Here is a 52,336-nt window from a genome sequence, read left to right on the forward strand (position 1 = left end):
AAAAGATTAGCAGAGAGGGGTATAAAACCCCTTGTTTGTTAACAAAAATCATTTTTTCTAATAATTCTTCCCTTCATCCTTTATTTATCGAGGTGCCCTACAAGAACAAGCCCTAACTCTTTATCGTAAAATTACAGGCGAAGAAAATCTAAACTTAGCACAGAGTCTCAGTAATCTCGCTGTATTCTACAAGTCCCAAGGGCGGTACGACCAGGCCGAGCTGTTGTTGCAGCAAGCCTTGGCCTTAAGAATCAAGCTGTTGGGCCAGGAGCATCCCGATGTGGCAGCTAGTATGAATAATCTCGCTGAACTCTACACTTCCCAAGGGCGATACGATCAGGCTGAGCCGTTGTTGCAGCAAGCCTTAGTGCTCTATCTCAAACTTTTAGGCGAGGAGCATTCTGATGGCGTTAAAACTCTAGGTAGTCTGGGTCTACTTTATCTAAAGCAATACGAGTGGCGGCGGGCATACCTGATTTTTGAGCAGAGTATAGCTATGGCCCAGAATTTCCAGATTCAAAGTAGCGTTTTGCCTATCTTGCGGGGGCAATTTAAAAACTGTTTTCGGGAGCTGGTTAAAAGTGGAGTGGATGCACGGGAACTAGAGGATTGGCTGAATTTGTGGCGGACAGTAGCAGAGGGACGAGCGGAGTTTCAGGTTACGTTTCGGTTGTTGGAGACCCTTTGGAAATACCGCAAAACTAATGGCGATGTGCGGGTATTACTCGAACTCCCAGTGGAAGAACGGGGTATCCTCCAGGCAGCAATGGCTGCCTATGGGCCTTAAGAAGTTGATACTCCCCATTCACAAAAAGGGGAACACAGTGTAGGTACCTCCTAGCCCCTCGACAATGATTTGGGTATTTGCTGCCATCACTTTGAGGTAGGTATCGCCTTGACTGCCCTCAATACTCAGGGAATCAGAATAGAGTGACCCGCCAATTTTTACCCCAGACTCTCAGGCTAGGGTGGTTATAAGTTTGGGGGAGATGGAAACCCTGTTCCACGAGTTTGGGCACATCATGCACCAGACCTTGATCACTCCTCTGGTCCTAAACTGAATACCACCCAAGTTTGGCAAGCTGTAGCCCAGCGGACTTCGCAGATCCCGTTGGTCCCCGGCACCATGCCCCAGGCTGGGTTTGGGCACCTGATGGGAGGCTATGACAGCGGGTATTACGGCTATCTGTAGTCCAAAGTGTACGCCCAAGATATGTTTACCCGTTTTCAGCAGGACGGTTTGACCAGCAAGGTGGTGGGAGCGAGCTACCGGACTAACATTCTAGAGCCGGGTGGCACCTACGAGCCCGACCTCCTCATTCGTCGCTTCCTGGGTCGTGAATCTAAATCACTCGACGATTTTGACTTCCCCACTCTCAATTAACGCGACAACACGCTGGATTTGCTCGCGTTCCTTGTTGGAGATCTGCCCGTCGGCGGTCACGAGCTGGTCAAATTCTGCTTGTTCTGCCCGCGTGATGACTTTGTCGGCGAGAATGTGATCCACAAATGTCTGGATGTCCATGTTGATTCACCTTGGATTGGTTTTATAGTACCAAAAATGAGCAAAAGCTCTTATTGAACAATTAATTCTAACTAGTCCTACAGCTTAGGGGAGACGCGCCACCCCAGTCTCACGGGCAGCTTGGGCAACAGCTTGCGCCACGGCGGGGACCACGCGCGGATCAAAGACCGAGGGAATGATATACCCAGGCCTGCGCTCAGCCGGGAGAATGAGACCCGCGAGAGCTTGGGCAGCAGCTTGTTTCATCACTTCATTAATACAGCGAGCGCGGCAGTCCAAGGCCCCTTTGAAAATTCCTGGGTAGGCCAAGGCGTTGTTGATTTGGTTTGGGTAATCGCTGCGCCCCGTTGCCATGACTGCCACATGGGGACCAGCGACTTCTGGGGCGATCTCGGGGACTGGGTTAGCGAGGGCAAATACTAAAGGCTTGGTAGCCATGCCCTGAATATCTTCAAGCGTGACCAGTCCCGGACCCGATAGCCCGACAAATACATCCGCCCCACGCAAAACGTCCCCTAAACTACCCTGTTCGCCCTGGGGATTGGTGATTTGGGCATAGCGTTCCTTGACCGAGTTCATGTTGGCAGTACGGCCTAGATAAATTGCGCCGCTGCGGTCACAGCCAACGATGTGACGGACCCCCGCCTGTTGCAACATCTGGGTACAGGCCATCCCCGCCGCGCCCACGCCATTGAAGACGACTTTAATTTCAGCCAAGGGTTTCTCGACAATCGCCAAGGCGTTGAGGAGAGCCGCCAAGAGAACCACCGCCGTCCCGTGCTGGTCATCATGAAAAACTGGAATGTCCAATAGGTCCCGCAACCGTTCCTCAATCTCAAAACAACGGGGTGAACTAATGTCCTCCAGGTTAATCCCACCAAAAACCGGAGCGAGGTATTGGACCGTGGCAATAATAGCTTCGGTATCCTGAGTGTCCAGACAGACTGGGAAGGCATCAAGTCCCGCAAACTCCTTGAAGATCATCGCCTTACCTTCCATCACCGGGAGGGCCGCTAAAGGACCAATATTCCCTAACCCCAAGACCGCTGAACCATCGGTGACAATGGCGACGGTGTGGGGCTTAATCGTGTAGGTAAAAGCTAACTCCGGGTTTTGGTGAATCGCTTGACAGACCCGGCCCACCCCGGGTGTATAGCCCCGTGAGAGTTGGTCTTGGTTCTTGAGCGGCGATTTACTCTCGACTGAGATCTTGCCGCCTTGATGGAGGGCAAAAGTCCGGTCTTCCGCTGCGAGGACCTGGACCCCCGGTAGATCCTTGAGGACCGCCAGCACCCACTGGGCATGATCTTCACTACTGGCCGCAAAGGTCAGTACCCGGATACTATGCTCTGCTAACTTCTCGACCAGTATTAGATCCCCCAACTCCGCCCCCGTCTCGGCAATTCCCTCGGTCAATTTAATTAAAATCTCCGAGCGGTTGGGGACCTGGAGTCGCAGGGTCATGCTGAAACTAGCGTTCGGGGTGAGCGGGGTCATGGTAGTTCGTTGAATGAGCTTCCCTAGCCTACCAAACTTAATACTCTAGTTCAGGGATCGCCAGCGGCTCGGGTACGAGGCTCTCGGGGTCACGCACACAGCGTTCGATTTCCTGCTCTAGGCGATTTACTTCGTAGCTCTCTAGGATTTGCGAATGACGCAGAGCGGTGATATAACCGTTGCAGAATAAACGTAGTTCCTCAGAGCGGTAGCCGCGATAAAAAAGTTCCGCCAGATTGTCGGTCAATCGTTGATAGTGCCGGATGGTTTGGGGATCTTGTAGCATTGGGGGCCTCCCGCGCTCGTTATCTAAATTGTGTCACTTATGGGCGGTATGTTTCAAGCATAGCGTGGACATTTTGACAGAAACACTACCTAGGATTGAGATAAATTGAAATCCATTTACAGTCCGCTGTCTGCACTGACGGTTAATCTAATCCGTACTTTTGCTTATTATAGAATTCTAGTGAGGTCGCCGATGCTCCCCAATGCTGGCCCGCCCAGGGGTCCCTCTCTGTTGACTGTCCCGGCGGGTGACAACCGCGAACGTTTGGTCTGCCCTGACTGTGGCTTCATCGAGTATGAGAATCCCAAGATTGTGACCGGAGTAGTCTGTACTTGGGAAGACAAGTTTCTCCTCTGTCGGCGGGCTATCGAACCGCGCCGCACCTACTGGACGCTCCCAGCGGGCTACCTCGAACTCAACGAGACCACCAGCGAGGGGGCAGCCCGTGAAGCCTGGGAAGAAGCTTTTGCCCAAGTCGAGATTGACTGCTTGCTGAGCCTTTACAACATTCCCCGCATCAGTCAGGTGCAGTTTTTTTATCGCGGTACCTTGCTCAATCTCGATGTGCAGGCGGGGGTGGAGAGTCTGGAAGTAGGTTTATTTACTTGGGCAGAGATTCCCTGGGACCAACTGGCGTTCCCCACGGTCCACTGGGCTTTACAGGATTACGCAGCGATGCGGGGGCAAACCAACTTTGCTCCCCGCACCAATCCGCCCGGTAACTATCCCTTCAGTGTCTGATTTTAATCAATCACTCTTGGTGCTGCTGCTCAATGCGCCACTCAATGAAGCTCTTGAGGAGCAAGGTAATCAAGGCCAAGACGGCTAAGAGTGAGGAGACCGCGAAGGCAGCGACGAAATTGTACTCGTTGTAGAGGATCTCAACGTGGAGCGGCATCGTATTGGTGAGGCCACGGATGTGCCCAGAGACGACGGAGACCGCCCCGAATTCGCCCATCGCCCGTGCATTACAAAGGATGACCCCGTAGAGTAACGCCCAGCGCACGTTGGGGAGGGTAATCCGCATGAAAGTCTGCCAACCACTCGCCCCCAGGACCAAGGCCGTTTCCTCCTGCTCGGTACCCTGCTCCTGCATCAAGGGAATCAGTTCACGGGCAATAAATGGGAAGGTGACAAACGTTGTCGCTAGGACAATCCCCGGCACCGCAAAAATAATTTTGATATCGTTGTCACTCAGCCACGGTCCAAACCAGCCCTGACTCCCAAACATCAACACGAAAATTACCCCGGCAATGACTGGGGAAACCGAGAACGGTAAATCAACCAGAGTCAACAAAAAGTTCTTACCCGCAAAGTCGAACTTAGCGATACACCAAGCCGCCGCCACCCCAAAAACAAGATTCAACGGGACTGAAATCGCCGCCGTGAGCAAAGTCAGCCCGACAGCAGCCAGCGCGTCTGGGTCCTGAAAAGCAGCAAAGTATAACTCGACCCCCTTCGCTAGGGCCTCACTGAAGACCGCGATTAAGGGCACAATCAAAAATAAAACACAGAAAGCCAGAGCCGTGCCAATCAGTAGAAACTGGACCCAGGGGGGTTCCGTGGTTGCCCGACGGAGCGTCGGTGGGGCTTGGGGAGCGGACGGGGCGGTGGTAGTGCTGACCATGGGTCCTCCTTATTTGGCGTACCGCTGAATGGACCAGCGTTGGATGAGGTTAATCACAAAAATCAAACTAAACGAAACCACCAACATGACCAACGCAATCGCTGTCGCCCCGGCGTAATCGTACTGCTCCAGCTTGGTGATGATGAGCAAGGACGTAATCTCGGTTTTGAAGGGCATATTCCCGGAGATAAAAACCACCGAGCCGTACTCCCCCAAAGCACGGGCAAAGGCCAGGGTAAACCCGGTCAACAGGGGCGGAAACAGGTTTGGGAAGATGACTCTCGTAAAAGTTTGCCAGCGGTTCGCCCCTAGACAGGCCGCTGCTTCCTCGACTTCTACTTCCAAGTCCTGCAACACGGGTTGGACGGTGCGGACGACAAAAGGAAAGCCGATGAAGGTCAGGGCAATCATGATTCCCAGGGGTGTAAAGGCGACTTTAATACCCAGGGGGTCTAGGTACTGACCCAGCCAACCGTTCGGGGCATAGAGCGTGGTCAGGGCAATCCCCGCCACCGCCGTCGGGAGGGCAAAGGGCAAGTCTACCAAGGCATCAAAAATCCGTTTACCCGGAAAGGAGTAGCGCACCAAAACCCAGGCGACCAACAACCCAAAGACTGCATTGATGAGGGCCGCTGCCAGCGAAGCCCCAAAGGTTAGTTGATAGGACGCAATTACCCGTGGGTCCGTCACCACTTCCCAAAACCGTTCCCAGCTTAGGGTGGCGGTTTTAAAGAAGATGGTCGAGAGCGGGATTAGAACAATCAAGCTCAGGTAAAAAATGGTGTAGCCCAGGCTTAGCCCAAAACCAGGCAGGACACTGTATTTCTTCAAGGTGAGGGTCATGAGTTTGCCTTAGCGCGTGGGTTGATAAATCTGGTCGAAAATCCCGCCATCGTCGAAATATTTCTTTTGCGCTTTGTCCCAACCGCCGAAGGTCTGGTCAATGGTGACGAGCTTCACCTTGCCGAACTGACTGGCATACTTCTTGGCCGCCTCAGCGGAACGGGGCCGGTAGTAGTGCTTACCCGCCAAGTCCTGACCGACGGGACTGTAGAGATATTGCAAGTAAGCCTTGGCGACCTCAGTGGTCCCGCGCTTGGCGATAACTTTATCTACCCAACTCACGGAGGGTTCCGCCAGGATGCTCAGAGACGGGATGATGATATCCACTTTGTCCGGGCCGAGTTCTTTTTTCGAGAGATAAGCTTCGTTTTCCCAGGCCAACAACACATCCCCGATGCCCCGTTGCACAAACGTCGTCGTCGAACCCCGCGCCCCAGAATCCAGGACGGGGACATTTTTGAAGAGCTTGGTCACGAATTCCCGTGCTTTGGCCTCGTCGCCCCGGTACTGCTTGAGCGCGAAAGCCCAAGCCGCCAGGAAGTTCCACCGGGCCCCGCCGGAGGTCTTGGGGTTGGGGGTGATGACTTGGATGCCCGGTTTAACCAAGTCATTCCAGTCCACAATCCGCTTGGGGTTGCCCTTACGGACCAGGAAAACAATCGTTGAAGTGTAGGGAGCACTGTTGTCCGGGAGCCGTTTTTGCCAAGCAGCGGGGATGAGCTGACCCTTGTCATGGAGTGCGTCCACGTCGTAGGCCAGAGCGAGGGTGACGATATCCGCTTCCAGGCCATCAATCACTGAGCGGGCCTGTTTACCGGAGCCGCCGTGGGACTGGTTAATCGTGACACTCTGCCCGGTCTTCTGCTTCCAGAAGCTCCCAAAAGCAGCATTGAAATCTTTGTATAGTTCGCGGGTCGGGTCGTAGGAGACATTCAGTAAGGTAACGGACTTGGGCTGAGCCAACAGGGGCGCATTCAGAAGTAGGGCACTGAGGAGGGTCAGAGCCAGACGTAGGACTTTCATCAGTTACTCCAGAAGGTTAGGCCGGGATTTGGACCCGACGGGCAGACTCAGCGTTAAAAGAACGGGGGTTGCTCAGCAACACGTGGACCTGTTGAGCGGGAGCTAACCCTAGGGCGTTAAATTGTTCCCGACTAATTAGGGCGGTCAAGGTTTGACCACTTTCGAGGGCCAGTTCCGCCTGGACATGCCAACCCATATGCAATAACCGCTCCACCCGCGCTGGGGCTGAGTTAGGCGTGGGGGCCGCGACCACTTGTAGGTCGTGGGGCCGCACGAAGACCTCCACCGCATCGGTCGCACTCGGGAACAGCGGAGAGGTGTGGGGTACCGCATTGACCTGACCCAGGAAGCCCATCACAAAGGAACTCGCGGGCTGGTCATAGATCTCAATCGGCGAACCGACCTGTTCCACACGGCCCTTATTCATGACCACAATCGTGTCGGCAATCTCCATCGCCTCCTCCGGGTCATGGGTCACAAAGAACGTCGTGACGTGGACCTCGTTATGCAAGCGACGCAACCAACCCCGCAGGTCCTTACGCACCTTGGCATCCAGGGCACCAAAGGGTTCGTCCAACAACAGGACACTCGGCTCGACCGCTAGGGCACGGGCTAAAGCAACCCGTTGGCGTTGACCCCCTGAGAGTTGCGCTGGGTAACGGTTGCCCAACCCCGTGAGTTGGACTAGCTCCAACAGTTCGTCTACCCGCCGTTGGGCCTGGGCTTTGGGGAATTTGCGGACTGCCATGCCAAAAGCAATGTTCTCGCGTACCGAGAGGTGTTTAAACAGGGCGTAATGCTGAAAGACAAACCCGATATTGCGTTCCTGGAGCCGTTGGCGGGTGGCATCTTGCCCGGAGAGCCAGATTGAACCCGTATCCGGTGATTCCAGCCCCGCAATCAGCCTGAGTAGGGTGGACTTACCACAGCCAGAAGGCCCCAGAAGAGCTACTAGCGAGTCCGCGCCAATCTCAAGATTGATGTCAGCCACCGCCTGAAACGAGCCAAATTGCTTGGATACGCCCTGTACTTGTATCGCCATCCCGGACTCCTATTACGAGGTGAGTATCTCTTCAGTTCCCTGAAAATACTAGCATGATTGCAAATTGATTACACTTTGTATGCACACATAATTGATATTATTCTCAAAAATTGTCAATTTTGTTACCAAATTTGCTGTATAAAACTTAGGGATGAATTAAACCTAAAAGGCCAAATGGTTCCATAGGTCAAACCCCCCGCCTCTTCAATTGAGGAGATGGGGGGTCAAATTTGTGGCCTATATTTAGGCTATTTTGGGAGCGACCGGGACGACCCGTGACGGTCGACCATCGCTAATCTGCAAGTCCACGCAACGTAGATTGTCATCCAGCAGACAGCCTGCATGGTCACAGCTATAAATGCGGGCAATGGCTTGCGTCGTAGCACAAAACCCTAGGTTCTGACCGGGGAATATAACCCGTTCAAAATACCAGGACTCTACGTTTTCAATCCGTAGGATCTGGAGGTGCGGCGAACTATTGGTATAGCTGCACTGGATACACTCTTGTGTGGATACCGGCGGCAGACCATCAAACCCGTGAAGTTCCATGGGAAGCTTCTGTATAGGAATATGTAGTTAGTATAATATTTCTTTATCATCGACACAACCTTTCTCAAGATTTTCTGGGGAGACGTCCCTTGCTTAAAAAATCCCCGCCAGCCTGTAGAGCTAGCGGGGACCAAAATTAGCAGAAACGAGAATTTACATGCCACCCATGCTGGAAGCAGCTTTAGGCGGCATGAGAACCTTGTCAATGACGTGAATGATGCCATTGCTAGCTTGGACGTCAGGGACGATGGGCTTGGCTCCACCCACAGTGATCTCACTACGGCTAGCATTCACCCGCACGGCGACAGCACTGCCGTTGACCGTTTGGACGCTCCCAGTTTGGAGTTTATTAGAGGGCGCAATACCCGAGACCACATGGTAGGTGAGGATCTGAGTCAGTTGGGTCTTATTCTCAGGCTTGAGCAGGTTGTCAAGTGTCCCAGCAGGCAGGGCGGCAAAGGCGGCATCCGAGGGCGCGAAAACCGTGTAGGGACCACGACCCGCGAGAGTTTCGGTCAGACCTGCTGCTTTGACAGCAGCGGTAAAAGTCTTGAGGTTATTATTCTTAGACGCGACGTCTACCACAGTCCCGGTACCCATGGGCGTAGTACGTTGCATATCGCCCATAGAGCCAGGGTTTTGCATAGAGCCAGGGTTTTGCATGGAACCAGGGTTTTGCATAGAGCCAGGGTTTTGCATGGAACCAGGGTTTTGCATAGAGCCAGGGTTTTGCATAGAGCCAGGGTTTTGCATGGAACCAGGGTTTTGCATGGAACCAGGATTCTGCATACTCGGCATCGTTGTACTGCCGGAAGGAGGGGTGGTCTGGGCAGTGACGGACAAGGCGAGCAGGGCACATCCCCCGACAACGCTCAGCATCACGGTGCCTGTGCGATTGAACATCAGTACTTCCTTTTAAGAAATGTCCATTTCCGACAATATGAGATTCTTCATCAATTGTGCTTAGTCCTCAAGGTAGAGATCTGCAAAATTGGGGGAATTTACCCTTTTCCAAGCAGCCTCTCTGCCCCATACCTTCCCGTCCTCGGGTCGGAGGGAGCGTGAGGGTGGAACCTTAGGTTCATATCCTCATAGGTTGTTGAAAGCAGTGCCAACAATTATCTCCCCCGGACAAAACTCAAGAGGCTGACAGCAGTGACAGGGATAAAATTTCTTAGGGACAACCGCCCCAGTGGACACAGGAAGTCCTAGGTTGACTGAATTTTTGGAAGATGTTACTTGGACCCGTAGCCTGGACTTGGCTGGGTAAGGAGTTTGCGAGGTGGATACCGATAAAGCAAACCATGGTCAATACACAGAGCCGACCAAGAGCCATGCACCGTTCCCATAGCAGAGGACCGCTGAGGACCCAGAGGAAGGCAGAGACCATAAGCAAGAGGCAGCAGGCAAGATGCACAGCGTCGTTCCTGAAGAACCATAAGAGTATTTTTACTCATTATGTCGAGTCGTTGGTGATTCTTTAATTTTTATTGCGTCTGATTAGCACCTCCGTCTTGCTCGATTAACGGTCCCATGGGAGTCAAGACAGCGGGGAAGCGTCGGCAGGGACGGCCTCCACGGTCCACAATGGCATGGTCGCTGCGGGCTTGGGCGTAATGAAGCTGTTCATCAGGTGAATAGAGCGCGTAGGTCCAACTCAACCGGGGGGCCTGGAATTGAACTAACCGCGTCAAAATACTCACTTGAACCCCGAAGGGGATCATCTTGAGGTAACGGACTTGTAGTTCGACCACCGGCAGGTCAAAACCCGCCGTCCACAACTCCGCAAACTCTAGCCCCACACTACGGACAAAATCAATCCGGGCCATCTCCAACCAAGTGACAATAGCGCGGTGCGAGACAATCCCCCCATAGTCCGTGTCATGGGGATAAACCGGGAGTTGGAAGCGGTGGGTCATGGCTTGAGGCTGGCGCAACGGTCCCAGCTTGACATAATGGATTGTCCTAGGTTGACAAAATATGGAAACCCAAGCCCGTTTGCTCAAGCTCGCCGAAGACGAACTCGCCCAATACAGCACCCCCCTCCGCAAACTAGAGAAGTTACGGCCCAAGGTCGCCTTTTTACCCGTGGGGGAACGTGCCCAACTGAAAGCCTTGCTCCAACAAGAACTCGCTACTGGAGGCCAGTTAGCCTCAGTCGTCGAACAGCAGCGGCAGGCGGTGGCATTACCGTTCTATGGCATTACAGGGCTGGCGTTGTTGGCAGGGTTTCTGGGGCTGAAGGTAGCTTGGGTAATTGCGGCTTTGGGCGTGGCGGCGGCCTTCACGTTGCAGCGGTTGGGCTGGCAACGGCAGGCCCGCCGCTTACTCTTGACTTGTATTGAGGACCTGGAACGCCGTTCCTGATTCGATTCATATAATGGAAACTGGCGATACCAGTGCAGCGAGGATTGAAGATGGCAACCAGTGTGTACGAATACAAAGCGACTCCCATTACCTTGATGGGTTTGCTGGGCTTGTCGGATGACCAAATCAAGCAGCACGAGAAGCTCTACAACGGTTATGTGACCAACGTCAACAAGCTCAACAGCGAGATTGCCCGGTTGGTGGACGAGGGCAAGGAGTCTACCCCCGAGTTCGCCGAACAGAAGCGTCGGCTTGGTTTTGAGTACAACGGCATGATCCTCCATGAGTTGTATTTCGGGAACATGAAACCCAACGGCGGCGAATTGCCTTCTGCTTCGCCCCTGTATGCGCGGATTGTGGAGAGTTTTGGTTCCTATGAGAACTGGGACAAGGATTTCAAAGCGGTGGCGAAGATGCGTGGAGTGGGCTGGGCCATCATGTACCAGAACCCGACCAATGGGCTGCTCAGTAACCACTGGGTCACTCTCCACGAAGAAGGCCATCCCGCCGGTTACATTCCTGTCTTGATCATGGATGCCTGGGAACACGCCTTTACTGTGGATTACGCCCCCACGGAACGGCCCAAGTATATTGAAGCCTTCTTCAAGAACGTTGACTGGCAAGTGTGCGCGAACCGTTTGGTCATGTTAGAGCATTAATCAATTTAACGAAGGGCGGTACTCCCTTGGGGGTACCGCTTTATATTAGGAACTTATCGCTATTCCACCACCGCCACTAGCCCCGCTCCCCGCCAACCCACCATTCGGGCTTCCCCACGCACCAACTCCACATATGCCACTAATTCCACCGTCATCACCTCTCCCGGTAAAACCAGGGGAATCCCCGGCGGATAGAGTGTCAAGGCCTGAGCCGCTACCCGCCCTACTCCCGCTTGCAGTGGAACCACCCGTTGCGGACCAAAGAAAGCTCCCCCCAAATCAGTCGTGACCGGACAGGGCGGCTTGGGCCAATCCCGCCACGACAAACTGGGCAATACCATCAAACCCCGCCGTAACGCCGGAACCAACTGCGTAAAAACCCGGTCATCATGCGCTGGGGTCAAAATAAAAACAAGGTGGTCTGGCCCACTCAACTCTGGATGAATTTGCTCATTAATCAAAAATTCTTCTAGGGCAAACCCATTGACTGGCACCCGTAGTGTAATTCGAGTCAAATCCAAGTCATGCCCAAGCGGAGCGGTCAGGACTGCACAACCAGGTAACTCCCCGAGAACCTGCCGTACCTTACACGCTAGATGCAAGGCCCGGTCCCAGAGTTGCTCCCCCACTATCTCTAAATAATCCGTCATCAACGCCAGAGAAGCTAATAACAAATAGCTGGGACTCGTACTCTGAATCATCCCCAACACCCGCAACACCGCCGCTGGGTCCAAGTAGCCCGCTCGCAAATGCAGCATCGCACTCTGGGTAAGTGAACCCGCCGTTTTGTGGGTGGATTGAACTACCCCATCCGCTCCCGCTGCCACCGCACACATGGGCAACTGGGCATGAAACGCTAGGTGAGCCCCATGAGCACTGTCCACCAACAAAGGCAAACCCCACCGATGGGCCACCGCCGCCACTTCCGCGAGCGGCGCACACACTCCGTAATAAGTGGGATAGACCATTAATACAGCCCGGATTTGGGGATGCACATTCAGTGCTTCTTCCACTTGACGCGCAGTCACGCCATGGGCAATCCCCCAGGCATCCCACGCAGGCTCCAACCAGATGGGCCGGATACCTCCGAGGACCAAGGCTCCTATTACCGCTTGATGGACATTACGCGGCAACAAAAGCCAATCCCCCGGACGCAAACATCCCCAGAGCATCGCCTGGAGCCCGACCGTAGACCCATTCACTAAAAAAGCCGTGTGGTCAGCCCCCCAAAGTCTGGCCGCCCGCTGCTGAGCCAAGCCTAAAACCCCCGTCGGGTGCTGGAGGTCATCCAAACCCGCCAGTTCCGTCAGGTCACAACGGAGATTAAGCAGGTCTGCCAGACCGGGGGGCGCATACCGCCCCTGCTGGTGACCAGGCGTACACAGTAGTAAAGAGTCCTGGTCTCGGTACCCACGGAGAGCTTGAGCTAAATCATTCATCCATAGCGAAGTCCGCATCTAGGTCCGCATCTTCCAGTTCATCGCTGCTCAGTTTAGCCACGGCGAGAGGGGATACCTGGGCACCCACCGCCAGTTTCTCGCGGACCCGGCGGTCCAACTCAGCCACTAGGGGCAGATTCTCCGTCAGGGCGATTAGGAGATTCTCGCGGCCTTGGTAACGTTCACCTTCACACATATACCAAGCTCCCCGGCGTTCGATAATATCGGTTTCTACGGCTAGGTCGAGGACACAGCCGACCGAGGAGATACCCTTCCCGAAGATGAGGTCGAATTCGGCTTTGCGGAAGGGCGGGGCGACTTTATTTTTGACCACTTTGACACGGACCCGGTTGCCGTACTCTTCTTGGCCTTTTTTGAGGCTCTCGACCCGGCGGATATCCAGGCGCAAGGAGGCGTAGAACTTGAGAGCCTGTCCCCCGGTGGTCGTCTCGGGGTTGCCGTACATGACCCCGATTTTTTGGCGTAACTGGTTTAAAAAGATGACGATGCAGTTGGTCCGGCTGACGTTGGCGGTGATTTTGCGGAGGGCCTGACTCATCAGACGTGCCTGTAACCCGACGTGACTATCCCCCATCTCTCCTTCAATTTCGGCACGAGGGACTAGGGCGGCGACGGAGTCAATGACAATCACCTCGACAGCGGCGGAGCGCACGAGTTGGTCAACGATCTCTAGGGCCGATTCCCCGGTATCGGGTTGGGCAATGAGCAGATTGTCGGTATCCACGCCCAGGGCAGCGGCGTAGACCGGATCGAGGGCGTGTTCGGCATCTACAAAAGCAGCAGTACCCCCCCGTTTCTGAACTTCAGCCACGATGTGCAGGGCTAAGGTTGTTTTACCCGAGGACTCCGGCCCGTAGATCTCAATCACCCGCCCCCGGGGAATCCCGCCGCCCAAGGCAATATCCAACGTTAGCGCACCACTGGGGACGGTCTCGACGCGCATCTGGGTGTTGTCCCCCAAACGCATGATCGAACCTTCGCCAAAGGTTTTCTTAATCTGGCCCAGTACTGCCTGTAATGCTTTTTGCTTATCGTCTTGGGGAGCGGCAGCTTTGGAGCTTGCCCCGTTGGAATTGCTACGTGCCATGGTGCCCGTCCTGATGCCTGACATTCGATTGTAACCCACCTGTTCAGGGATTCTAGGCGGTGGGGATGGAGTCCAAGGCGGCTCATAATTCGTCCACATTGCGGAAACGCTCTGCTGGTTTCTTAGCAAGACAACGCATCACCACGGCGGCAAGGGCGGGGGGCGCGACGAGAGGTTTGGGGGGCGAGAGGACATGACCGACATACCAGCGGGCTAGGCTAGTTGGCTCCGTCCCCAGACCAAAGGGGTCCGTCCCGCTCAACATCTCATAAAAAATTACCCCCAAACTATAGATATCCGCTCGCTGGTCTACGTCTGCTTGGCCCTGCCACTGCTCAGGAGCCGCATAGCGTGATGTCCCGACGAACTGCCCGGTCTGGGTAACGCGCTCAGTTTGGAGCTTGACAATCCCAAAATCCAGGACCTTGATTAACTCACCCAGGGGCGTAGGGACCAAAAAGATATTATCGGGCTTGAGGTCGCGGTGGACTAGTTTACAGGGCGTAGTCTCGCCCTTGAGAACGACGCCCTGGTGGGCCAACCGCAAGCCCTCGCAGACCTGCTGCACAATGGCGATGGCCCGTTGCGCGGTTAATTGGGGTTCTTTTTTGAGTAGGTCGCCTAGGGTTTGTCCGCGCAAATACTCCATCACAAAAAAGGGATAGCCCTGGTTCGTCACCCCGTAGTCCGTCACCTGCACGATATTGGGACTCTCCAGAGCCGCACAGACCGCCACCTCCCGTTCAAAACGCAGGCGCAGACCGGGCTGGTCTGCAATATTCGCCTTAAGAATTTTGACTGCCACCTGACGGCCCACCAGGGTATCGCGGGCGAGGTAGACATCTCCCATCCCGCCCGCGCCGAGGGTCCGCTCTAGGGTGTAGCGTTCTCCCACCCGCACTGCCGGAGTCGCCATCACCACCGTATCTGCCAAGGTTTGCACCGTACTCGTCAAACTCAGGGTCCCCCGCACTGCGGCTAGACTGCCCACTAGAGCCAAGATTGCCGGGACCACCGGGACCCAACCCTGCTGCAAGAACAGCCCGAAACTCAAGCCTCCCACCGTCAACAAAGCCAGGAATCCCGCTACTACCAGTCCCCACCGGGAGCGGACCATTACGGCAACAAGTCCTCCCCCTAAGCCCCAAACCGCAATCCATCCCAGCTCCCACGCGTCACTCCAATACCAGGGCCAGGGCTTTTGGTCTAGGGCGGACCCGAGGATCTGACTGACCACTTGAGCTTGGACCACGACCCCCGGCATCTTCTGGTTATTGGCTTGCCCCGTGCTATGGGGCGTATAGAAAAGGTCTTTGATACTTTCGGCGGTCATCCCCACCAGAACGACTTTCCCCTTGACCCAACTCGGGTCCACGCTCCCCGCCAACACCTCCGTCAACGTAACCATCCGAGCGACTCGCTGGGCCGAACGATAGTGAATTAAAGTCTGGTAGCCCCGCGCATCATTCCCCACATAGCTCCCCGCGTTGGCATCCAGGGGAGGCAAGACTATCGAGCCAAGGCGTAATTCCGTGGGGTTCGTGGGGTTGCGGTCTAGCTGTATCCCCTGGTCAGCAAGATAATGCAGGGCCACCCCAAAGGATAGTGAATAAATAGGCATGGCGTTTGGCGTGGTATAGAGCAAGCTGCGGCGGGTGATGCCTCCGCTATCCACCGGGATATCACTAGCCCCCACCCGGTCTGGGGGTAAACCCGGTGGTGCGGGTACCCCCCGTCTGCCCCCTCCCCCAGTTTCATGACCGCGAAGATCCGGTCTGAACGCATGAGTAGTTTCCTTAACGCTTGGTGTCCTGGTTCCACGGGCAGGTCCCGGTAAATATCCAGTCCAATCACTGCCGCTCCTTGCCGCTCTAAGCTGGCTAGGGTCTTAGCTAGGACTGCATCAGAGAGGAGGTACCGTTTCTGGCGTTGGAGGTCTGCCTGGGTCACGGTCACGATCAGTAAACGGGGGTCTGGTCCCTGGTCTGGGCGCAACTGGACCATCCGGTCATAGGCCCAGAGTTCAAGGGGTTGTAAGGCTCCCGACTGCCGTACCCCTAGCACCGCCAAAACCACCGCCGCCCCGACCGTGACAAGTTGCACCGGGGCTTTCATGACGTAAAGCGCGTCACTAGGACCGTGATGTTGTCTTGGCCCCCTAGGGCATTGGCTTGATTGACGAGTTCATGGACCGCCTGGGCGACGGGGTAGGTGAGTAGAATTTTTTCGATAGCATTGTGTCCGACCATGCCATACAAGCCGTCACTACACAACAATAATAAATCCTGGTCCTTGAGTTGATGTTCGGTGAGGATGACTTCAGGCGTAATCAGATCCTCTTTGAGGAGATGGTCTACCAGGGATTGATCGTGGGTAATTTGAATCAAGTCCCCGTCCCGCAATAAATAGGCCCGCGAATCGTCGAATTAAGCGTTGAGCAGACAGTTTTGCCAAACCCCAGCAGCAGTGAGGGTCGTCCCCATCGTCTCAATGCGCTGGCTCCGGGCACTGCAAGCCGAACAAGGGCAAGCACTCGAACGACAACGAGCAGAGCTTGAACAACGGGCTAACCGACTAGCCGCTAAATTCCGTGAACTGGGCTTAGACCCTGGGCAAATCTGAACTTGCGTAGGACTCCCGTCGGATGAACGAGGATCTCACTCAGGTAATCGTGATGTACCAGTCGCCGACGTAACGGTAAATCGGATTCGGTTCCGTGCCCAAAAGCCGTGCCCGTAGGCGGTGAATGCCGGGGGAGCGGGGATTAGTGATATTCCGTAGGCGCAGGGTCAAGGGGACGCTCGCGGGAATGGGGTCGCGGGCAATCAGGGTCAAGGTCTTCGCCTCAGCGTCTATTTGAGCATTCTCTATGGCAAAAACCGTCCCAGACTCCTGGTCCACCATCTCAATCTGGCTCGGGTCAAAACTGCTCTTAAACCGCTCTGGGAAAAGGATCTGGATTTGGCGCACGGCCACTTTCTGGGGCTGCAAAAAGAGGTCTAACCCAGACTGTTGGGCTCCAGCGCGGTCCTTGAGGGAACGATAGGAGAGGACTTGCTCCGAACTCTTAGGGCCAAATAGGATAAACCCGCCCTGCTGTGCCAACCCCGGACCCGCCAACAGACCCACCAAAACCACTGCCCACAACCCACGCTTCATGCACATAACCGAGTCACTAGTTCTAATTGTAAACAACTTCTGTACCCAGGTTCAGGCATCTGTCATAAATCCGCTAGGGTAAGTTCGTCAAACCGAGAAAAATGGCGGCGGTCAAAAATACACACTACATTAATCCCCTGTTGTTTCATCCAGGCTGTATTAAAAGCATCAATAAAGTATACATTCTTCGCAACACAGTCCGTCGCTGCCGGTAGAAGTAGGTCAGCCTCAGCAACCACTAATCCCCTGGTATTGAGAATAGTTAATACAGTATCCCTAATTATCAGGAGCGTTCTATTTAGGCACATGAAGATTTCGGTGAAGAAGCGGGAATAGAAGGCGGTATCACTCTGGAACTGGACCCTCGACAAAGTAGATGGGCAGGTCAAGCGTTTGGGGGAGGAACACGCCATCAATCCGAAAGCTCAGTTGTTTGACCTCAACGGAGTCAAAGGTGTAGAGGTCAGCAGTTTGTGGGGGCAGTCCCAGGGTGTCAAAGAAGGAGGGGAGTTGCTGAAGGTGTAGAACAAGCTATCGGTTTTCATGGGCTCATTGTAGGCAGATGGGCAGGGTTTTTCCGCTATTGAGCAAAAAGCCTCTCCCATCCCGTACTAGCCCTTGAGTAACGACTCCGCACCATCAATCCAGAGCTCCGTCCCGCTGATGTGGTCCGATGCGTCCGAGGCCAGAAAAAGAACTAGCTGTGCAACTTGCTTGGCAGTCCCCGGCTTACCCTGGGTGAGCGGGACAAAACCTTCTGGGTATTCCACGGGGGGACGGAGACCTTCAAGGTTCCGTTGCTCGGTGCTGGACTCGATGTTGGTATCAATCAGACCGGGGCAGATGACATTAACCCGGACGCGGTGTTCAGCGAGTTCGAGGGCGACCATTTTTGTGAAGGCGACTTGGGCGGCTTTGGAGCAGGAATAGGCCGTCGCGCCAGTGTTGGAGAAGACACGGGTACCGTTGACCGAACTGGTGATGATTATCGAACCGCCCTGGCGTTTGAGGTGGGGCACGGCGTATTTCACCGTCAAGAAGGTGCCCTTGAGGTTGGTTTCTAGGGTACGGTCCCATTCCTCCGGGGTCAACTCCTCCAAGGGTGCCCAGACCCCATTAATTCCCGCATTGGCAAACACAATATCCAACCGTCCCCACCGCGCCATCACCTGTTGGACCGCCCGTTCTACCGCTTCTGGTCGGGCGACATCGGCCCCGAGAGCTAGCACCTCGCCCCCCGCCGCGATAATCTGCGCCACAGTCTCCTGAAGTTCGCTCTCTTCGCGGTTGAGAGCAGCAATCTTGGCCCCCGCTTGAGCCAGCAATAAAGCCGCTGCCTGACCAATCCCCGAGGCCGCACCCGTGACAAGGGCGACTTTATGCTCCAACATGGTTTCTCTCTAGGTAGACTCCCTCTAGCTAATCACCCTTGTAACGAAAGCGGTAACTCTAAACCATGGGTTTCGAGCAAAACCCGGTCGCGGAGTAGTTGAGACGTGGGTCCGCTGGTGATAACTAGGCCGCGCTCCAATAAAATTGTCTCGCTACAGGTTTCCAGAGCTAGGTCTAGGTCGTGAGTGGCAATGAGTTTGGTTTGGGGGAAATCCTGGAGTAGACGAATCAGACGGCGACGGCCCCTGGGGTCCAGCCCCGCCGAGGGTTCATCCAGGACTAGGACTTCCGGTTGCATGGCGAGGACCCCGGCGAGGGCGACCCGTTTCTTCTCCCCCAGGGACAAATTGAAACAGGGCCGCTCCAGGAAGCGGGCGGGCTCCAACCCGACCACCTCTAGACATTCGCGGACCCTATTTGTCAACTCCGTCCCCGCCAAACCTAAATTCTGGGGACCAAAGGCCACATCCTCCTGGACCGTGGGCATAAAAAGTTGGTCCTCGGGATTCTGGAACACCAACCCCACGTAGCGGCGCACAAAATCCATATTCTGGGGCTTGAGCGGTTGTCCCCCGACTTCCAGGGTCCCACGCTCCGCTTCTAGGAGACCATTGAGGTGCAGCAGTAGCGTGGATTTACCCGAACCATTGGGACCCACTAGAGCCACATTCTGACCCGCCGTGAGGGCGAAGCTCACGCCCCGCAGGGCCTGGGTGCCATCAGGGTAGGTGTAGAAGAGACTTTCGACGACGAGCGGCTTCAACGAACCCCCTGCCAAAGAAGGACCCCGACCACAAACCCCACGGTCCCCAACACCGCCAACCCATCAATCACCGTCAAGGGCGGTACCCCGGTAGATTGGAAACTCCCCTTAAACCCCCTGGCCTGCATCGCCAAATGGACCCGTTCCCCCCGTCCGTAGGTCCGCAAAAATAATGACCCGAGGATATTTCCTGCCACGCCCCAACCCAAGAGTGTCCCAGCGCGACGGGCTTGGGCGGCCCGTTTCATACTGCCCAACTCATCCACCAGCACCGCCAAAAAGCGCAACATCAGTTCCAGGACCCGGACCAAGAGTCGGGGGAAGCGCAATTGTTCGAGGGCCTGCAAAATCCGGGGCGCGGGGGTCGTCAGGGTCAACAGGTTGAGACTCACCAGAGACAACAAGGCTTTAGCTAAGACCCCACCAAACCGCGCCAAGGAATCCTGGGTAATCTGCAAAACCCCCAGACTGACCAGAGGCGTACCCTGACCGCTCCAGAGAATACTCAACAGCAAGACCCCCACAAAAACCAACTCCACGCCCAGCCGTTTGACCATCGTGACGGGCGAGACCTGACTCACCACGATGAGGAGCAACAGGAATAGAGCATAAATTCCCCACAATTCCAGCCGCGCCGGGGTTACAGCCACCCCCAGAACCAGAATCAGCGACACTCCCAGCCGCGCCCTGGGAGCGAGCCGATGCCAGGGGCTATCTTGGTAGGCCGCCGCCGCGAGACTAAAAGTAGGTACATGAAGTAACATCAAGCGTCCTTAGGTGAGTTCTTTTTTAGTAAACGGAGGCGGGTCAAAAAGTAAATCAGGCCGGGTCCGCCAGAGGAAACTCACCACCGCCACCGTCAGCACCGCCTCGCCAATGCCAATCAAACTATGAACCACCAACATCGCCGGGAGAACGACCCCCAGCACCACCGTCCCCGACCAAGATAGTTGTAAAGCCACCGCTACCGCCGCCAGCATCACACTGCACCAACTCGCAAACCCCGTCGCCAAGGCCATTACCCACCAATGTTGGTCGCCCAGAGTGAACCGTACTGTCCGGTAGAGGTAGTAGCCGATAAATGTCCCGAGTAGACCCATATTGAGGATGTTCGCGCCTAGGGCTGTCAATCCGCCGTCTTGAAACAATAGGGTCTGGACAATAAAAACCACCACCATTGCCAAGGTCCCCGCCCAAGGACCCAGCAGGATTCCCGCTAGAGTCCCCCCCAATAAATGCCCAGAAGTCCCCCCCAGCACCGGGAAGTTAATCATCTGAGCCGCAAAAATAAACGCCGCACTGACCCCCATCAGGGGCACCAATTTATCGGCATAGGCCTGCTCCGTCTGCCGGAGGGCCAAAAAGACTAGAGCAACAGCTAGGACATAGGTAAGTGCGGTGACGGGTAGACTCAAAAAGCCATCGGGAATATGCATCCCTAACCACAACAACCCGACACCCATCCTGTTCTCCTGTTTAGCTATCCAGTGTAAAGGCTGGCTGGCCCCATCCTGCCAAACTTAAGGCTCTAGCCCATGCTCGGTTAGTCGCTCCTGCAAAAAAACTAAGGCTGTCGTGCGGACTTGTCCTTGGTCTGAGACCGCCCAACCCTGGGTCGTCTCGGGATAAGTCCAGAGGTCGAGATGGCCCACTGCTGGGTCCGCCCAAAAGTTTACTCGTCCCATGCCCAAGGGCCGACAGGTGCGGTGAGTGAAATGGTCATGGCTGAGCCGATAACTGGGGAAGGGTTTAAATAAGGGCACTAGCCAACCATCTAAAGCAATCAAAGCCTTCACCCTCAGCCCGGTCCTCGCCAACCAAGTCCCGGTCAAGGCCCCGACCGCCCCGACCACCCCCGCACTGAAAGCCACCACCACCACTTCTTCTGTTGGCACGCGGGTTATTAAAGAGCGGACCTGCCAGGGATCGTAGGGAGCTTGATTGGGTTCTAGACAAAGGCACGGCATCCCCAGCTGTGCGAGAAACCGCGCTGTACCCTCAGTGGTAGCTCCGGGGAGCACGACTAAACTTGTTTTACTCATGACTGGAATCTACCCAGAGGCAAGCAGATGAAGATAAGGAGGGCTCGCTCAAAGCTTATCCTGAACTCACGTTAACTCTCAGGCCTCGGTGACTGAGTAAATTTTTTGCTCACTTACTTGCATGACTATCAACTTGTTGCTCCTGTCAACCGCTCAATATTTATTTTAGTGAGGCAGGAAGTCTGAGGGGCTTCCTGCTCCACGCCAGTTAGGTCGCCCGCAAGATCTTTGCGATGGAGGGGACTCCGGCCTCATTGAGCAGGAACAGGAAATAGTGCCTTGGTGGTAGCACATTGGCTGAAGTTGGGGCTTTGACGATGAGGTGCTGTGCGCCAATCTTAAAAAAGGGCAATTCGTTAAACCGTTAGTTCATGTTAAAGACATGAGTCACTGAGGAAAGCCGGATTGGCGTAATACGGCTGATTGAACTGGTATTGGGGGTTGTGACGGAAAATAACGGCCCGACCTTAAAAATGGCGGGCTTGAAAAGATTTTAGCCAAAGCTGCTCCCGAATTTACGTGTATTTACACAAGTAATTATTGGTAGTTCTATGCTAGTAACCGGAGCCGAACTTCCAAAAATTGTTGAAGCAGGCCAAAAGTTAAACTAGGAAAGTCCCGCTCTCAACTTGTCATGCGACCACCCACCGCTCCCCTCATCACCCAAGTTCTCGACGACTCCCCAGCGCGGTCCATCGTGGCAGGCGAACGGTTGGTCCGGGTAAATGGCACGGTCCCCCGCGACTTAATTGATTACAACTTCCTCTGTGCCCAAGAAGAAGAACTAGACCTCGAAATCCTCACCCCGGACGGGACCCTGCGCCAGGTCCATCTAACCAAGGAACTCGACGAGGACCCCGGTTTAGAATTTGAGACCGCGCTCTTTGATGGGTTGCTCCAGTGTAATAACGGGTGCTCCTTTTGTTTTATTGACCAGCAGCCCGAGGGCCTGCGCCCGACGCTTTATCTCAAGGACGACGATTATCGGTTGAGTTTTTTGTATGGGTCTTATCTGACTTTAACCAACTTGCCGCCCCAGGAGTGGGAGCGGATTCGGCGGTTGCGCCTATCGCCTTTGTACGTCTCGGTCCATGCCACGGACCCCGACCTGAGGGCACGACTGCTCAAGAATTCACGGGGCGGGTTAATCCTTGAACAACTGCAATGGTTCAAGGACCACCGTTTACAGATCCATGCCCAAGTCGTCCTCTGTCCTGGTCTCAATGACGGTGAACACCTAGCCCGGACCCTGCGCGATCTGGCCTCTTTTTATCCGGCGGTGGCGAGTGTGGCGGTTGTGCCCGTTGGCTTGACGCGGCACCGGGCGGACTTGGAGGAAATGCAGGTCGTCACGGTGACCAAGGCTCAAGAAGTGATTCGGCAAGTAACGCCCCAACAAAAAGTCTTCCGTAAGATCCTGGGGACGACCTTTGCCTGGTTGGCTGATGAGTGGTACCTGCTCACCCAACAACCCCTCCCTAATCACCGCCATTACGAGGACTATAACCAACTAGGAAACGGCGTGGGTTCATTACGTTTGTTTTTGACCCAGTTCGCTCGTGTGGCCCGTCGTTTACCAGCCCGTCTGACTCGTCCCCTCCGGCTCTATTGGGTGGTGGGGCTGGCCGTGGCGGAGGTGTTTGCCCCGGTGGTGGCGCGGTTTAACGAGATTGAAGGGCTGACCTTAGCCTTAGTACCGCTCCAGAGTGAGTTTTGGGGCGAGCGGGTGACAGTGACGGGTTTATTGACGGGTTCGGATGTGCAGCGGGGTCTCCAGGGGCGGGACTTGGGGGATGGGGTCCTATTGCCTGCCTTGATGCTTAAGGAGGACGGCGAATTCCTCGATAGTGTGACTTTGGTTGAAGTTGAGCGGAGTTTGGGCGTACCCCTCTATGTCGTCCCCAACCAAGCTAGTGCCCTCGTGGACTGGATTTTGGAGTTAGCAATTTAGCTCACGGCTTGACGGCTAACTAGGGGTTGAGTGACAGCTTGAGTTTGGATGAGTTCGATTTTGTAGCCATCGGGGTCTTCGAGAAAGGCAATCACCGTCGTACCGTGCTTCATCGGTCCGGGCGCGCGGACCACTTTTCCGCCCTTGGCTGCCGCCTGATTACAGGCCGCTTCGATATCCGTCACGCCAATTGCAATATGTCCAAAAGCATCGCCCAGGGTGTAGTCGCCGTGGCCCCAGTTGTAGGTCAACTCAATGACCGCCCCTTCTCGTTCCTCTCCATAGCCCACAAAGGCCAAAGTGAACTGACCATTGGGATATTCTTTTTCGCGCAACAGTTGCATCCCCAACACCTCACAGTAAAACCGCTTGGCTAATTCCAGATCCTTGACTCGGAGCATCGTATGTAAAATTCGCATCGTTCCCTCAGAGTTACTCCCCCTAGTTTAAGAGGCCCCGTGGGTACACTGGGCTAGGCGGTTTCCATTGGCTGGCAGAGTTAAATTAAAGAAGCTTTTCGTGAGAATGACCCGTGCTGACCGCCCTCAACCGGACCTTCACCCAGCTAGATTACTTGCTTAAGGAGACCCTGACGGGATTCCAGCGGGCCGGCTGGCTCAACACGGCAGCGGTGAGTGTGTTGCTCATTTTGCTCTATCTTTTTGGGCTGGGTTGGCAGGGGGTCTGGCAGGTGGAGCGGGGGCTAGCGGTTCTGGGGGCACAGCTAGAGGTTGCGGTGTACCTCAAGCCCACGGCACGCGGGGCTGATTTAGTCGGACAGGCCCAACAATTAACCGGGGTCACCGCCGTCGAACTGATTACCCGTGACCAGGCTCTCCAAATACTGCAACAGGAAGTAGGTCTTCAAAAGGACTTGACCGGGATCATCGGCGAGAACCCGCTAGTGGATGTCTTGCATCTCCAGATCGCAACCCCTGAACAGGTCCAGCTCGTGGCCACCGTAGTCCAGGGCTGGCAGTCCGTGGAGTCTGTGCGCTATGGCTCGGAGGCGGCGCAACGCCTGGGACAACTCAAGGCTGTCGTCAGTTGGTTTGGTCTCTTATTGCTGGGACTCTTGGCGGTGGCGGCGGTGATGGTGGTAACGACGACGATTGGGCTGGTGGTGACTTCGCGGCAACGTGAAATCGAGGTCATGCAGTTGGTCGGGGCGGCTCCCCACTGGGTCTACCTGCCATTCATGCTGGAGGGCCTGATTCTGGGCATCCTGGGGGCCGTCTTTGCCTACAGTCTTTTGACTTTTACAGGAAATTTTGTCTATCAGCAGACCCTGGCCTATTTACCCTTTATTACCTTCACCGATGCGGCCCCCACCCCTTGGCACCTGCCAGTCATCCTGGGCGGGACTGGGATGGTCCTGGGCTGTCTGGGCAGTTGGCTAGCCGTGCTGCGCTATAGCAAACAGTAGGGGACAATTGTGGAACTGTGCCAAGCCAATGTGACAGGGCTGGGTGGTCCTTCTAAACTGAACTCATCGTACAGCGAGTACTCCATGGCTAATCTCAGTCGCTTCCTGCTCCAGAGTGCCCAGCGTTACCCCGACCGGATAGCTTTTCAAGATGACCAGGCCACCCTCACCTACCAACAATTGGACCAACAGAGCCAAGCCCTGGCCCAAGCGTTACAAGTACGGGGTGTGGGCGTGGGGAGCCGGGTGGCCCTTATCCTACCCAACGTCCTCGCCTACCCCGTGGCGGCCTACGCGCTCTGGCGGCTCGGTGCCCAAGCTGTCCTAGTCAATCCCCAACTGACCGGGCCGGAGTTGCAATTTATCCTGGCCGACAGTAGCAGTACCGTCGCCTTGGTCATCGGTCCTGTGGTTCCGGTGCTTGCCAGCCAACGCCCGCACCTCCCCCAGTTGACCACGGTGATTGGGGTGGGGGCTACACCGGACCAACCCGTAGACGCGCACTGGCAAGACCTTCTCCAAACCGCCGTCCCGACCCCGCTCGCCCCACCATCCACGCACTCCGACGATATCTGTGCCATCCTCTACACCTCAGGCACCACGGGGCGGCCCAAGGGTGCCCAATTGAGCCACGGCAACCTAGCGGCTAATGCTCAAGCCGGAATCACCTTGATGCGAATTACCGAGGCGGACCGGGGGTTTTGTATTCTGCCGTTGTTTCATGCCTTTGCCTTCACCTGTGCCTTGGTCATCATCCCCAGTGTGGGCGGTACGGCGGTCTTGGCGGCGAAATTTGCGCCCCGTCAATTGATGCAACAACTGATGGACCCGGATTTAACAATTCTCCTGGCAGTACCCAGCTTGCTCGCGACCTTGCTGAAATTCCCGCCGACCTTCAAGTTTGGGGCCAAGTTCCGCTGTATTCTCTGTGGTGGGGCCGCTCTATTCCCCGCTCTGGAAGACGCTTTTCGCCAACGCTTCCAGGTCCCGGTCCTCCAGGGCTACGGGGCCACGGAATGTTCGCCGCTCGCCGCCTGTAATCCGCTCTATGGTCTCCAGAAACCCGGTTCGATCGGACCCGCCATGCCCGAGGGCCACGAACTCGCCATCATGGACCCAGACCAAGAGCGGTTTTTAGATGTAGGTGAAATTGGGGAGTTGGTGGTGCGCGGTCCCCATGTCTTCCACGGCTACCTCAATCAACCCGAGGCGACGGCGAAGACGTTCACCCGTCAGGGTTGGTTACGGACGGGGGACTTGGCGCGGCGGGATGCGGACGATTATTTCTTTGTGGTGGACCGGATTAAAGACATGATTAACGTCTCCGGTGAGAAAGTCTTCTCTTCTGAAGTAGAACTCATCCTCCAGAGCTACCCCGGCATCCAGGAAAGTGCAGTGGTCGGGGCACCGGACCCCGGTAAGGGCGAGGTCGTCGTGGCCTATGTGACCTTGACGGATAAGGAACTCGCTACAAACCCCGAGGCTAAAGCTCAGTTCGTGGACCAGCTCCTCCAGTACTGCCGCACCCAACTCGCCCAATTCAAAGTCCCGCGCCAGATTGAGATCCTGGAGGACTTCCCCCGCTCTGCCGCCGGGAAAATCCTCAAACGGGTCCTCCGCCAACAACTCGCTCCCTCCTAAGCCCCGGACCTCCCTAAGCGGGAGGTAGGTCAAATTTGGTCGGATAACCAAGACGGGTACCATATCAGGCTCTAACCCCGGGGCGTTGACTCGGCATGTTATATTGCCACACTGTTCTGGGGACTCGACGACCTGGATTGCCGGGTTGAATACCTAAGCTGTTGTGTTAGACCTCTTGCATAAACTTTCAACTGGGTGGGTCAGAATTTAAGGGTCTGCAAACCCTGGACCAGCCAGCGATTAAAGTTGCGCGGGTCACTCTCCATCGGACGATGACGACCCCGAAAAAGCGTCAGGTGTGCAGTGGGGATGGCGCGGGTAAATTGCCGTAGAGCTGTGGGCGGAGCAATGTGGTCAAAATGACCGCCCCCGACCCAGACGGGCATAGTCAGGTGTTGATAGTTACTCTGCCAGTCCCTGAGTTCAGGCCAGACTTGGCGCAGAGTTGTCGGGTCTTCTTCCAGACTTAGGCGAGCCATCGGACTGCGTAGTAACGGCTTAATGGGTCGGCGCAACCGCGCCAAGCTATCTAGGGGCCAACCCAGCATCCAGTCGTAAAAATGGCGCGTGAAAGGCGGGATCATCACCGCCGGACAAACCAGAAATAGGCCCGCCACGGGATACACTCGCATCAGTTCAATTGCTACCACGCCACCTAAGGAGTAGCCCACTACGGCTTGGGGCTGTTGGCAGAGGATAGGTGCCAACTGTTCTACGCAACTCGCCAGGGTGCAGGGTCCCGGCGAGCGGCCGTGACCGGGTAAATCTACCGTTGCCACTCGGTAGCCCTGCTGGGTGAGGTACCGACTTTGGGGTTGCCAGCACCCGTGGTTAGAGGCAGCCCCGTGGATCAAGAGGACTAAGGGACCCGCCCCATGGACTTGATAGTTCAACATCAAGCGTTGAGTTTCATGTCCCGGAGGGCATTGACATCAATCTCAATCGCTGGACCCATACTGCTCTTGATGTGGACCGTGCGCCAGAAACGACCCTTAGCCCCAGGAGGTTTGGCCCGGTCAATGGTCTCTTGAAGAGCTTTGGCATTCTCTAGGAGAAAAGAGACAGAAAAACTAATTTTCCCAAAGGGCACATGAACAATCCCGGTACGGTCGGCCCGGAATTCGAGTTTCCCGGCCTTAAATTCGGCAATAGCTTCAGCTAGGTTTGCTGTCACTGTCCCGGCCTTGGGGTTGGGCATCAGACCCTTGGGACCCAGGAGTTTCCCGAGTCGGGCTACCTTGGGCATGATATCGGGGGTGGCAATAAGCAGGTCAAATTCTAAGAAGCCCGCCTGAATACGCTCGATCAATTCCTCAGAACCGACAATATCCGCCCCGGCTTGCTCGGCGACTTTGACCCGTTCGCCCTGGGTGAGAACGGCAATCCGTTTGGTCTTACCCACCCCACGGGGTAGGGTGACAGTGGTGCGGATCTGTTGGTCGGCGTACTTGGGATTGATTCCTAGCCGGGCCTGAAATTCGGTGGTCTCGTCGAACTTGGTCGAGGCGAGACTCTTCATTAATTCAATTGCCTCTTGGGGCGCATACATTGTCTCTCTCTCTACCTGCCGTTGCAGGCCCAAGACGCGCTTGGAAATCTTAGCCATGGGGTCCTCCTGTGGTGCAGACGTACCTATTGAACAGGCACTCCCACTGTGGGTTGCTGGTCTATCTTGGCACCCGTTCCCCTCGTCGGCAAGCTCACGCTTACATCTTGCCGTGGGCCATCACTTCTTGGAGATGGTGGCGGACTTCTTGGGCTTGGGCAAGTTCATGTTGTTTCAACTTCTGAAAAAGCTCGACACAGGGCTGGGACTGCATCGCCTCAGCGTCTTGAATGTACATGTCGTAGGCTTTGATAGCTTCGGCTTTGTTGTGCAGGACCGTGAGGAGGTCGTATTCTAGGTCGCTGATTGCGCCATTGGGCATCGTGGTCATGGTGGTTTCCGTTAAGGCCAATCCCAATGTCCCCCATCGCAGCAGGCCCTATCCTCTATCCCAGGGTCAACGTCTCCTCCGTTCAAGTAGTGTAGAAAACTCCGGTGCCATGATGGAAGGGTGTGGCATAATCAGCCCAGGTATGAGACCGGCATGTTACCTTACCAACTGATCACCACCAATGCTCAGCTAAAAGCCCACTTACCCCAGTGGCGCGCTACCCCGGTCCTCGCCATGGATACGGAGATTGCCCACGCCCATCAGGTGCCCAGCCGCAAACAATGCGTCTCGTTGGTTCAACTGTGGGACGGTAGTCACGAGCAGATCTGGCTGATTGATAACTTCACCGTGGACCTAGAGCCTTTTATTCAACAGGTGATGATGGAACCCCTCGTCACCAAATTATTTCACGATGCCCCCCACGACCTCAGGATGTTGCGTTGTCCGCGCCGCGCCCGCTCCGTAGTCTGTACTTTCGCCATGGCTAAAAGCCGCCTCCAACCGCGTTGTTCCCTCAAAGAATTGAGTTTGAACCTGCTCGGTCTACCCCTAGACAAGCAGTATCAGATGAGCAATTGGGCCAGCCGTCCCCTCAGCCCAGAACAGTTGTATTACGCCGCCCTGGATAGCTGGGTAACTTACCACGTCTGGACTAAGCTCAGTGCGATACCTGTCCCCACACCCCTAGCCGCTCTATGACGATGACGCAATCCCACACGGCAGTCCAGTTACGGATTACTCACCTTGTCCTAGGGGAGGGCCTGATGGCTGGGGAGTTGACTGCGGGTACTTTTCAGTGGACCTTCCAATGGCATTTCCGGCGGGTGGCCTTGCACCTACACCCTACCCGGGGCCGTGCCCTCGTTGCTGAACCCCTCCAACGCTTCCTAGAACAGCAGGACTACAGCCTAGAAGTGGGTGAGGTCTATACCTTTACCCTCAGGACCCAGCTCTAGGCTAGAGTCGAACATGATCCCTTACTGGCGGTGGGTATGACCCTTCACGAACAACTCCAAGACCCCGATTTGGGCACCCGTATCCGGGCCATCAATGCCATCCGTGCCCTACCTGCTACCGAGGCCGTGCCCCTTTTGGCCCTTGCGCTCAACGATGTCAATACCCGTGTGCGCTACAGTGCGGCGAGTATGTTAGGCACTAAGTCTACCCCCCAATCCCTTCAATTACTACTGACTGCCCTACAGGAGGACCCAGAATTCGATGTGCGGGCGGCGGCGGCGGCGGCCCTAGGCGATCTGAAGGACCCGGTGGCTTTCCCAGCGTTAATCCAGGCTTACCAGCGCGACCGTGAGGAGATGGTGCGTTTTAGTATTGTCGCGGCCTTGGGCGAACTCGGCGACCCCCGTGGTTTAGAGTTACTGACCCTGGCCTTGTCCCAGGGTGGGCTCCAGGAAGAAGCCGCGCTGATGGCCCTAGGTCAACTTGCGCTCCCAGAAGTCATCCCTTACCTAACGACTTATCTGACTCATCCCGATTGGCAGTTGCGGTTGCGAGCTGTCCAAGCTCTTGGCGCAATGGGAACGGAGGCTAGCCTAGCTCCCCTGCAGGAGCTTAAAGATGATAACCCCACGGTACAGCAGGCACTCCAGATCACGAACCCGATGCCTTAATTCGATTAGTAAGTATTTGCATCAGGATGAATACATTCTCATATCATTCCTTGTCTGCCCGCTCCAGAGCCGCCGTGTTAGGTACCGTCTCATCCTTGAGGACTACCACGCCATAGATGCGGTCATAGAGAGCTTGCCAGGGCAGACGGCGGACCAGCGGACCCAGGAAAATAGTAGCTAACAACAGAACCGCGCTCACCATCACAATCGAAGGTCCTGAGGGAATATCCAAGTAGAAGCTAATGTACAGCCCAACAATACTGGAGACCACTCCCAACCCCATCGCCACTTTTATCATCGTTGCGAAACGTTTGGTAATGAGATAGGCTGTCGCGCCTGGAATAATCATTAGGGCAATCGTCAAGACCACCCCCACCGCCTGCATGGAGGCCACCACCGTCAGCGAGATGAGTGCCATCAATGTATAGTGGAGCCGATTAGCGGGTAAACCCACCGCCTCGGTCCACAACGGGTCGAAACTACGTAAGACCAACTGCCGAAAGAGGACATAAACAATCACTAGGGCCACCACCCCAATCCCCAAGCTGGTAAAAAGATCAGGGTAAGTAATCCCCAAAATATTTCCGTACAAAAACTCATTAAGATCAACTTTCTTGGTCTTCTGGATCTCGGTAATCAGGATAATCCCCAGGGAGAAAAAGACCGCCATTACAATCCCCATGGCGGCATCCTCCTTAATCCGCGTCTTAAGTTGCAACCAACTCAAGGCCAGGGTCGCCAGCACCCCCGAGAGAAACCCGCCGACAAAAATATTCAGCGAGAGCAAAAAGGCAATCGCTACCCCAGGAATCACTGAATTCGAGACCACCAGCCCCAGCAACGAGAGCCGACGCACAATCAAAAAGGAACCCGTCACCGCGCAGAGGGTCCCGACAATCAAAGCTGAGGCAAAAGCCCGCAGGATAAACTCAAAGGAGAAAGGTTCAGCCAGGAAATTCCAAGCTTTTAAGACCACTTGCCACAGATCAAACATCGTTACCTCCTTTAGACCAGTGCAACCTGACCCGCATAGGCCCGGTTGAGGTTTTCTGAATTAAAAACTTGGTCGCGCTCCCCGAAGGCTACGAGATTTTTACGCAACAAGAGGATGTCATCGTACCGTTTGACTACTTGGCCTAGGTCATGGTTGACCACCAGAACTGATTTACCCTCTGCCCGCAATTCATCAAAAATATTCAGAATCACCTGCTCCGTGGTTTGGTCCACCCCCACCAGCGGTTCATCCAGTAAATATAAATCCACGGCTTGCACTAGAGAACGCGCCAAAAATACTCGCTGTTGTTGACCGCCCGAGAGCTCCCCGATGCGCCCCTGACTGAACTCCGCCATGCGGACCCGGTTGAGGGCTTCATTCACTAAGGTGTAATGTTTCTCTTGCAGATTCTCCGAGAGCTTGAGGTAGGGCGTGAGTCCCATCAAGACGACATCCTGGACCGTGGCAGGGAAATCCCAGTCAATGCTGGCCCGTTGCGGAATATAGGCTACCCGCTGCCGTTGCGGTAAAAGGGGCTTGCCCTTGAGGAGGACTTGACCCCCGCTCAGCGGGACTAGACCCAGCATGGCCTTGATGAGCGTACTCTTGCCCGCCCCATTGGGACCGATGATCCCGACCACGCGCTGCCGAGGAATGGTAAAACTGATGTCGTCGAGGGCAATATTCTCCCCGTACCGGACCGAAAGATGCTCAACTTGGAGCATAACCACCCCTGAACAGAGTAAATCTACACACATCTTAAGGGAATTCACTGATCCCCGGCTCAAACATGAAAAAATAGTGAACTACTGTTTAGGAAAATTGAGCAGTTTAGCGCGGGTTTGGGGGTCGAGACGGTCGCCCAGGGTGCGGCCTTTGCGGGAGGTGTGGCTGGTCTGGTGTTCCTCGCGTTCGCGCCTGGCCCGTTGCACTTCTTGACCCAGCCGTTCGGCGGAGAGGACATGGGCACCCTGGGCCTCCACCAAAATCCGTTGGGCACGGTCTGAAGTCGCGACCAAAAGCCGTTCACAGCCAGCCCGTAACAATGCATAGGAGCGTTGTTCAATAAAGGTATCGGCGGTCTGCATTGCGGCGGTGAAATAGATTTCTACCCCGTTGACCACTTGACCCGAGACCAGCCCCTCTGTGCCGTAAGCATCGAAGACCAACATCACGACCCAAGCCCGGTAATGGCTGAAATCCACCAAGTCCTTGACTAGCCGCTCCCTGGCTCCCTCCAAGTCTCCCCGGTCGCGCAGCTTCACTAACTTGGGCCACGCCCCAATGATGTTGTATCCATCCACTAACAGGACCGGAGCCATCATTCATGTTAAGAAACAATAACTAAATTGTGGCATACCTCACCGCTCGTCAGGGTGGCAAGCGGAGGGCTGTACTTTGAGGTTCTTTTTGCTCATCTATAAATCCCCGGCTTTCAGGGGAAGGGTATAATCGTCTCGCTTTAGATAGACAGGATCGCGGTCATGGGCGTTAATTTAGTCAATTTGGTGGGACGGGCGGGGCGAGACCCGGAGATGCGGTTTGTCGGTTCCGGGGAGAACTACCGGGCCGTCTGTAACTTGACCTTGGCGGTTAACCGGCAACGGCGCAAAAGTGAGATGAGCGAACCAGACTGGTTCAACCTGGAGATCTGGGGCAAGACCGCTGAGGTTGCCGGGAATTATGTCAAAAAGGGCAGTCTGATCGGGGTCTCCGGCTCGCTCGTCTTCAGCCGTTGGCAAGACAAGACCTCTGGGGATAATCGCGAACGGCCTTTGATTCGGGTGGATACGCTAGATCTACTCGGGAGTAAGCGCGATGAGGGCGGGGGTGATGCGCCGGACTTCAGTGGCGAAGGGGAGTTTTGATGCCGTGGTGGTTGCTTTTGGGCCTGGGATTGGCCCTACCGGGTCTAGCGCAACCGATCACTGCCACCCGACCCCTCACTGCTACCCGTTACTTTCTGTTGCGGGCGGACGGTGAAGCCTTTAAAGATAGTCAGAAGAAGCCCGTGGCCTCCCTCACCCAGGGCCGCTACACCAGTCGCCTGCTGCCTAGTATCGTCCGTCGGGGGTCCAGTATTGCCCTGGGACTGACCTTGACCGCTGTGGACCGGACCCATCATCTGAGTCAAGATCGTCAAGTTGTCACCCTGGAAGTAGACGGGACCGCCCTGCCCTTCCCGGCGACCTACGATAGTTTCTCCTACCGCAGTGCGGACGGGACCACCGAGAATCTGCACTTGACGCTGCAAAAAACAGCCCTGACCCGTATCCTTGCGGCCCAGGAAGTCGTCCTCAAAACGCGGCTTGATTCGCGGGTGTTGGCAGTCTTAGGCGAGTGTGCGACGACAGTTGCCGGGTCAGCCAAACAACGTTCCTGCGGCAATCCTTACTCGGGGTTGGTCCTCCGTGGACCGGACCTTAAACGTTTACAAACCCTGCTCACACCCTAGGAACCATGCACACCGAGCGCAAACAAGCCCACCTCGATATCGTGCTCCAGGAGAATGTCCAGGCCAAGGGCGTGACTACGGGCTTTGAGCGGTACTTTTTTGACCATGTGGCCCTGCCGGAGTTGCACCTGGATCAGATTGACCTCGGGCTGACCTTGTGGGGACGGACGCTCAAGGCTCCTTTTTTAATCAGTAGTATGACCGGGGGAACGGAATCTGCCCGCGCCATCAATTTGCACCTAGCCGAGGCGGCTCAGGCCCTGGGGGTGGCGATGGGCGTGGGGTCGCAACGGGCGGCTCTGGCGGCGGGACAGTTGAGTGATACCTACCAAGTGCGCCGCGTCGCCCCGGATATTTTACTTTTTGCAAATTTTGGCGCGGTCCAGCTTAACGAGGGCTACGGACTACGGGAGGCGGAGCGGGCGGTGGGCATGATTGAGGCCGATGCGCTGATCCTGCATCTCAATCCCCTGCAAGAAGCGGTCCAACCGGGCGGAGACTGTGATTGGCGGGGGCTCTACGGGCGTATTGAGCAGTTGGTCCGGCAGTTGCCGGTCCCGGTGATCGTCAAAGAGGTCGGTAATGGCATTGGCGTAGGGGTGGCCCGTCGCTTAGTGGAATGTGGGGTGAGCGCGGTGGATGTGGCGGGGGCCGGAGGGACGAGTTGGAGTGAGGTGGAGGCCCACCGTCAATCGGACCCCTTACGGAAACGGGTGGCTCACGCCTTTGCAGGGTGGGGATTGCCCACGGCTCTCGCGGTCGAGACGGTTTGTCAGGCATTACCAGGATTTCCCGTGTTTGCCAGCGGCGGGATTCAAGACGGGGTAGAGGCGGGGAAGGCGTTGGCGTTGGGGGCGGTGTTGGTGGGGAGTGCCGCGCCATTATTGGGTCCGGCGACGGTGACAGCGGCGGCGGTCTATGAGAAGTTCCGGGCCTATCAAGAGGAATTACGGGTGGTTTGTTTTTGTACGGGTTCTCAGGATTTGGCTAGTCTGCGGCGGGCTACGTTGCGGCGGGTGGCTAACTGGGAAGTATTACGGGGTAGCGAGTAATTACGCTGCTTGTTAGGAGGTTATAGAGATGATGCGGCAGATGCGTTCTTTTGTACTCAAGCTCTCCTTGTGTTTAGGGTTGGTAGCTAGTCCGGTGCAGGCACAGACTAGTCCTCAGTTGCTAGAACAAGGTAAGGCGGCCTATGCAGCCGGAGATTTTAGTAAGGCTGAACGGATGTTTAGTGAAGCTCTAGGTCTCGCTCCTAAGAATGCTGGTGCCTACAATAGCCGTGGTCTTGCTCGTGCTAATTTGGGCGATACGCAGGGCGCAATTACAGACTTCACGCAGGCTATCAAGTTTGAGCCCAACTATGCAGAGGCTTATATGAACCGTGGCGTTATCCATGGTGAATTAGGTGATACGCCGGGTGCGATGGCAGACTACGCCCAAGCGATTAAGCTCAAGCCTGACTATGCCACTGCTTACTACAATCGTGGACATGACCGTGCGGCTTTAAGTGATACAGAGGGCGCGATTGAAGACTATACTCAAGCGATTAAATTCAAGCCCAACTATGCCAATGCCCACAACAACCGTGGGGATGCTCGTGCCGCGCTAGGCGACAAGCAGGGCGCAACGAAAGTTTTACACAAGCACTGAAGCTCAAGCCCAATCTTGGTGAAGCCCACTATAACCGTGGTCGTGCTCGGGCTACCTTAGGCGATAAAGAGGGTGCGATTGCTGATTTTCAAGCTGCTAAGAAGATCTATCTCAAGAACGGTCAGATGGAGTTTTATCAAGACGCAGTGGACCGATTGAAAGAACTGGAGGCGACGGAAAGTCCTCAAGTTATGGGGGCTGAGGCTTTTGCCTTATCTACACCGCGCATTCTTGAAATGAACGAGCGTATTGAGAATCGCAATTTCTTCCCTGGGTCTAAGGTAATATTGCTCAATTAATATAGCAAGTAGGCTGAGATAGCCCTGCATCAAAATAAATAAATAATGATTTAGTAAATTGGAAACTATGTCTATCTCCCCACTGTGCTCAATCCCTAAGCATCTAAGTGGGTCGGCTTGATTAAACGGTAACGTTCAACACGATAGCCCTGCTCTTCAACGGAGTGGGGTTGGCATAAACACAGACCCGAAAGGGGGCGGGGCTCTCTGACAGTCCTCCTTAAGCCAAATCCTTAATCCCAAAGACAACCATAAACAAGAGCAGACCGCTCAGAAAGACTGAGACCAGAATAAAGCTGTAGATGAAGTTACGTTCGTGGGTTGCCATGGGATACTCCTGTCTGTCTTTAAATTTACTAATTAAACCGATGAACTAGTCCCTGTCGGAGGGCGGGAATTCAAGGGCAATCGCGCCGAGGTGACCGCGCCGATAATCTTGAAGTAGCTGTTCGCCCGCTTTTTTCGTGAGATCTTGGTGATGGAGTTGGGCGTGTTGGGCGAGCCATTGTTCCCCGGTGAGTCCCTGGGGCTCGAAATGATAACGGGTCTCAAGACGCTCGGGAATGATGGGGAGGAGTAGGTCGAAGGCCCGGGCCGCCACTTGTTCGACACTGTAGCCCAGCGAACCAATATCGTCACAGATCGCTAGTTTCATCGCCGCTTCTTGGTCATTGAACTTGACGGGCATAATACCAGGGCTATCGAGTAACTCGATTTCACTGGCAACTCGCACCCAATGGACTTGGCGCGTCACCCCCGGTTTGGCAGCACTGGCAACCGCCCGTTTACCCACTAGCCGATTGATTAAGGCCGACTTACCAACATTAGGGAAGCCAATCACCGCCGCGCGGACTGGGCGGGCTAGCATCCCGCGTCCCGCCCGCCGCGCATTCACCCGTTGGTAGGCTGCTTGACTCGCCTTGAGTAGATCGCGCACTCCTTCGCCTGTCTTAGCGTTGGTGATGACCACGGTGGGATACTCAATCTGGAGATAGATCTGCCACGACCGTAGAAGACGCGGCGGCACCATGTCAGAGCGATTTAGGACGACAACGCGCTCCCGGTCCTTGATGAGTTCCGCCCGGTCAGGATGCTGGCAACTCTGGGGAATCCGGGCATCAAGGACCTCAAAGACCAAATCTACTTGTCTGAGTTGTTCCTGTAACTGGCGGCGGGCACGGGCAACGTGACCGGGGTACCACTGGATCTGGTTAGTGCTCATGGTTCCTAGGAAAAGGGGGATGAGTCACCCCATCCCCCCAGTATGTCGCAGTCGTTTACTTGACTTCAGTGAAGTCCGCGTCAATCACGTCATCACCGCCGGGACCCGCCGGACCCGCGCCGCCCTCGGGGGGATTCTGCTGGTACATCCGGGTGGATAGGGCATAGATGGCCTGTTGGAGTTCTTCCTTCAGGGGCTTAACCCGGTCCATCTGACCACTGACTAAGACATCGCGCAGGTCCTTGACTAACCCCTCAATTTTTGACTTCTCCTCGGCTTCGACTTTATCGCCGAAGTCCTTGAGTTGCCGTTCAGCGGTGAAGACCAAGGCATCGGCTTCGTTGCGGAGGTCTACTTCTTCACGACGGGCTTTGTCGGTGGCGGAGTTGCGTTCTGCGTCGCTCACCATCCGCTCAACTTCGTTCTTATCGAGGGTAGAGGCCCCGGTGATGGTGATGGTCTGAGCCTTGTTGGAAGCCTTGTCACGGGCGGTGACGCTCAGGATGCCGTTGGCATCAATATCGAAGGTAACTTCGACTTGAGGCACGCCACGGGGAGCCGGCGGGATACCTTCCAACCGGAACCGACCCAGGGACTTGTTGTCGTTCGCCATCTCCCGTTCACCCTGGACCACGTGAATCTCCACGGAGGTCTGTCCATCGGCGGCGGTGGAGAAGGTTTCGGACTTCTTGGTGGGGATAGTGGTGTTGCGGTTGATGAGCTTGGTGCCGATCCCGCCCAGGGTTTCAACGCCCAGGGAGAGCGGGGTCACATCCAACAGCAGGATATCCTTCACCTCGCCCGACAAGACCCCAGCTTGAATTGCCGCACCGACCGCGACCACTTCATCGGGGTTGACCGTCTGGTTGGGTTCTTTACCCGTGATGCGCTTGACGATCTCTTTGATGGCGGGAATCCGGGTGGAACCGCCGACCAAGACCACTTCATCAATATCAGAAGCCTTCAAACCTGCATCATTAATGGCCTGGACCACAGGATTACGGCACCGCTCAATCAGGCTGGCGCAAATATTCTCGAACTGCCCACGGGTGAGCTTGAGTTCGAGGTGCTTGGGTCCCTCGGCGGTGGCGGTGATAAAAGGTAGGTTAATCGTGGTCTCGGTGACGGAAGAAAGCTCGATTTTGGCTTTCTCTGCCGCTTCGGTCAGCCGTTGGAGGGCCTGACGGTCGTTGCGGAGGTCAATGCCTTCGAGCTTCTTGAATTCACTCGACATCCAGTCCACGATGTATTGGTCAAAGTCGTCCCCGCCTAGGTGGGTGTCCCCGGAGGTGGACTTAACCTCAAATACCCCGTCATCCACATCCAGGACCGATACGTCAAAGGTCCCGCCCCCGAGGTCAAATACGAGGATGGTCTCACTACCTTTTTTGTCGAGTCCGTAGGCTAAAGCGGCGGCGGTGGGTTCGTTGATGATCCGCAATACGTCAATCCCAGCAATTTTGCCCGCATCTTTGGTGGCCTGCCGTTGGGCATCGTTGAAGTAGGCGGGGACAGTGATCACCGCTGCGGTAACTTTTTCGCCTAGGTAGGTGCTGGCATCATCAATTAATTTACGCAGGACCATGGCGGCGATCTCTTCCGGGGCCATTTCTTTGCCCGCCAAAGGACTGCTCAGTTTGACATTGCCATTACGGTCTTCGAGGACTTTATAAGGGACACGCTTGGCCTCTTCATTGACCTCACCAAACTTGCGCCCGATGAACCGTTTAACGGAGTAAAAAGTATTTTCAGCGTTTAGGACGGCTTGCCGACGGGCAATTTGTCCCACTGGACGCTCACTGTTCTTGGTGAAGGCCACTACCGAAGGCGTGGTCCGATTGCCCTCCGCGTTGGCAACCACCGTGGGTTGGCCCCCTTCGAGGACAGCTACCACCGAATTTGTTGTCCCCAGGTCAATGCCGACTACTTTTGCCATAGGTGTGCACCTCGTCCATGCGTGTTGGTCCCTGTTTCCAGGATACAGGCTGGCAGAATGAAAGCGTTGCCCTGAGTCGGCAAGCTCCAGGTTCCGGCCCGTTCCCTATATCTTAAACATATGAGTCAGTCTTTAGCAAGTCAATTGAGTAGCTTGCCACAGGCTTGTAGTTGGCGGGCTTCTTCGAGGAGAGCCACCACGAATTCACGGGCTTGTTGGGCGGAGTGGCCCCCGGCGAGTTGGGCCAATTCTTCGGTGCGGTCCCCTAGGTTTTCTAGGGCATCCACACTGACTTGGGTCTGGTCGTTGGTCACGGTTTTGCGGACCCGCCAGTGGGTATTCGCCATGGCTGCCACGAGGGGTTGGTGGGTGACACAGAGGACCTGACGTTCACGGGCCAAGGTTAAAAGGTGGACGGCCACAGCTTGGGCGACTTTACCGGAGACCCCGACATCAATTTCGTCAAAAATCAAGGTCGGGATAGCAGCCCCCAGCGTAACTTTGAGGGCCAACAGGAACCGGGCCATCTCACCCCCAGAGGCAACGCTTTTGAGGGGGGCGGGAGGTTGACCAGGGTTGGTGGTGAGTAAGTAGTTGATACGCTCCTGTCCATCAGGGCGCGGTGCAGTAGGCGTGAACTCGACGAGGAAACGGGCCTTTGCCATGCCCAGGGGGGCTAGGGACGCCCCCAATTGTTGTTCGAGTTGCAGGGCAGCTTGGCGGCGGCGTTGGCTCAAATGCTCACAAACTTGTTGGAGGGCTTGCAGAGTTTGGTCTACTTCGGTTTGGTATTGGGTGACGGGACTCGTGCCCTTGAGTTGTTGCCACTGCTGCTGGATGCGCTGTTGGTGGGCAATCACATCGGCAAGAGTCGGGCCATATTTCTGACAAATCTTTTTGAGGTCGCGCAGCCGTTGTTCGACTTGGGCCAAGCGGTCGGGGTCGGCTTCGAGTTGGTCGGTGTAGTGCTTGACTTGGCGGGCACATTCTTCGACTTGGACTAAGGCTTGACTGCTGAGTTCCACCAGCGGACCCAACTCGGGGTCATGGGTGCTCATCGCGGTCAAATAGCGTTGCACCTGGGTTAGCTGGTCCTGGATCGCTGGGTTATTGCGGTACAGGAGACCATAAACCATTTGCCCGTGCTGGGTCAGTTCGACCGTGTGCAGGAGGCGTTCTTGCTCCGCCTGTAAGTCTTCTTCTTCCTGGGGATCGCTGACCTTGGCCTGCTTGAGTTCCTGGTATTGCTGGCGCAGCAGGTCTTTTTGGCTCTGGTCCTGCTGCTGTTGTTGTTGGGCTTGATTCAGGCGAGTTTTGGCCTGTTGCCAGTCTTCGTAATGGGCGCGGACTTGGACTAAAAGGGACTCACTCTGGGCAAAACGGTCAAGTAAAGCAAGCTGAAATTCCGGTTGTTGTAAGGTCGAGGTCTGACCCTGGGCGGTGAAATCAATTAGGATTTCTCGCAACTGCTGGACGATATGCTGATTGACCAAAACTCCATTTACTCGCGAGCGACTGGCGCGGGCGGAGACTTCCCGGCTGATGACCAATTCATCCGAGGGGTCTAGTTCCTGCTGAGTCAACCACTGTTCTAGGGCGGGACTCGTCGTAAACGTCGCCTCAAGGGTGGCCTTGGTCGCACCGGGCCGGATCACCGTCGCTGTCAGTTTCCCACCCAGTACCCCGTCTACCGCATCCAGCAGGATCGACTTACCCGCCCCGGTCTCCCCAGTCAAAACGGTTAAGCCCTGTTGGAAATGTAGATCCAGACGGTTGACCAGGATGAAATTCTCAATCGTAAGCCGCTTGAGCATACCCCCCATTCTAAGGGGCAACCCCCGACCTCAAGTTCCCAAAGCGGTGCGGTACTTCAGAATTTGCCCTTGTCACCCTTGCTCCATTGTGATATCTCAATAAGGAAAGGGATTGCCCGTGTGCTCGTCGCAGCCTACCCATACCAGAAGCCATGCTAACCAACGACCTCGCCCGACCTGTTCAAGAGCTTTTTGCAACCCGGAGGACCGCCCCTCTCATCCTTGACGTACGCCGAACCGAGGCTTTTGAGGCAGCAGACCGGATCATCGCCTGTGCCCAACGGGGCGCACCTGAACAGCTTGAGCAATGGGCTACAACCTTATCCCCGGTCCAAGCGGTAGTGGTCTACTGTGTGCATGGTGGGCAGGTGAGCCAAACCGTAGCGCAGACCCTACGCGCCAAAGGTATCGCAGCCCATTACTTGAAAGGCGGGATTACGGCTTGGCAAGAGGCGGGTAGACCCACAGTGCGGAAACACGAGTACATCCGTACTTCAGGAACTAAACCAACGCTCTGGGTGACGCGGGAACGCCCCAAAATTGACCGAGTTGCCTGTCCTTGGTTGATCCGTCGTTTCATTGACCGCCAAGCTGAATTTCTCTACGTACCCACGGCTGAAGTATTAACGGTGGCTGCCACTACTGGGGCAATACCCTTTGATATTCCGGGTGTGCATTTCTCCCATGAAGGCGATTTGTGTAGTTTTGATAGCTTCATCCGACATTTCGATTTAGTAGACCCGCCCTTACAGCAATTAGCCCGGATTGTGCGCGGAGCCGACACCTCCCGCCACGACCTCACCCCCCAATCCCCCGGACTCTTCGCCCTTGCGTTGGGTCTCGCCGCTGTGTTTGAAGATGACCAAGAAGTTTTACAGCATGGTCTAGTCCTGTACGACGCGCTGTACGCTTGGTGCGGTGAGTGTCAAGCCGAGACGCACAACTGGCCCCCGTCCTAACGTTGATTCTTAATGCGAGCTAATCCTTGCTGAAGAGTCCACTTAAAAAACCGCCGTCTTTTTTGACTTTTTCGCTGCGGAGTTTGGCGAGTTTCTCTAGTAGGTCGCGTTCTTCGCCGCTCAACTTGGTGGGGATCGCTACTTTTACGGTCAGATAATGATCGCCGCGCCGCGCTAGGTTGTTAAGTCGGGGCACGCCCTTACCACGTAGGGTGATGATGGTTCCGGGTTGAGTACCGGCTGGGATGTCTACTTCCTGCTCACTGTCAGTCGCCTCCAGGATAGGCACCGTGACCCGTGCCCCAAAGATGGCTTGGAGGTAGGAAACCGAGACTTCTGAACTAATATCCATCCCGTTGCGCTGGAAAATTGGGTGTTCCTCAATCGCAAGGTCCACGTAGAGGTCTCCGGCCGGTCCGCCACGCAGACCGGCGTTCCCTTCTCCTGAGACCCTGAGCCGATTCCCCTCATCCACACCGGGCGGGATGCTGACCTTGGTGGTCCGTTGGACTACCTGACGGCCTCGACCATTACAGGTAGTACAGGGGTCTTGGATCGTTTGACCCGTGCCACCGCAGGTGGGACAAGCCGCAACCTGGGTGAAAACGCCAAAGGGGGTGCGGGCGGCCTGTCGAACTTGACCTTGACCGTTACAGGTCCGGCAGGTGATGGGACCGCTGCCTGGTTTAGCCCCAGAACCCTTACAGGTCTTACAGGACTCCAGATGGTCGAACTGGACTTCCTTTTCACAACCAAAGGCTGATTCAACAAAACTCAAGGAGAGGTCCAACCGCAAATCATCCCCACGCACCGGACCCCGATTCGACCGTCCCTGCGCTCCACCAAAAATACTGCCAAAGGCTTCAAAAATATCGCCCACGGTCTCATAGCCCGCCGCCCCGCCGCCAGCCCCCGTTACCCCTGCTTCCCCATAGCGGTCATAGCGTGCTCGTTTCTCTTCGTCGGAGAGGACTTCATAGGCTTGGTTAATTTCTTTGAATAATTCTTCGGCTCCCGGGTCCTTGTTCACATCTGGGTGATACTTACGGGCTTGTTTGCGGTAACTCTGTTTGATTTCTTCTTGACTGGCGTTGCGGTTGACAGCCAACAAGTCGTAATAGTCACGCGCCATGGGCAATTCCAGTAGGGGTCAGGGCCTTGTATTAACTATTGTTACCCACAACGGCCTATCCAGCAACCACGCCCTAGCTACAATAGGCCGATGGCGACCCACCCTTGGCAGCAGCAACAGCACGTCCTTACCTGCGACCTGTTGGCCTCCTGGCCCCATGGTTTCTTCACCCGGAGCGTGGGCAATAACCCTACGCAGTGTGCCCGTCACTTGGGTTTGGCTGAGGGGTATGGTCTCCAGCAGATCCATGGTGCTGAGGTTCTCACCCCGGACCAACTCCCCGGTCAAGGGGACGCGCTCTTGAGTACCCAGGCGGGGATTTTAGTTTGTGTTGCCAGTGCGGATTGTGTCCCGGTCCTAGTCGCAGCAACCGGGGTCGTGGCTGCGGTCCATGCCGGTTGGCGCGGGACGGCCCAGGAGATTTTACCCAAGGTTCTCTATCGTTTTCAGCAATTGGGTGTAGATTTAGGAACTGTCCGGGTTGCCATCGGTCCCGCAATCAGTGAGCCGCGCTATCCCGTGGGTGAAGACGTCGCCCAAGCCGTCCTCCAGACCCTAGGCCAGACTCAGCCCACCACCCACCTTGATCTCAAAACCATCAACTGCGCCCAAGCCTTGGCTCAAGGCGTCCGCCCCGAAAATATTGCGGTCAGTCCCCTCTGCACTTACGACGAAAAAGACCTGTTCTTCTCCTACCGCCGCGATGGACGAACCGGGGTCCAACTCTCCGGGATTGCTTGCCCTTACGTAAATATCTAACTCTCCTGTCTAAGGGAGACTGCGGTTAATGCTGAGGGCTGAGAATTTAGTGTGAATTGGCGTAAGTCTTTATTGCTCTTTCTTTTCGGTCAAACCAATTATGAAATTACGGTGATAAACCTTAACTCATGTAGGGCCTAGGAGCCTATAACAGTACACTCTCGACCGTTGGATACGGTTAATTACGTAAGCTAAATACTGTATCTGTACGGTGGTTAACCTAGTTGAATGCTGGGTTAATAGATACAGAACTCCATAAGGTAACGTCCGCGATGCACTCCAGCAAGCTAGCCAGTTTAGGAGCCATTCTCCTCGGATCAGCTTTGGTCAACTTGACGAGCGTTCAAGCTCAAACACTGTTTTCTATCCCTCCTCAAGATATCTATGAGCAATGCACTAATCCCAGACTGGCTGAGAACCCAGTGCGGTACGAATTCTGCAATAACATCATCTTCCCCTACGTGTGTACTTATATTGCTGGTACAACCGGACTTATCACTGACCCGCTCCTTGCCCAGTGGGTAACGGATTGTGAAGTCTGGACGGATAAAGTTAGCTCCCCCCCGCCCGGTAAAGTCAGCTCGCCCCCGCCGGGCTAGGCATGACCATGAAGTGTCCCATGCAGCCCTGTTCTGCCACGTGGTCCTGGTGGGGATGGAACATATACATTCCTGGAAACCGATAGCTGAACTCCAGAATGTGCCGCTCTGCCGTCCCCATGGTGATGACATCGGCTTCAAGCTGGGGGGTCAGGGTCCGTCCGGTCGGGTAAACCTGGAACATATTGGCATGGAGATGGAAGGTCACTACCGGGTCCCACTCAATCATATTGAGTAAGTAAAGGCGGATCAGTTGGTTTTGGGCAATGGGAATGGGCTGGTCCCGGTAGACGTTGGGCAGCCCGTTGAAGGCGTAAAATTCGTTTTGCTGGTCTTCATTCACATCGTAGGCTCCCATCACCAGCACCAGTTCATCGGCAGGCGGGCGACCACCGGGCGGGTCAATGATGAAGAGTCCGTACAGCCCCTTCCCTACGTGCCGGGTAACTGGGGCGACATGGCAGTGATAGAGGTGGATGCCATAGGGTTCCGCATCGAACTCGTAGACCGTTGTTTTACCGTTACGCACCGGGCGCACCCCGTCCATCTCGGCCCGGTGGATGCCGTGAAAATGCATCGAGTGACTATGCCCGCCCTGATTCTGAAAAATGACCCGCACCCGTTCACCCGCTTGGACCCTGAGCGTCGGACCGGGGACGCGCCCATTGAAATTCCAACTGTTGAAAGTGACCACGGAGTTGAGTTGGAGGACCGAGGTCCCCGCCGTGATCTGGAACTCCCGCACGTTCCGTCCATTCTCCTGTTTGAGGATACCCTGGTCAAAGTCGCGGACTAGAGCTAGCGACGCGCCCTGGGGAACGGGGGGTACCCGCACGGCGGTAGGCCGGGTCAACCAAGCCGTTCCACCCGCCAACCCGGCGGCCCCGGCTAGACCACCGAGGAGCAGTGACCGTCGTTGCCATTTCATACGCCGTACTTTTGGAACCAGACGATGAGCCGTTGAAAGCCATCCTGGGCGGGTTTTTCACGGTAACTGGGACGATAATCGGCGTGAAAGCCGTGGGGAGCTTCAGGGTAGACCACGATTTCTGAGGGGTTATTGGCAGCTTTGATAGCCTTCTGCATCTGCTCCACATCACTCACCGGGATACCTTTGTCATCCCCGCCATACAGCCCGAGGACAGGGATGCGCAGGGCGGGTACGACTTCCAAGGGGTACTTGGGTTGTAGGGGTGTTGCCTCACCCACCAAACGTCCATACCAAGCCACGCCCGCCCGGACTCTGGGATTGTAGGCACTGTAGAGCCAGACGATGCGCCCACCCCAGCAGAAGCCCGTCACCGCCAGTCGGTCGCCGTTGGCTGTCCCCGTTTTGACGGCGTAGGCCACGGTTGCATCTAGGTCAGTCATGACTTGGGCATCGGGGACCTGTCGGACAATAGCTTGGATTTCATTAATATCTTTGAGCTTGGTCACATCACCCTGACGGGCGAAAAGCTCCGGGGCAATGGCGTAGTAACCCCGTTTGGCAAGCCGGCGACAGACATCGCGGATGTGCTCATGGACCCCAAAAATCTCCTGCACCACCAGCACCAACGGGAATGGCCCTAATCCTTCGGGCCGCGCTTGATAGGCGGGGATCTCACTATCACCCACGGGAATTTTAACCTCGCCCACCACTAGGCCCTGGGTATCTGTGGTGATAACCGACGCTGCCACGGGTAGTATGGCCTGGGAAAAACCCACTGTCAACGCTGTTACTATCACTTCCCGGCGTGACCATATATCCATTACTGAACTCCTGTGGCTTGCGTGACGATTTTACTCAGCTAAGACTTGTTTCTCAACCTAGAGCTATTTTAATAAAATAACTGCATCAACCGCGCCGTGCTGGTCCATGAGTCCTAGTTTGAAGTCCGTAGCGGTCAGATCCTGGTTAATAGGCGGAGACGAGGGCAAAGACCATGCTCACCCGATTCGGGTGATGCAGCGCGTCGAGGGTCGGGGGGGAGGCAGCAAAAATGGTTGCGCTGTTGCATGACGTAGTAGCGGACAGCGCGTGGACGTTGCAAGCTCTGCTCAAGGCGGGATTTTTGGCAGAAGTGGTGGCGGGTGTGGACGGCTTGACGAAACGTGCCGAGGCGGAAGGCAGCGAGGCCAGTTACGACCGCTTCATTGCCCGCGCCGCCCAGAACCCACGGTCGAAAATAGTAAAAATTGCCGATCTGGAGGACATGGATATTCGCCGCCGGCGAGAGGTGACCTCGTATACTATGTCCGGTCACGCAAACGAGCCTCCTTGATGTCTACCCCAAAAAAGATCCGTGTTGACGCTGAAGAAATCAAATACTTGGTCAACGGTGGTGAAGTATACGGTGTGTGGGCGGAGAAATCGCCTGCTCCCTGTGTGTTGGTTCGCTTAGGTAGGCAGGTGGAGTACAACCCGCCGAGTTCGCTGAACAAGCAGGAGTTGACTTACTGGAAGTTCGTCGGGTGCCGGGTGTTTTTCGCAGCTAGTTTCACGGACCTTGAACAGAACAAGGGGATAAGTTTAGGTGTACTGGAAACCGTCATCTTCTACCAATAAAGTCGAGAAGTTGAAGTGTGCTTTCCCTGCTGGGTTCAGCTAGCAGTAGGCTGGGTGGCGCGAGTTCTCTTTCTGGGTAAACCGTCTAAGTAAATTGGGTTGTATTTGAACTTCCCCTCATTTTCAGCAAAGAACTTACCAATGTCGGCTTCGGGCACGTCCACCCAAGTGCCATTGAGCATCTCAATACGTAGCTTCTGCACGGCATTCTACTCCCAGGGCCAAGTAAGGCAATTGTGGCATACTCTGACTGAGCAGGATGCTAGGCGGCTCAATAAGTATCTGCGGGCATGGCGGTTCCTCACTGATGCTTCATTATTATTGTGATTTTTGAAGCTGAGCTTTTAGCGTTAGATTGATGGTGAGCGGATCGCTGGGGATGCTGGCAGGTATGGGTTTGAGCACAATGCGTCGGAGAGCGAGGAGGGCGGCTTTGTCAATCGCCTTATCTCCTGAGGACTTAATAACTTTGGCATCAAAGAGCTTGCCGTCACGGGCAACACTGAACCCCACGCTCAGTTGAAAGGGCCGACTAACCCGGGGCGGCTGCCAATTACGGAGGACGGTCTCCCGCAGTTCAGTCAAGTAGTTGGCATCACGGCTGGTCACTGGGGCTGGGCCTACAGAGGGGATATTGAGGAGCGGACCAAAGGACATCCGACCCGTCATCATCGCCTCCGTCGTCGAGGCTGTGGGTAACGGAGGGAAGGGAGAACCGCTGAGAATACGGATCACTTTTTGGTCGAGGTCCGGGCTGCCGAAGGATTTGAGGATACGAGTGCCCTTGAGTTCGCCTTGACCATTGAGACGAACTTCTACTTCACCTTGGGTCTTGAGGGGGAGGAGCATGACTTTTTGGCGCACCCGTTCGCCAACTTTGGCCCAATAATCGTTGACCGTACGGGCGGGTGGAAAAGTAAGGCTAAATTGCAGGTCCGTGGTTGAGGGCAGGGGGGCAAAGGGCGCGAGTTGCTTGACCATTGCCAGCACTTGTCCATCGTAAACCGGGTCCCCGAAGGACTTAATCACCTGGAGGTCCTGGAGGTCCCCATTGGCTCTGAGGTCAAAGCGGAGAACACCCGGTTGATTGAACTGGGTGGACGGGAGGTTAGCGCGGATACGTTCACTGAGAGCTTGGGTGTAGTCGCGGATCGCGGGGGTGGCGGTCATGGCGACGGCGGGTCCATAGGCGAAATTCCCTAAAACCTCACCGTCGGCAGCCACTTGAGGGACGGGCGCAAAAGGGGCCAAATCTTCCATCAAGCGGCCCATCTGTAGGTCGGCCTCCTTACTGCCGAAGGAGCGCACAATCCGATAGCCCTTCAATTCTCCACCCCCACGGATACTGACCTCAATTTCACCAAGGGCCGTCAGGGGAACCCTGGCTAGATTCTGGCGGATGCGTTGGTCCAAGCGGTCAATGTAGTCCTTGAAAGTGGCGGGAGGTAGGTAACTCAATTCAAATTCAACTTGGGGGTAGGTAGACGGGAGGGGCGCGAAGGGAGCTAGGTTCTGGATTGCCGTCACCACCTGCGCGTCATAAGCCGGGTCGCCAAAGGATTGCTTGATGCGGACGGCTTGGAGTTGACCAGGACTCGTAATCGTTAAAATGACAATACCCTTTTGTTTAAATAACTCCGAGTTAGGTAAGGCTTTGATAATGCGGTTACTAACACTCTGCATGTAGGGCCGGAGGGCTTCACGGGTGGCATTTTGAGGGCCTTGACCGACAGCAGCGGTCAATTGATTCGCAACCAAGCGCACCTGTTGGTCTTGGATAGCAATACAGGCACTTTGACGACCCCGCTCCCGGTAGCGACACTCGGGCGGGGTTTCTAGGAAACAGATGTAGGTGAGCGGAGCCATGAGGTTACATTTTTCACTATCCGGGGTATGTTCTAGACCCAGCGCGTGACCGATTTCATGCATGAGAGTTGCCCGTAAGTCCAGTTCATCATTGACCACTAACCGATAGCGAGCTTGCGGCGGCGCGGCTCCAGCTTCCAAGAGAACGATTTTGTTAGCTAATTCATTCTTTTTGAGGGCCATGTTAATCTGCCCGACGCGCTGGCCCTGACCGGGCGTAAAGTAACCCGTGGTCAGAATGGCGGTCTCTTGATTCGCTTCGTCTAGGCTGAAACTGTCTACGGTTTCCACGAGGAGGTCGGCTTGCTGGGGGCTGTCCACGAGGACCAAAAACCCCAATTTCTCTAGCTCTTGAGCATCTGCCATACTCCGATTCTTGGTCAAGACCAGGGTGTAGAGAGTGTCCTGTGGTTTGGGAGGCAATTCGACGAGGAGGCGGTTCCAGTCTAAAACTCCCTGGCGTAGGGCCTGGAGAACTGGGTCGGGAACGGCTTGGGGACTGCCCTTGAGGACGGGATTGATATAGACCTTGATGGGAAAGTCCCCCGCATCCCAGGCTTGGACGGGTTGGACCGCTAACAGGAGCAATAGCGCATTAGCCAGTACAGAACGGCTAGACAGCATTGGTGAAACTCAAAAATACGTCCCTAGTGTAAACGAGGACTGGACAACCTTCGTAAAGATTTCAAGGCCATATTTTGATAGTTCAACGTTTTTAGCTTGCCTTGAGTTGGCATATGGACAAAGTAGGAATGAAACATCACCATGACTTTACATGGACGCAATAAGACCGCTTCAGTAGCAAGTTTCGATATTAGATGAAGGTTAGGTACCCTCAACTTCGTGTGCGTTCTGTACTAGGTATTCTCTGCCATCCTTCAACGCCTTTGTCACATACTCTGCTAGTTTCGCAGATTCAGTATCACGAAGTACCGACAACGTCGCAATTCGCTGATACTCATAGCCCGTGTCCCATGCCCGGACCGCAAGTTTCTCTGCCTGCGATGATTCTAGTACTCCGAGCGCAAGAAGGGCTCGCCTGCTTACGTATTCATCTGCGTCTGTCACAAAGTGCAAAAGGATAGCTTCAGCTTGTTCCTTCTGGTTAGACAGGCTGCCTAGCTGGTAGGCCAATTGCCACTTTGTCTCTGCTTCAGCTGATGCAACCGCCAGTTCCGAGAGCTTCAGTAGTATACTGGGGTTGCTCGCCACCTCTTCTGAACTTCTCAATTTGTTGTTGTAGTGCCATGGCAATAGCCTACCTTGCGCTTAACGAGGACGTTAGTAATTTAAATTTTCTTTAAGTCGTAAAACTAGAATCTAGGATAGCTCAGGGAGAACAGGCCCTTAGGATTCGGACTGTCAAGGGCACAATAGAGACGAACTATCCGCAGGGACACCATGGCTCAATTTGAGATTTTGGAGCGCGAAGAGTTGCGGCTTGTCAAAGTAACCCTGACTAATGAGACCGTCCGTACTGAGTCCGGCGCACTGTATTACATGATTGGACCGCTCACTATGGAGACCAAGGCCCCCTCAGCGGGGAGCTTCCTCAAGTCCTTAGCGACGGCTGAGACGGTTTTTCGGCCCACCTACACGGGCACGGGCGAACTTTTTCTAGAGCCGTCCTTTGCTTCTTTTCATGTACTGGAACTGAACAATGAGGAATGGGTCCTGGACCGGGGCGCGTACTGGGCTTCGGAAGCGGGGATCACCGTGGATGCCTACCGCGACAAAGTGATGACTAGCCTCATGTCAGGCGAGGGTTTCCTCAACTTTCAGACCAAAATCAAAGGGACGGGTCAGGTCGTCTTGGTGGCCCAAGGTCCGGTACAAGTGCTGCATCTCAACAATGACAAACTGGTGGTGGATGGCAGTTTCGCCGTCGCCCGGACCCTGAGCCTGGATTACAGTGTGGAACGCGCCACTAAATCGCTGTTTGGAACCATGAGCTCAGGCGAATTTTTAGTCAATACCTACCGGGGGACAGGGACGGTATTAATCGCCCCTTTTCCTAACCGCAACTTGCGCTTGATTGAGACAATTCGTGGATTACTACCAACTTCCCAAAGTCCAGGTTAGTTCGCGGTTTGTTTCTCGGATACCTGGAGGATAGTCATGGGGACGGCAGTGGCTTCCGTCAGGGCGAGGGGAGCTTGACGGGTGACAGATTCGAGGTAAACCCCGGTCAAGATCTCAGGTACCTGCTTCATTTGGTGGGGAATTGTGTAGTAACGGTGGGACTTCTGGATCGTCTGATAGCGTTCCCGGAAGTCCTCGTTCCCAATTTTTTTGCGGAGCTTGATGATGGCATCAATAATAGCTTCGGGCCGGGGCGGGCAACCGGGTAAGTACACATCCACGGGGAATAGTTTATCCACCCCACGCACCGTCGTGTAGGAGTCCGTCGAGAACATCCCGCCCGTAATGGTGCAGGCTCCCATGGCAATGACGTACTTGGGTTCTGCCATTTGTTCGTAGAGTTTGACCAAGGGCGGGGCCATTTTCATATTGACCGTGCCAGCCGTAATCAAGAGGTCGGCTTGGCGGGGGGTGGCGCGGGGGACCAAGCCAATGCGGTCAAAGTCATAGCGCGAACCCAGCAGGGCCGCAAACTCAATAAAACAACAGGCGGTCCCGTAGAGCATGGGCCACAGACTCGATAGACGCGCCCAGTTGTACAGGTCATTTACGCTCGTCAGGATGACGCTGTTGGAAATATCGGTAGTTACTTCCGGTCGCTGGGGCGGGTTAATCAGCTTGGCAACATCCATGACAGTCCTCTAGTTGGCAGCTTGCTCGTCTATTTTGGCACGTTTGCAAATGAGGGCCAATTCCACACGCTCGGGGGCAACGGTGGTCACGGCGGTGGTTACGTCTTTCCCGAAAAAAGTATCGAGCTTGGCTTGGCGTTTTTGCCATTTCGCCAAGGGGACATGGTGGGAGTCAAATTGTAAAACTAGGGCATACCGCCCGTCTTGGTCGGTCTCGTGGTAGCCAATCAGCTTGGGCAACTCAGTATCGGATTTCACCCCTAGGCCCAAGGCGTGTAACTGGTCTTGCATATGGGTTTCTTTGAGGTAAACGTATTTATTGATATCGCGCAGGATCTCTTTTTGGATGGTCGTCCGTTGGGTACGTAAGGCCTCAATATCAGCGGGGGGTGCGGTGGTCGTTGGGATGGGGCGACGCTCGGTGATGCGGAGGACGAAATAAGCAGGCCAAATAAAACTGATATAGGTAATCCCAAATAGTCCTAAGTTGGCCTGTAGATCCGGGTCACTGATAAAAAAATAACTCCCCACGAATAAACCCGAGAGGACCAAAGCCGCCAACAGTACCAAGTTCGCCAAGGAAGCTACCATTTTAACCCCGTCCCAGTCCTCTTTTGATTGTACCGAGATGCTTACAATTGAAAAGGCCCGAAATTCTGGAGAAACTCATGGACCAACCCTTGAGCAAAGAAGCCATGATCCGCAAAATTAAAGCGGGTGAGGCAGCGCAGGTAGATTTTTACGAGGCGGACCTCCTTCGGGCCGACCTCGCGGGGGTGAACCTCCGCGATTTAGAGCTAGTTCGTAGCCATTTTGTCTTGGCGGACCTCCAAGATAGTTGTCTAGCGGGGGCTAATCTCAGTCGGGCTTGGTTAATTGGGGCGGATTTACAGCGGGCCGACCTACAAGGGGCGAACCTGCGCGATGCCAACCTGGAAGCAGCTGTTTTGGATAATGCCAACTTGGAAGGTACGGACCTCTCACGGGCGAACCTGCGCGGTTGCCAGTTGTGTGGGGCGAACCTGCGCGGGGCGGACCTCTCGCGGGCGGACCTGTCTGGGGCCAGACTTGATGGCGCGGACCTATCTGGAGCTGTCCTCCGCGACAGTATCCTCATGGAAACTCAGTTGGGCTGGGTGAATTTGAGTGGAGCCGACGTGAGCCGTGCGCGTCTTGACGGAGCCTTCTTCAATGATGAAACCCAGGTCCAAGGGACGGATTTCTATAACTGTAATGGTCTGGCTCTAAACCTGGGTCTAGTCCTCGCTGAACGGGGAGCTAACGGGCTAGACCAGTTTCGTCCCCCTGTGGAGACCAATGGCTTAGGAACGATGGTCCAAGCGCAAGCGGCAGGTTAATTTAATTTATTGAAAAGCCCCACTGTTCTCACGGTGGGGCTTTTGCCTTTAGGGAGTGCGGGGC

The 52,336-nt window shown here is 55.3% G+C and carries 66 protein-coding genes and 3 pseudogenes; 25 read left to right on the forward strand and 44 right to left on the reverse strand.

Annotation, left to right across the window (positions count from 1 at the left end):
* Window positions 1-130: 130 nt before the first annotated feature.
* From HFM78_RS16435 to HFM78_RS16445, 4 genes and pseudogenes are all read left to right on the forward strand, one after another.
* A pseudogene (locus HFM78_RS16435) lies at window positions 131-220 on the forward strand (tetratricopeptide repeat protein); the annotation flags it as partial.
* Between the two features lie 3 nt (window positions 221-223).
* Window positions 224-787: a tetratricopeptide repeat protein gene (locus tag HFM78_RS15145; protein ID WP_396035091.1), complete on the forward strand. Its 564-nt coding sequence runs from the start codon at window positions 224-226 to the stop codon at window positions 785-787.
* Window positions 788-968: 181 nt separating this feature from the next.
* Window positions 969-1,061 (forward strand): hypothetical protein, encoded by a 93-nt coding sequence (locus tag HFM78_RS16440; RefSeq protein ID WP_396033094.1) that lies wholly within the window; start codon window positions 969-971, stop codon window positions 1,059-1,061.
* A gap of 137 nt (window positions 1,062-1,198) precedes the next feature.
* Window positions 1,199-1,384 carry a M3 family metallopeptidase gene (locus tag HFM78_RS16445; RefSeq protein WP_396033096.1) on the forward strand — a complete coding sequence of 62 codons (186 nt, stop codon included), beginning with the start codon at window positions 1,199-1,201 and terminating at the stop codon, window positions 1,382-1,384.
* Here the strand turns inward: HFM78_RS16445 and HFM78_RS15150 are convergent.
* The 3 genes from HFM78_RS15150 to HFM78_RS15160 all read right to left on the reverse strand — a co-directional run bounded on the left by HFM78_RS15150 (window position 1,349) and on the right by HFM78_RS15160 (window position 3,308).
* Window positions 1,349-1,525 (reverse strand): hypothetical protein, encoded by a 177-nt coding sequence (locus HFM78_RS15150; RefSeq protein ID WP_287130292.1) that lies wholly within the window; start codon window positions 1,523-1,525, stop codon window positions 1,349-1,351. The genes HFM78_RS16445 and HFM78_RS15150 overlap by 36 nt on opposite strands.
* Before the next feature lie 84 nt (window positions 1,526-1,609).
* Window positions 1,610-3,022, reverse strand: a complete 1,413-nt coding sequence (locus HFM78_RS15155) for an NAD-dependent malic enzyme (RefSeq protein WP_287130293.1) — start codon at window positions 3,020-3,022, stop codon at window positions 1,610-1,612.
* Window positions 3,023-3,059: 37 nt separating this feature from the next.
* Complete coding sequence (locus HFM78_RS15160; RefSeq protein WP_287130294.1) at window positions 3,060-3,308, reverse strand: DUF6761 family protein; 249 nt, start codon at window positions 3,306-3,308, stop codon at window positions 3,060-3,062.
* Between the two features lie 192 nt (window positions 3,309-3,500).
* Between HFM78_RS15160 and HFM78_RS15165 the strand changes: the two genes are divergently transcribed.
* Entirely contained in the window at window positions 3,501-4,049 is a 549-nt protein-coding gene (locus HFM78_RS15165; RefSeq protein WP_287130295.1) for an NUDIX hydrolase, read from the forward strand.
* 10 nt (window positions 4,050-4,059) lie between these two features.
* Here the strand turns inward: HFM78_RS15165 and cysW are convergent, their stop codons facing one another.
* The 8 genes from cysW to HFM78_RS15205 form a co-directional block, all read right to left on the reverse strand.
* Window positions 4,060-4,935 (reverse strand): sulfate ABC transporter permease subunit CysW, encoded by an 876-nt coding sequence (gene cysW, locus HFM78_RS15170; protein ID WP_287130296.1) that lies wholly within the window; start codon window positions 4,933-4,935, stop codon window positions 4,060-4,062.
* A 9-nt stretch (window positions 4,936-4,944) separates the two neighbouring features.
* Complete coding sequence (gene cysT, locus HFM78_RS15175) at window positions 4,945-5,778, reverse strand: sulfate ABC transporter permease subunit CysT (RefSeq protein ID WP_287130297.1); 834 nt, start codon at window positions 5,776-5,778, stop codon at window positions 4,945-4,947.
* A 9-nt stretch (window positions 5,779-5,787) separates the two neighbouring features.
* Complete coding sequence (locus HFM78_RS15180) at window positions 5,788-6,801, reverse strand: sulfate ABC transporter substrate-binding protein (protein WP_287130298.1); 1,014 nt, start codon at window positions 6,799-6,801, stop codon at window positions 5,788-5,790.
* A gap of 16 nt (window positions 6,802-6,817) precedes the next feature.
* On the reverse strand, window positions 6,818-7,843 hold the full coding sequence (locus tag HFM78_RS15185) for a sulfate/molybdate ABC transporter ATP-binding protein (RefSeq protein WP_287130299.1): 1,026 nt from the start codon (window positions 7,841-7,843) through the stop codon (window positions 6,818-6,820).
* Window positions 7,844-8,086: 243 nt separating this feature from the next.
* Window positions 8,087-8,392, reverse strand: a complete 306-nt coding sequence (locus HFM78_RS15190) for a DUF1830 domain-containing protein (protein WP_287130300.1) — start codon at window positions 8,390-8,392, stop codon at window positions 8,087-8,089.
* A 153-nt stretch (window positions 8,393-8,545) separates the two neighbouring features.
* The gene (locus HFM78_RS15195) at window positions 8,546-9,010 is read right to left on the reverse strand and encodes a fasciclin domain-containing protein (protein ID WP_287130301.1); all 465 of its coding nucleotides are present in this window, start codon (window positions 9,008-9,010) and stop codon (window positions 8,546-8,548) included.
* Between the two features lie 556 nt (window positions 9,011-9,566).
* Window positions 9,567-9,782, reverse strand: coding sequence for a hypothetical protein (locus HFM78_RS15200; RefSeq protein WP_287130302.1), 216 nt, complete (start codon window positions 9,780-9,782; stop codon window positions 9,567-9,569).
* Between the two features lie 97 nt (window positions 9,783-9,879).
* Window positions 9,880-10,311 (reverse strand): thioesterase family protein, encoded by a 432-nt coding sequence (locus tag HFM78_RS15205; protein WP_287130303.1) that lies wholly within the window; start codon window positions 10,309-10,311, stop codon window positions 9,880-9,882.
* Between the two features lie 61 nt (window positions 10,312-10,372).
* Here HFM78_RS15205 and HFM78_RS15210 point away from each other — a divergent pair, with 61 nt between their 5' ends.
* Both HFM78_RS15210 and HFM78_RS15215 read left to right on the forward strand, forming a co-directional pair.
* Window positions 10,373-10,759, forward strand: a complete 387-nt coding sequence (locus tag HFM78_RS15210) for a hypothetical protein (protein ID WP_287130304.1) — start codon at window positions 10,373-10,375, stop codon at window positions 10,757-10,759.
* Between the two features lie 50 nt (window positions 10,760-10,809).
* Window positions 10,810-11,418, forward strand: a complete 609-nt coding sequence (locus HFM78_RS15215) for a superoxide dismutase (protein ID WP_287130305.1) — start codon at window positions 10,810-10,812, stop codon at window positions 11,416-11,418.
* A 59-nt stretch (window positions 11,419-11,477) separates the two neighbouring features.
* Here the strand turns inward: HFM78_RS15215 and HFM78_RS15220 are convergent, their stop codons facing one another.
* The 6 genes and pseudogenes from HFM78_RS15220 to HFM78_RS15245 all read right to left on the reverse strand — a co-directional run bounded on the left by HFM78_RS15220 (window position 11,478) and on the right by HFM78_RS15245 (window position 16,352).
* On the reverse strand, window positions 11,478-12,875 hold the full coding sequence (locus HFM78_RS15220) for an aminotransferase class I/II-fold pyridoxal phosphate-dependent enzyme (RefSeq protein WP_287130306.1): 1,398 nt from the start codon (window positions 12,873-12,875) through the stop codon (window positions 11,478-11,480).
* Entirely contained in the window at window positions 12,850-13,965 is a 1,116-nt protein-coding gene (gene recA, locus HFM78_RS15225; protein WP_287130307.1) for a recombinase RecA, read from the reverse strand. Before recA ends, HFM78_RS15220 begins: the two co-directional genes overlap by 26 nt.
* 82 nt (window positions 13,966-14,047) lie before the next feature.
* Window positions 14,048-15,082, reverse strand: coding sequence for a protein kinase domain-containing protein (locus tag HFM78_RS15230; RefSeq protein WP_315861879.1), 1,035 nt, complete (start codon window positions 15,080-15,082; stop codon window positions 14,048-14,050).
* Window positions 15,083-15,151: 69 nt separating this feature from the next.
* Window positions 15,152-15,631 (reverse strand): annotated as a pseudogene (locus tag HFM78_RS15235) (CHASE2 domain-containing protein); the annotation flags it as partial.
* On the reverse strand, window positions 15,520-16,080 hold the full coding sequence (locus HFM78_RS15240) for a CHASE2 domain-containing protein (RefSeq protein WP_287130308.1): 561 nt from the start codon (window positions 16,078-16,080) through the stop codon (window positions 15,520-15,522). The pseudogene HFM78_RS15235 and the gene HFM78_RS15240, both read right to left, overlap by 112 nt.
* Window positions 16,077-16,352, reverse strand: coding sequence for a PP2C family serine/threonine-protein phosphatase (locus tag HFM78_RS15245; protein ID WP_287130309.1), 276 nt, complete (start codon window positions 16,350-16,352; stop codon window positions 16,077-16,079). The genes HFM78_RS15240 and HFM78_RS15245 overlap by 4 nt, the downstream gene beginning before the upstream one ends.
* Before the next feature lie 46 nt (window positions 16,353-16,398).
* Between HFM78_RS15245 and HFM78_RS15250 the strand changes: the two genes are divergently transcribed.
* Window positions 16,399-16,587 (forward strand): hypothetical protein, encoded by a 189-nt coding sequence (locus HFM78_RS15250; RefSeq protein WP_287130310.1) that lies wholly within the window; start codon window positions 16,399-16,401, stop codon window positions 16,585-16,587.
* Between the two features lie 39 nt (window positions 16,588-16,626).
* Here HFM78_RS15250 and HFM78_RS15255 read toward each other — a convergent pair whose 3' ends face one another.
* From HFM78_RS15255 to HFM78_RS16455, 9 genes and pseudogenes are all read right to left on the reverse strand, one after another.
* On the reverse strand, window positions 16,627-17,124 hold the full coding sequence (locus HFM78_RS15255) for a DUF2808 domain-containing protein (RefSeq protein WP_287130311.1): 498 nt from the start codon (window positions 17,122-17,124) through the stop codon (window positions 16,627-16,629).
* Between the two features lie 62 nt (window positions 17,125-17,186).
* Complete coding sequence (locus HFM78_RS15260; RefSeq protein ID WP_287130312.1) at window positions 17,187-17,363, reverse strand: hypothetical protein; 177 nt, start codon at window positions 17,361-17,363, stop codon at window positions 17,187-17,189.
* A gap of 45 nt (window positions 17,364-17,408) precedes the next feature.
* Window positions 17,409-17,669: pseudogene (locus HFM78_RS16450) on the reverse strand (DUF2887 domain-containing protein); the annotation flags it as partial.
* 66 nt (window positions 17,670-17,735) lie between these two features.
* A complete protein-coding gene (locus HFM78_RS15265) occupies window positions 17,736-18,515 on the reverse strand; it encodes an SDR family NAD(P)-dependent oxidoreductase (RefSeq protein WP_287130313.1) in 780 nt (259 codons plus the stop codon).
* Window positions 18,516-18,547: 32 nt separating this feature from the next.
* On the reverse strand, window positions 18,548-19,279 hold the full coding sequence (locus HFM78_RS15270; RefSeq protein WP_287130314.1) for an energy-coupling factor ABC transporter ATP-binding protein: 732 nt from the start codon (window positions 19,277-19,279) through the stop codon (window positions 18,548-18,550).
* Window positions 19,276-20,043 (reverse strand): cobalt ECF transporter T component CbiQ, encoded by a 768-nt coding sequence (gene cbiQ, locus HFM78_RS15275; RefSeq protein WP_287130315.1) that lies wholly within the window; start codon window positions 20,041-20,043, stop codon window positions 19,276-19,278. Before cbiQ ends, HFM78_RS15270 begins: the two co-directional genes overlap by 4 nt.
* 9 nt (window positions 20,044-20,052) lie before the next feature.
* Window positions 20,053-20,742, reverse strand: a complete 690-nt coding sequence (locus HFM78_RS15280) for an energy-coupling factor ABC transporter permease (protein ID WP_287130316.1) — start codon at window positions 20,740-20,742, stop codon at window positions 20,053-20,055.
* A gap of 57 nt (window positions 20,743-20,799) precedes the next feature.
* On the reverse strand, window positions 20,800-21,321 hold the full coding sequence (locus HFM78_RS15285) for a hypothetical protein (protein ID WP_287130317.1): 522 nt from the start codon (window positions 21,319-21,321) through the stop codon (window positions 20,800-20,802).
* A 208-nt stretch (window positions 21,322-21,529) separates the two neighbouring features.
* Window positions 21,530-21,673, reverse strand: a complete 144-nt coding sequence (locus tag HFM78_RS16455; RefSeq protein ID WP_396033106.1) for a galactose oxidase-like domain-containing protein — start codon at window positions 21,671-21,673, stop codon at window positions 21,530-21,532.
* A gap of 282 nt (window positions 21,674-21,955) precedes the next feature.
* On the opposite strand from HFM78_RS16455, the gene HFM78_RS15290 reads away from it, so the two are divergent.
* Complete coding sequence (locus HFM78_RS15290) at window positions 21,956-23,272, forward strand: TIGR03279 family radical SAM protein (RefSeq protein WP_287130318.1); 1,317 nt, start codon at window positions 21,956-21,958, stop codon at window positions 23,270-23,272.
* On the opposite strand, the gene gloA is transcribed toward HFM78_RS15290, so the two are convergent.
* Complete coding sequence (gene gloA, locus HFM78_RS15295; protein WP_287130319.1) at window positions 23,269-23,691, reverse strand: lactoylglutathione lyase; 423 nt, start codon at window positions 23,689-23,691, stop codon at window positions 23,269-23,271. The genes HFM78_RS15290 and gloA overlap by 4 nt on opposite strands.
* A 113-nt stretch (window positions 23,692-23,804) precedes the next feature.
* Here gloA and HFM78_RS15300 point away from each other — a divergent pair, with 113 nt between their 5' ends.
* Both HFM78_RS15300 and HFM78_RS15305 read left to right on the forward strand, forming a co-directional pair.
* The gene (locus HFM78_RS15300) at window positions 23,805-24,698 is read left to right on the forward strand and encodes an ABC transporter permease (RefSeq protein ID WP_287130320.1); all 894 of its coding nucleotides are present in this window, start codon (window positions 23,805-23,807) and stop codon (window positions 24,696-24,698) included.
* A gap of 84 nt (window positions 24,699-24,782) precedes the next feature.
* Window positions 24,783-26,339, forward strand: coding sequence for a long-chain fatty acid--CoA ligase (locus tag HFM78_RS15305; RefSeq protein ID WP_287130321.1), 1,557 nt, complete (start codon window positions 24,783-24,785; stop codon window positions 26,337-26,339).
* 200 nt (window positions 26,340-26,539) lie between these two features.
* Here the strand turns inward: HFM78_RS15305 and HFM78_RS15310 are convergent, their stop codons facing one another.
* From HFM78_RS15310 to HFM78_RS15320, 3 genes are all read right to left on the reverse strand, one after another.
* Entirely contained in the window at window positions 26,540-27,235 is a 696-nt protein-coding gene (locus HFM78_RS15310; RefSeq protein ID WP_287130322.1) for an alpha/beta fold hydrolase, read from the reverse strand.
* On the reverse strand, window positions 27,235-27,945 hold the full coding sequence (gene rplA, locus HFM78_RS15315; protein ID WP_287130323.1) for a 50S ribosomal protein L1: 711 nt from the start codon (window positions 27,943-27,945) through the stop codon (window positions 27,235-27,237). Before rplA ends, HFM78_RS15310 begins: the two co-directional genes overlap by 1 nt.
* 100 nt (window positions 27,946-28,045) lie before the next feature.
* Complete coding sequence (locus HFM78_RS15320) at window positions 28,046-28,276, reverse strand: hypothetical protein (protein ID WP_287130324.1); 231 nt, start codon at window positions 28,274-28,276, stop codon at window positions 28,046-28,048.
* A 153-nt stretch (window positions 28,277-28,429) separates the two neighbouring features.
* Here HFM78_RS15320 and HFM78_RS15325 point away from each other — a divergent pair, with 153 nt between their 5' ends.
* Genes HFM78_RS15325 through HFM78_RS15335 form a run of 3 tightly spaced genes read left to right on the forward strand, consistent with a single transcriptional unit; the run spans window position 28,430 to window position 29,904 of the window.
* On the forward strand, window positions 28,430-28,975 hold the full coding sequence (locus tag HFM78_RS15325) for a hypothetical protein (protein WP_287130325.1): 546 nt from the start codon (window positions 28,430-28,432) through the stop codon (window positions 28,973-28,975).
* On the forward strand, window positions 28,972-29,232 hold the full coding sequence (locus HFM78_RS15330; RefSeq protein ID WP_287130326.1) for a DUF3146 family protein: 261 nt from the start codon (window positions 28,972-28,974) through the stop codon (window positions 29,230-29,232). The genes HFM78_RS15325 and HFM78_RS15330 overlap by 4 nt, the downstream gene beginning before the upstream one ends.
* 36 nt (window positions 29,233-29,268) lie before the next feature.
* A complete protein-coding gene (locus tag HFM78_RS15335; protein ID WP_287130327.1) occupies window positions 29,269-29,904 on the forward strand; it encodes a HEAT repeat domain-containing protein in 636 nt (211 codons plus the stop codon).
* A 43-nt stretch (window positions 29,905-29,947) separates the two neighbouring features.
* On the opposite strand, the gene HFM78_RS15340 is transcribed toward HFM78_RS15335, so the two are convergent.
* From HFM78_RS15340 to HFM78_RS15350, 3 genes are all read right to left on the reverse strand, one after another.
* The gene (locus HFM78_RS15340) at window positions 29,948-30,898 is read right to left on the reverse strand and encodes a metal ABC transporter permease (protein WP_287130328.1); all 951 of its coding nucleotides are present in this window, start codon (window positions 30,896-30,898) and stop codon (window positions 29,948-29,950) included.
* 11 nt (window positions 30,899-30,909) lie between these two features.
* Window positions 30,910-31,623, reverse strand: a complete 714-nt coding sequence (locus HFM78_RS15345) for a metal ABC transporter ATP-binding protein (protein WP_287130329.1) — start codon at window positions 31,621-31,623, stop codon at window positions 30,910-30,912.
* A gap of 81 nt (window positions 31,624-31,704) precedes the next feature.
* Window positions 31,705-32,223 carry an NYN domain-containing protein gene (locus HFM78_RS15350; protein WP_287130330.1) on the reverse strand — a complete coding sequence of 173 codons (519 nt, stop codon included), beginning with the start codon at window positions 32,221-32,223 and terminating at the stop codon, window positions 31,705-31,707.
* Window positions 32,224-32,382: 159 nt separating this feature from the next.
* Between HFM78_RS15350 and HFM78_RS15355 the strand changes: the two genes are divergently transcribed.
* From HFM78_RS15355 to HFM78_RS15370, 4 genes are read left to right on the forward strand one after another with little or no spacing between them, the layout of a single operon-like run.
* Entirely contained in the window at window positions 32,383-32,766 is a 384-nt protein-coding gene (locus HFM78_RS15355) for a single-stranded DNA-binding protein (protein ID WP_287130331.1), read from the forward strand.
* A complete protein-coding gene (locus HFM78_RS15360; protein WP_287130332.1) occupies window positions 32,766-33,353 on the forward strand; it encodes a hypothetical protein in 588 nt (195 codons plus the stop codon). Before HFM78_RS15355 ends, HFM78_RS15360 begins: the two co-directional genes overlap by 1 nt.
* A gap of 5 nt (window positions 33,354-33,358) precedes the next feature.
* Complete coding sequence (gene fni, locus HFM78_RS15365) at window positions 33,359-34,405, forward strand: type 2 isopentenyl-diphosphate Delta-isomerase (protein ID WP_287130333.1); 1,047 nt, start codon at window positions 33,359-33,361, stop codon at window positions 34,403-34,405.
* 28 nt (window positions 34,406-34,433) lie between these two features.
* Window positions 34,434-35,006, forward strand: a complete 573-nt coding sequence (locus HFM78_RS15370) for a tetratricopeptide repeat protein (protein WP_287130334.1) — start codon at window positions 34,434-34,436, stop codon at window positions 35,004-35,006.
* 672 nt (window positions 35,007-35,678) lie between these two features.
* Here the strand turns inward: HFM78_RS15370 and ylqF are convergent.
* From ylqF to recN, 3 genes are all read right to left on the reverse strand, one after another.
* Window positions 35,679-36,527: a ribosome biogenesis GTPase YlqF gene (ylqF, locus tag HFM78_RS15375; protein ID WP_287130335.1), complete on the reverse strand. Its 849-nt coding sequence runs from the start codon at window positions 36,525-36,527 to the stop codon at window positions 35,679-35,681.
* Between the two features lie 55 nt (window positions 36,528-36,582).
* Entirely contained in the window at window positions 36,583-38,463 is a 1,881-nt protein-coding gene (gene dnaK, locus HFM78_RS15380; protein ID WP_287130336.1) for a molecular chaperone DnaK, read from the reverse strand.
* Between the two features lie 140 nt (window positions 38,464-38,603).
* Window positions 38,604-40,277 carry a DNA repair protein RecN gene (gene recN, locus HFM78_RS15385; RefSeq protein ID WP_287130337.1) on the reverse strand — a complete coding sequence of 558 codons (1,674 nt, stop codon included), beginning with the start codon at window positions 40,275-40,277 and terminating at the stop codon, window positions 38,604-38,606.
* A gap of 152 nt (window positions 40,278-40,429) precedes the next feature.
* Here recN and HFM78_RS15390 point away from each other — a divergent pair, with 152 nt between their 5' ends.
* Entirely contained in the window at window positions 40,430-41,236 is an 807-nt protein-coding gene (locus tag HFM78_RS15390; RefSeq protein ID WP_287130338.1) for a chromate resistance protein ChrB domain-containing protein, read from the forward strand.
* Between the two features lie 19 nt (window positions 41,237-41,255).
* Here HFM78_RS15390 and dnaJ read toward each other — a convergent pair whose 3' ends face one another.
* Window positions 41,256-42,368 carry a molecular chaperone DnaJ gene (gene dnaJ / locus HFM78_RS15395; RefSeq protein ID WP_287130339.1) on the reverse strand — a complete coding sequence of 371 codons (1,113 nt, stop codon included), beginning with the start codon at window positions 42,366-42,368 and terminating at the stop codon, window positions 41,256-41,258.
* A gap of 90 nt (window positions 42,369-42,458) precedes the next feature.
* Between dnaJ and HFM78_RS15400 the strand changes: the two genes are divergently transcribed.
* Both HFM78_RS15400 and HFM78_RS15405 read left to right on the forward strand, forming a co-directional pair.
* Complete coding sequence (locus tag HFM78_RS15400; protein WP_287130340.1) at window positions 42,459-43,127, forward strand: polyphenol oxidase family protein; 669 nt, start codon at window positions 42,459-42,461, stop codon at window positions 43,125-43,127.
* A 272-nt stretch (window positions 43,128-43,399) separates the two neighbouring features.
* Entirely contained in the window at window positions 43,400-43,726 is a 327-nt protein-coding gene (locus HFM78_RS15405; RefSeq protein ID WP_287130341.1) for a hypothetical protein, read from the forward strand.
* Here the strand turns inward: HFM78_RS15405 and HFM78_RS15410 are convergent.
* Window positions 43,704-44,654, reverse strand: a complete 951-nt coding sequence (locus HFM78_RS15410; RefSeq protein ID WP_287130342.1) for a multicopper oxidase domain-containing protein — start codon at window positions 44,652-44,654, stop codon at window positions 43,704-43,706. The two genes, HFM78_RS15405 and HFM78_RS15410, sit on opposite strands and share 23 nt — an antisense overlap.
* Complete coding sequence (locus HFM78_RS15415) at window positions 44,651-45,478, reverse strand: dienelactone hydrolase family protein (RefSeq protein ID WP_287130343.1); 828 nt, start codon at window positions 45,476-45,478, stop codon at window positions 44,651-44,653. Before HFM78_RS15415 ends, HFM78_RS15410 begins: the two co-directional genes overlap by 4 nt.
* A 230-nt stretch (window positions 45,479-45,708) precedes the next feature.
* Between HFM78_RS15415 and HFM78_RS15420 the strand changes: the two genes are divergently transcribed.
* Window positions 45,709-45,990 carry a hypothetical protein gene (locus HFM78_RS15420; RefSeq protein WP_287130344.1) on the forward strand — a complete coding sequence of 94 codons (282 nt, stop codon included), beginning with the start codon at window positions 45,709-45,711 and terminating at the stop codon, window positions 45,988-45,990.
* Window positions 45,990-46,274 (forward strand): hypothetical protein, encoded by a 285-nt coding sequence (locus HFM78_RS15425; RefSeq protein ID WP_287130345.1) that lies wholly within the window; start codon window positions 45,990-45,992, stop codon window positions 46,272-46,274. Before HFM78_RS15420 ends, HFM78_RS15425 begins: the two co-directional genes overlap by 1 nt.
* A gap of 35 nt (window positions 46,275-46,309) precedes the next feature.
* Here HFM78_RS15425 and HFM78_RS15430 read toward each other — a convergent pair whose 3' ends face one another.
* The 3 genes from HFM78_RS15430 to HFM78_RS15440 form a co-directional block, all read right to left on the reverse strand.
* Window positions 46,310-46,477 (reverse strand): hypothetical protein, encoded by a 168-nt coding sequence (locus tag HFM78_RS15430; protein ID WP_287130346.1) that lies wholly within the window; start codon window positions 46,475-46,477, stop codon window positions 46,310-46,312.
* Between the two features lie 115 nt (window positions 46,478-46,592).
* The gene (locus HFM78_RS15435) at window positions 46,593-48,764 is read right to left on the reverse strand and encodes a TonB family protein (protein ID WP_287130347.1); all 2,172 of its coding nucleotides are present in this window, start codon (window positions 48,762-48,764) and stop codon (window positions 46,593-46,595) included.
* A 201-nt stretch (window positions 48,765-48,965) separates the two neighbouring features.
* Window positions 48,966-49,370 (reverse strand): hypothetical protein, encoded by a 405-nt coding sequence (locus tag HFM78_RS15440; protein ID WP_287130348.1) that lies wholly within the window; start codon window positions 49,368-49,370, stop codon window positions 48,966-48,968.
* 171 nt (window positions 49,371-49,541) lie between these two features.
* Between HFM78_RS15440 and HFM78_RS15445 the strand changes: the two genes are divergently transcribed.
* Complete coding sequence (locus HFM78_RS15445) at window positions 49,542-50,222, forward strand: AIM24 family protein (protein ID WP_287130349.1); 681 nt, start codon at window positions 49,542-49,544, stop codon at window positions 50,220-50,222.
* Here HFM78_RS15445 and HFM78_RS15450 read toward each other — a convergent pair.
* Both HFM78_RS15450 and HFM78_RS15455 read right to left on the reverse strand, forming a co-directional pair.
* Entirely contained in the window at window positions 50,219-50,914 is a 696-nt protein-coding gene (locus HFM78_RS15450; RefSeq protein WP_287130350.1) for an NADH dehydrogenase subunit K, read from the reverse strand. The two genes, HFM78_RS15445 and HFM78_RS15450, sit on opposite strands and share 4 nt — an antisense overlap.
* Before the next feature lie 9 nt (window positions 50,915-50,923).
* On the reverse strand, window positions 50,924-51,505 hold the full coding sequence (locus HFM78_RS15455) for a DUF2854 domain-containing protein (RefSeq protein WP_287130351.1): 582 nt from the start codon (window positions 51,503-51,505) through the stop codon (window positions 50,924-50,926).
* 77 nt (window positions 51,506-51,582) lie between these two features.
* Between HFM78_RS15455 and HFM78_RS15460 the strand changes: the two genes are divergently transcribed.
* The gene (locus tag HFM78_RS15460; RefSeq protein WP_287130352.1) at window positions 51,583-52,272 is read left to right on the forward strand and encodes a pentapeptide repeat-containing protein; all 690 of its coding nucleotides are present in this window, start codon (window positions 51,583-51,585) and stop codon (window positions 52,270-52,272) included.
* Window positions 52,273-52,336 lie beyond the last annotated feature (64 nt).

Source organism: Candidatus Cyanaurora vandensis (assembly GCF_013285555.1).
Taxonomy (GTDB): Bacteria; Cyanobacteriota; Cyanobacteriia; order Gloeobacterales; family Anthocerotibacteraceae; genus Cyanaurora; species Cyanaurora vandensis.

Bases quoted from the DNA above. Each gene is read 5' to 3' on its own strand.
- HFM78_RS15150 (WP_287130292.1), bottom strand. From the start codon at position 1,525: ATGGACATCCAGACATTTGTGGATCACATTCTCGCCGACAAAGTCATC.
- HFM78_RS15155 (WP_287130293.1), bottom strand. From the start codon at position 3,022: ATGACCCCGCTCACCCCGAACGCTAGTTTCAGCATGACCCTGCGACTC.
- HFM78_RS15160 (WP_287130294.1), bottom strand. From the start codon at position 3,308: ATGCTACAAGATCCCCAAACCATCCGGCACTATCAACGATTGACCGAC.
- HFM78_RS15165 (WP_287130295.1), top strand. From the start codon at position 3,501: ATGCTCCCCAATGCTGGCCCGCCCAGGGGTCCCTCTCTGTTGACTGTC.
- cysW (WP_287130296.1), bottom strand. From the start codon at position 4,935: ATGGTCAGCACTACCACCGCCCCGTCCGCTCCCCAAGCCCCACCGACG.
- cysT (WP_287130297.1), bottom strand. From the start codon at position 5,778: ATGACCCTCACCTTGAAGAAATACAGTGTCCTGCCTGGTTTTGGGCTA.
- HFM78_RS15180 (WP_287130298.1), bottom strand. From the start codon at position 6,801: ATGAAAGTCCTACGTCTGGCTCTGACCCTCCTCAGTGCCCTACTTCTG.
- HFM78_RS15185 (WP_287130299.1), bottom strand. From the start codon at position 7,843: ATGGCGATACAAGTACAGGGCGTATCCAAGCAATTTGGCTCGTTTCAG.
- HFM78_RS15190 (WP_287130300.1), bottom strand. From the start codon at position 8,392: ATGGAACTTCACGGGTTTGATGGTCTGCCGCCGGTATCCACACAAGAG.
- HFM78_RS15195 (WP_287130301.1), bottom strand. From the start codon at position 9,010: ATGCAACGTACTACGCCCATGGGTACCGGGACTGTGGTAGACGTCGCG.
- HFM78_RS15200 (WP_287130302.1), bottom strand. From the start codon at position 9,782: ATGGTCTCTGCCTTCCTCTGGGTCCTCAGCGGTCCTCTGCTATGGGAA.
- HFM78_RS15205 (WP_287130303.1), bottom strand. From the start codon at position 10,311: ATGACCCACCGCTTCCAACTCCCGGTTTATCCCCATGACACGGACTAT.
- HFM78_RS15210 (WP_287130304.1), top strand. From the start codon at position 10,373: ATGGAAACCCAAGCCCGTTTGCTCAAGCTCGCCGAAGACGAACTCGCC.
- HFM78_RS15215 (WP_287130305.1), top strand. From the start codon at position 10,810: ATGGCAACCAGTGTGTACGAATACAAAGCGACTCCCATTACCTTGATG.
- HFM78_RS15220 (WP_287130306.1), bottom strand. From the start codon at position 12,875: ATGCGGACTTCGCTATGGATGAATGATTTAGCTCAAGCTCTCCGTGGG.
- recA (WP_287130307.1), bottom strand. From the start codon at position 13,965: ATGGCACGTAGCAATTCCAACGGGGCAAGCTCCAAAGCTGCCGCTCCC.
- HFM78_RS15230 (WP_315861879.1), bottom strand. From the start codon at position 15,082: ATGGTCCGCTCCCGGTGGGGACTGGTAGTAGCGGGATTCCTGGCTTTG.
- HFM78_RS15240 (WP_287130308.1), bottom strand. From the start codon at position 16,080: ATGAAAGCCCCGGTGCAACTTGTCACGGTCGGGGCGGCGGTGGTTTTG.
- HFM78_RS15255 (WP_287130311.1), bottom strand. From the start codon at position 17,124: ATGAAGCGTGGGTTGTGGGCAGTGGTTTTGGTGGGTCTGTTGGCGGGT.
- HFM78_RS15265 (WP_287130313.1), bottom strand. From the start codon at position 18,515: ATGTTGGAGCATAAAGTCGCCCTTGTCACGGGTGCGGCCTCGGGGATT.
- cbiQ (WP_287130315.1), bottom strand. From the start codon at position 20,043: ATGTTACTTCATGTACCTACTTTTAGTCTCGCGGCGGCGGCCTACCAA.
- HFM78_RS15280 (WP_287130316.1), bottom strand. From the start codon at position 20,742: ATGGGTGTCGGGTTGTTGTGGTTAGGGATGCATATTCCCGATGGCTTT.
- HFM78_RS15285 (WP_287130317.1), bottom strand. From the start codon at position 21,321: ATGAGTAAAACAAGTTTAGTCGTGCTCCCCGGAGCTACCACTGAGGGT.
- HFM78_RS15290 (WP_287130318.1), top strand. From the start codon at position 21,956: ATGCGACCACCCACCGCTCCCCTCATCACCCAAGTTCTCGACGACTCC.
- gloA (WP_287130319.1), bottom strand. From the start codon at position 23,691: ATGCGAATTTTACATACGATGCTCCGAGTCAAGGATCTGGAATTAGCC.
- HFM78_RS15305 (WP_287130321.1), top strand. From the start codon at position 24,783: ATGGCTAATCTCAGTCGCTTCCTGCTCCAGAGTGCCCAGCGTTACCCC.
- HFM78_RS15310 (WP_287130322.1), bottom strand. From the start codon at position 27,235: ATGTTGAACTATCAAGTCCATGGGGCGGGTCCCTTAGTCCTCTTGATC.
- rplA (WP_287130323.1), bottom strand. From the start codon at position 27,945: ATGGCTAAGATTTCCAAGCGCGTCTTGGGCCTGCAACGGCAGGTAGAG.
- HFM78_RS15320 (WP_287130324.1), bottom strand. From the start codon at position 28,276: ATGACCACGATGCCCAATGGCGCAATCAGCGACCTAGAATACGACCTC.
- HFM78_RS15325 (WP_287130325.1), top strand. From the start codon at position 28,430: ATGTTACCTTACCAACTGATCACCACCAATGCTCAGCTAAAAGCCCAC.
- HFM78_RS15330 (WP_287130326.1), top strand. From the start codon at position 28,972: ATGACGATGACGCAATCCCACACGGCAGTCCAGTTACGGATTACTCAC.
- HFM78_RS15335 (WP_287130327.1), top strand. From the start codon at position 29,269: ATGACCCTTCACGAACAACTCCAAGACCCCGATTTGGGCACCCGTATC.
- HFM78_RS15340 (WP_287130328.1), bottom strand. From the start codon at position 30,898: ATGTTTGATCTGTGGCAAGTGGTCTTAAAAGCTTGGAATTTCCTGGCT.
- HFM78_RS15345 (WP_287130329.1), bottom strand. From the start codon at position 31,623: ATGCTCCAAGTTGAGCATCTTTCGGTCCGGTACGGGGAGAATATTGCC.
- HFM78_RS15350 (WP_287130330.1), bottom strand. From the start codon at position 32,223: ATGATGGCTCCGGTCCTGTTAGTGGATGGATACAACATCATTGGGGCG.
- HFM78_RS15355 (WP_287130331.1), top strand. From the start codon at position 32,383: ATGGGCGTTAATTTAGTCAATTTGGTGGGACGGGCGGGGCGAGACCCG.
- HFM78_RS15360 (WP_287130332.1), top strand. From the start codon at position 32,766: ATGCCGTGGTGGTTGCTTTTGGGCCTGGGATTGGCCCTACCGGGTCTA.
- fni (WP_287130333.1), top strand. From the start codon at position 33,359: ATGCACACCGAGCGCAAACAAGCCCACCTCGATATCGTGCTCCAGGAG.
- HFM78_RS15370 (WP_287130334.1), top strand. From the start codon at position 34,434: ATGATGCGGCAGATGCGTTCTTTTGTACTCAAGCTCTCCTTGTGTTTA.
- ylqF (WP_287130335.1), bottom strand. From the start codon at position 36,527: ATGAGCACTAACCAGATCCAGTGGTACCCCGGTCACGTTGCCCGTGCC.
- dnaK (WP_287130336.1), bottom strand. From the start codon at position 38,463: ATGGCAAAAGTAGTCGGCATTGACCTGGGGACAACAAATTCGGTGGTA.
- recN (WP_287130337.1), bottom strand. From the start codon at position 40,277: ATGCTCAAGCGGCTTACGATTGAGAATTTCATCCTGGTCAACCGTCTG.
- HFM78_RS15390 (WP_287130338.1), top strand. From the start codon at position 40,430: ATGCTAACCAACGACCTCGCCCGACCTGTTCAAGAGCTTTTTGCAACC.
- dnaJ (WP_287130339.1), bottom strand. From the start codon at position 42,368: ATGGCGCGTGACTATTACGACTTGTTGGCTGTCAACCGCAACGCCAGT.
- HFM78_RS15400 (WP_287130340.1), top strand. From the start codon at position 42,459: ATGGCGACCCACCCTTGGCAGCAGCAACAGCACGTCCTTACCTGCGAC.
- HFM78_RS15405 (WP_287130341.1), top strand. From the start codon at position 43,400: ATGCACTCCAGCAAGCTAGCCAGTTTAGGAGCCATTCTCCTCGGATCA.
- HFM78_RS15410 (WP_287130342.1), bottom strand. From the start codon at position 44,654: ATGAAATGGCAACGACGGTCACTGCTCCTCGGTGGTCTAGCCGGGGCC.
- HFM78_RS15415 (WP_287130343.1), bottom strand. From the start codon at position 45,478: ATGGATATATGGTCACGCCGGGAAGTGATAGTAACAGCGTTGACAGTG.
- HFM78_RS15420 (WP_287130344.1), top strand. From the start codon at position 45,709: ATGGTTGCGCTGTTGCATGACGTAGTAGCGGACAGCGCGTGGACGTTG.
- HFM78_RS15425 (WP_287130345.1), top strand. From the start codon at position 45,990: ATGTCTACCCCAAAAAAGATCCGTGTTGACGCTGAAGAAATCAAATAC.
- HFM78_RS15435 (WP_287130347.1), bottom strand. From the start codon at position 48,764: ATGCTGTCTAGCCGTTCTGTACTGGCTAATGCGCTATTGCTCCTGTTA.
- HFM78_RS15445 (WP_287130349.1), top strand. From the start codon at position 49,542: ATGGCTCAATTTGAGATTTTGGAGCGCGAAGAGTTGCGGCTTGTCAAA.
- HFM78_RS15450 (WP_287130350.1), bottom strand. From the start codon at position 50,914: ATGGATGTTGCCAAGCTGATTAACCCGCCCCAGCGACCGGAAGTAACT.
- HFM78_RS15455 (WP_287130351.1), bottom strand. From the start codon at position 51,505: ATGGTAGCTTCCTTGGCGAACTTGGTACTGTTGGCGGCTTTGGTCCTC.
- HFM78_RS15460 (WP_287130352.1), top strand. From the start codon at position 51,583: ATGGACCAACCCTTGAGCAAAGAAGCCATGATCCGCAAAATTAAAGCG.